The sequence below is a fragment of the Paenibacillus foliorum genome, assembly GCF_013141765.1.
In the GTDB taxonomy this organism is placed as follows: Bacteria; Bacillota; Bacilli; order Paenibacillales; family NBRC-103111; genus Paenibacillus_S; species Paenibacillus_S foliorum.
The window spans coordinates 1-55,861 of the sequence record NZ_WHOD01000071.1; the positions used below are offsets into that span (position 1 = coordinate 1).

General features: G+C 43.1%; 75 protein-coding genes (1 of these 75 cut by a window edge). 8 read left to right on the plus strand and 67 right to left on the minus strand.

Going from position 1 to position 55,861, the window contains the following annotated elements:
* Positions 1-139: 139 nt before the first annotated feature.
* Positions 140-994 (plus strand): ATP-dependent DNA ligase, encoded by an 855-nt coding sequence (locus GC093_RS20595; RefSeq protein ID WP_171653867.1) that lies wholly within the window; start codon positions 140-142, stop codon positions 992-994.
* Here GC093_RS20595 and GC093_RS20600 read toward each other — a convergent pair.
* A complete protein-coding gene (locus tag GC093_RS20600; protein ID WP_171653791.1) occupies positions 989-1,183 on the minus strand; it encodes a hypothetical protein in 195 nt (64 codons plus the stop codon). The two genes, GC093_RS20595 and GC093_RS20600, sit on opposite strands and share 6 nt — an antisense overlap.
* A 143-nt stretch (positions 1,184-1,326) precedes the next feature.
* Between GC093_RS20600 and GC093_RS20605 the strand changes: the two genes are divergently transcribed.
* Entirely contained in the window at positions 1,327-1,503 is a 177-nt protein-coding gene (locus tag GC093_RS20605) for a hypothetical protein (protein WP_171653792.1), read from the plus strand.
* 50 nt (positions 1,504-1,553) lie between these two features.
* On the opposite strand, the gene GC093_RS20610 is transcribed toward GC093_RS20605, so the two are convergent.
* On the minus strand, positions 1,554-3,011 hold the full coding sequence (locus GC093_RS20610) for a Kelch repeat-containing protein (protein ID WP_171653793.1): 1,458 nt from the start codon (positions 3,009-3,011) through the stop codon (positions 1,554-1,556).
* A 206-nt stretch (positions 3,012-3,217) separates the two neighbouring features.
* Between GC093_RS20610 and sda the strand changes: the two genes are divergently transcribed.
* Positions 3,218-3,370, plus strand: a complete 153-nt coding sequence (gene sda / locus GC093_RS20615; protein ID WP_171653794.1) for a sporulation histidine kinase inhibitor Sda — start codon at positions 3,218-3,220, stop codon at positions 3,368-3,370.
* 135 nt (positions 3,371-3,505) lie between these two features.
* Here sda and GC093_RS20620 read toward each other — a convergent pair whose 3' ends face one another.
* From GC093_RS20620 to GC093_RS20775, 32 genes are all read right to left on the minus strand, one after another.
* On the minus strand, positions 3,506-4,168 hold the full coding sequence (locus GC093_RS20620; RefSeq protein ID WP_171653795.1) for a glycoside hydrolase family 73 protein: 663 nt from the start codon (positions 4,166-4,168) through the stop codon (positions 3,506-3,508).
* 25 nt (positions 4,169-4,193) lie between these two features.
* Complete coding sequence (locus GC093_RS20625) at positions 4,194-4,514, minus strand: hypothetical protein (protein ID WP_246314887.1); 321 nt, start codon at positions 4,512-4,514, stop codon at positions 4,194-4,196.
* The gene (locus GC093_RS20630) at positions 4,514-4,747 is read right to left on the minus strand and encodes a hemolysin XhlA family protein (protein ID WP_171653797.1); all 234 of its coding nucleotides are present in this window, start codon (positions 4,745-4,747) and stop codon (positions 4,514-4,516) included. Before GC093_RS20630 ends, GC093_RS20625 begins: the two co-directional genes overlap by 1 nt.
* A gap of 59 nt (positions 4,748-4,806) precedes the next feature.
* Positions 4,807-5,265, minus strand: a complete 459-nt coding sequence (locus GC093_RS20635) for a hypothetical protein (RefSeq protein WP_171653798.1) — start codon at positions 5,263-5,265, stop codon at positions 4,807-4,809.
* A 61-nt stretch (positions 5,266-5,326) separates the two neighbouring features.
* Entirely contained in the window at positions 5,327-6,739 is a 1,413-nt protein-coding gene (locus GC093_RS20640) for a hypothetical protein (protein WP_171653799.1), read from the minus strand.
* A gap of 31 nt (positions 6,740-6,770) precedes the next feature.
* Positions 6,771-7,340 carry a baseplate wedge 1 family protein gene (locus GC093_RS20645; protein ID WP_171653800.1) on the minus strand — a complete coding sequence of 190 codons (570 nt, stop codon included), beginning with the start codon at positions 7,338-7,340 and terminating at the stop codon, positions 6,771-6,773.
* Positions 7,341-7,352: 12 nt separating this feature from the next.
* The gene (locus GC093_RS20650) at positions 7,353-8,528 is read right to left on the minus strand and encodes a baseplate J/gp47 family protein (RefSeq protein WP_171653801.1); all 1,176 of its coding nucleotides are present in this window, start codon (positions 8,526-8,528) and stop codon (positions 7,353-7,355) included.
* 24 nt (positions 8,529-8,552) lie between these two features.
* Positions 8,553-9,713, minus strand: a complete 1,161-nt coding sequence (locus GC093_RS20655) for a glycosyl hydrolase family 28-related protein (RefSeq protein WP_171653802.1) — start codon at positions 9,711-9,713, stop codon at positions 8,553-8,555.
* A gap of 1 nt (position 9,714) precedes the next feature.
* Entirely contained in the window at positions 9,715-10,224 is a 510-nt protein-coding gene (locus GC093_RS20660) for a hypothetical protein (protein ID WP_171653803.1), read from the minus strand.
* Between the two features lie 19 nt (positions 10,225-10,243).
* Positions 10,244-10,636, minus strand: coding sequence for a contractile injection system sheath initiator (locus GC093_RS20665; RefSeq protein WP_171653804.1), 393 nt, complete (start codon positions 10,634-10,636; stop codon positions 10,244-10,246).
* A 16-nt stretch (positions 10,637-10,652) separates the two neighbouring features.
* Positions 10,653-11,207 (minus strand): Gp138 family membrane-puncturing spike protein, encoded by a 555-nt coding sequence (locus GC093_RS20670; protein WP_216624728.1) that lies wholly within the window; start codon positions 11,205-11,207, stop codon positions 10,653-10,655.
* A gap of 16 nt (positions 11,208-11,223) precedes the next feature.
* A complete protein-coding gene (locus GC093_RS20675) occupies positions 11,224-12,648 on the minus strand; it encodes a phage protein (protein ID WP_171653805.1) in 1,425 nt (474 codons plus the stop codon).
* A 4-nt stretch (positions 12,649-12,652) separates the two neighbouring features.
* Entirely contained in the window at positions 12,653-12,997 is a 345-nt protein-coding gene (locus tag GC093_RS20680) for a phage baseplate plug family protein (protein WP_171653806.1), read from the minus strand.
* A 9-nt stretch (positions 12,998-13,006) separates the two neighbouring features.
* Positions 13,007-13,579 carry a phage baseplate protein gene (locus GC093_RS20685; protein WP_171653807.1) on the minus strand — a complete coding sequence of 191 codons (573 nt, stop codon included), beginning with the start codon at positions 13,577-13,579 and terminating at the stop codon, positions 13,007-13,009.
* Positions 13,579-15,321 carry a hypothetical protein gene (locus GC093_RS20690; RefSeq protein ID WP_171653808.1) on the minus strand — a complete coding sequence of 581 codons (1,743 nt, stop codon included), beginning with the start codon at positions 15,319-15,321 and terminating at the stop codon, positions 13,579-13,581. Before GC093_RS20690 ends, GC093_RS20685 begins: the two co-directional genes overlap by 1 nt.
* Before the next feature lie 175 nt (positions 15,322-15,496).
* A complete protein-coding gene (locus GC093_RS20695) occupies positions 15,497-15,970 on the minus strand; it encodes a phage tail assembly chaperone (RefSeq protein ID WP_171653809.1) in 474 nt (157 codons plus the stop codon).
* 12 nt (positions 15,971-15,982) lie between these two features.
* Complete coding sequence (locus tag GC093_RS20700; RefSeq protein WP_171653810.1) at positions 15,983-16,420, minus strand: tail tube family protein; 438 nt, start codon at positions 16,418-16,420, stop codon at positions 15,983-15,985.
* Between the two features lie 11 nt (positions 16,421-16,431).
* The gene (locus tag GC093_RS20705) at positions 16,432-17,547 is read right to left on the minus strand and encodes a DUF3383 family protein (protein ID WP_216624729.1); all 1,116 of its coding nucleotides are present in this window, start codon (positions 17,545-17,547) and stop codon (positions 16,432-16,434) included.
* A complete protein-coding gene (locus GC093_RS20710) occupies positions 17,548-18,093 on the minus strand; it encodes a phage neck terminator protein (RefSeq protein ID WP_171653811.1) in 546 nt (181 codons plus the stop codon).
* A complete protein-coding gene (locus tag GC093_RS20715) occupies positions 18,094-18,471 on the minus strand; it encodes a hypothetical protein (RefSeq protein WP_171653812.1) in 378 nt (125 codons plus the stop codon). It abuts the gene before it with no gap.
* Positions 18,468-19,052: a phage virion morphogenesis protein gene (locus tag GC093_RS20720; protein WP_171653813.1), complete on the minus strand. Its 585-nt coding sequence runs from the start codon at positions 19,050-19,052 to the stop codon at positions 18,468-18,470. Before GC093_RS20720 ends, GC093_RS20715 begins: the two co-directional genes overlap by 4 nt.
* A gap of 12 nt (positions 19,053-19,064) precedes the next feature.
* Complete coding sequence (locus tag GC093_RS20725) at positions 19,065-19,544, minus strand: DUF4054 domain-containing protein (RefSeq protein WP_171653814.1); 480 nt, start codon at positions 19,542-19,544, stop codon at positions 19,065-19,067.
* A 28-nt stretch (positions 19,545-19,572) separates the two neighbouring features.
* A complete protein-coding gene (locus tag GC093_RS35520; protein ID WP_216624730.1) occupies positions 19,573-19,905 on the minus strand; it encodes a hypothetical protein in 333 nt (110 codons plus the stop codon).
* 15 nt (positions 19,906-19,920) lie between these two features.
* On the minus strand, positions 19,921-20,937 hold the full coding sequence (locus tag GC093_RS20735; protein WP_171653815.1) for a DUF2184 domain-containing protein: 1,017 nt from the start codon (positions 20,935-20,937) through the stop codon (positions 19,921-19,923).
* An 18-nt stretch (positions 20,938-20,955) separates the two neighbouring features.
* Complete coding sequence (locus tag GC093_RS20740) at positions 20,956-21,471, minus strand: structural cement protein Gp24 (RefSeq protein WP_171653816.1); 516 nt, start codon at positions 21,469-21,471, stop codon at positions 20,956-20,958.
* Positions 21,472-21,486: 15 nt separating this feature from the next.
* Complete coding sequence (locus GC093_RS20745; RefSeq protein ID WP_216624731.1) at positions 21,487-22,719, minus strand: DUF2213 domain-containing protein; 1,233 nt, start codon at positions 22,717-22,719, stop codon at positions 21,487-21,489.
* 152 nt (positions 22,720-22,871) lie between these two features.
* Entirely contained in the window at positions 22,872-23,633 is a 762-nt protein-coding gene (locus tag GC093_RS20750) for a phage head morphogenesis protein (protein WP_216624732.1), read from the minus strand.
* Positions 23,587-25,131 (minus strand): phage portal protein, encoded by a 1,545-nt coding sequence (locus tag GC093_RS20755; RefSeq protein ID WP_216624733.1) that lies wholly within the window; start codon positions 25,129-25,131, stop codon positions 23,587-23,589. The genes GC093_RS20750 and GC093_RS20755 overlap by 47 nt, the downstream gene beginning before the upstream one ends.
* 19 nt (positions 25,132-25,150) lie before the next feature.
* Entirely contained in the window at positions 25,151-26,437 is a 1,287-nt protein-coding gene (locus GC093_RS20760) for a PBSX family phage terminase large subunit (protein ID WP_171653819.1), read from the minus strand.
* The gene (locus GC093_RS20765; RefSeq protein ID WP_312886581.1) at positions 26,418-27,314 is read right to left on the minus strand and encodes a phage terminase small subunit-related protein; all 897 of its coding nucleotides are present in this window, start codon (positions 27,312-27,314) and stop codon (positions 26,418-26,420) included. Before GC093_RS20765 ends, GC093_RS20760 begins: the two co-directional genes overlap by 20 nt.
* 48 nt (positions 27,315-27,362) lie before the next feature.
* Complete coding sequence (locus GC093_RS20770) at positions 27,363-27,551, minus strand: hypothetical protein (protein ID WP_171653820.1); 189 nt, start codon at positions 27,549-27,551, stop codon at positions 27,363-27,365.
* Positions 27,552-27,646: 95 nt separating this feature from the next.
* Positions 27,647-27,874, minus strand: a complete 228-nt coding sequence (locus tag GC093_RS20775; protein WP_171653821.1) for a hypothetical protein — start codon at positions 27,872-27,874, stop codon at positions 27,647-27,649.
* 208 nt (positions 27,875-28,082) lie between these two features.
* Here GC093_RS20775 and GC093_RS20780 point away from each other — a divergent pair, with 208 nt between their 5' ends.
* Positions 28,083-28,406, plus strand: a complete 324-nt coding sequence (locus GC093_RS20780; protein WP_171653822.1) for a hypothetical protein — start codon at positions 28,083-28,085, stop codon at positions 28,404-28,406.
* 7 nt (positions 28,407-28,413) lie between these two features.
* On the opposite strand, the gene GC093_RS20785 is transcribed toward GC093_RS20780, so the two are convergent.
* The 6 genes from GC093_RS20785 to GC093_RS36460 all read right to left on the minus strand — a co-directional run bounded on the left by GC093_RS20785 (position 28,414) and on the right by GC093_RS36460 (position 32,383).
* A complete protein-coding gene (locus tag GC093_RS20785; protein WP_171653823.1) occupies positions 28,414-29,706 on the minus strand; it encodes a DNA modification methylase in 1,293 nt (430 codons plus the stop codon).
* Positions 29,707-29,776: 70 nt separating this feature from the next.
* Positions 29,777-29,947, minus strand: coding sequence for a hypothetical protein (locus GC093_RS20790; RefSeq protein ID WP_171653824.1), 171 nt, complete (start codon positions 29,945-29,947; stop codon positions 29,777-29,779).
* 248 nt (positions 29,948-30,195) lie between these two features.
* Positions 30,196-30,909 carry a hypothetical protein gene (locus tag GC093_RS20795; protein ID WP_171653825.1) on the minus strand — a complete coding sequence of 238 codons (714 nt, stop codon included), beginning with the start codon at positions 30,907-30,909 and terminating at the stop codon, positions 30,196-30,198.
* Positions 30,910-30,970: 61 nt separating this feature from the next.
* Positions 30,971-31,588 carry a hypothetical protein gene (locus GC093_RS20800; RefSeq protein ID WP_171653826.1) on the minus strand — a complete coding sequence of 206 codons (618 nt, stop codon included), beginning with the start codon at positions 31,586-31,588 and terminating at the stop codon, positions 30,971-30,973.
* A 60-nt stretch (positions 31,589-31,648) separates the two neighbouring features.
* The gene (locus GC093_RS20805) at positions 31,649-32,161 is read right to left on the minus strand and encodes a sigma factor-like helix-turn-helix DNA-binding protein (protein WP_171653827.1); all 513 of its coding nucleotides are present in this window, start codon (positions 32,159-32,161) and stop codon (positions 31,649-31,651) included.
* A gap of 90 nt (positions 32,162-32,251) precedes the next feature.
* Positions 32,252-32,383: a hypothetical protein gene (locus tag GC093_RS36460; RefSeq protein ID WP_281365281.1), complete on the minus strand. Its 132-nt coding sequence runs from the start codon at positions 32,381-32,383 to the stop codon at positions 32,252-32,254.
* A gap of 132 nt (positions 32,384-32,515) precedes the next feature.
* Here GC093_RS36460 and GC093_RS20810 point away from each other — a divergent pair, with 132 nt between their 5' ends.
* Positions 32,516-32,680, plus strand: a complete 165-nt coding sequence (locus tag GC093_RS20810; protein ID WP_171653828.1) for a hypothetical protein — start codon at positions 32,516-32,518, stop codon at positions 32,678-32,680.
* Positions 32,681-32,740: 60 nt separating this feature from the next.
* Here GC093_RS20810 and GC093_RS20815 read toward each other — a convergent pair whose 3' ends face one another.
* The 18 genes from GC093_RS20815 to GC093_RS20895 form a co-directional block, all read right to left on the minus strand.
* Positions 32,741-32,896: a hypothetical protein gene (locus tag GC093_RS20815; RefSeq protein ID WP_171653829.1), complete on the minus strand. Its 156-nt coding sequence runs from the start codon at positions 32,894-32,896 to the stop codon at positions 32,741-32,743.
* A 28-nt stretch (positions 32,897-32,924) separates the two neighbouring features.
* A complete protein-coding gene (locus GC093_RS35525; protein WP_216624734.1) occupies positions 32,925-33,875 on the minus strand; it encodes a hypothetical protein in 951 nt (316 codons plus the stop codon).
* Positions 33,876-33,880: 5 nt separating this feature from the next.
* Positions 33,881-34,381 (minus strand): RuvC family protein, encoded by a 501-nt coding sequence (locus GC093_RS20825; RefSeq protein ID WP_171653830.1) that lies wholly within the window; start codon positions 34,379-34,381, stop codon positions 33,881-33,883.
* Positions 34,382-34,543, minus strand: a complete 162-nt coding sequence (locus GC093_RS20830) for a hypothetical protein (protein WP_171653831.1) — start codon at positions 34,541-34,543, stop codon at positions 34,382-34,384.
* Positions 34,540-34,668, minus strand: a complete 129-nt coding sequence (locus GC093_RS36465; protein ID WP_281365282.1) for a hypothetical protein — start codon at positions 34,666-34,668, stop codon at positions 34,540-34,542. The genes GC093_RS20830 and GC093_RS36465 overlap by 4 nt, the downstream gene beginning before the upstream one ends.
* Before the next feature lie 15 nt (positions 34,669-34,683).
* A complete protein-coding gene (locus tag GC093_RS20835) occupies positions 34,684-34,860 on the minus strand; it encodes a hypothetical protein (RefSeq protein ID WP_171653832.1) in 177 nt (58 codons plus the stop codon).
* Positions 34,857-36,251 (minus strand): replicative DNA helicase, encoded by a 1,395-nt coding sequence (gene dnaB, locus GC093_RS20840; protein WP_171653833.1) that lies wholly within the window; start codon positions 36,249-36,251, stop codon positions 34,857-34,859. Before dnaB ends, GC093_RS20835 begins: the two co-directional genes overlap by 4 nt.
* Positions 36,229-36,582: a replicative helicase loader/inhibitor gene (locus GC093_RS20845; RefSeq protein ID WP_171653834.1), complete on the minus strand. Its 354-nt coding sequence runs from the start codon at positions 36,580-36,582 to the stop codon at positions 36,229-36,231. The genes dnaB and GC093_RS20845 overlap by 23 nt, the downstream gene beginning before the upstream one ends.
* Positions 36,521-37,429, minus strand: a complete 909-nt coding sequence (locus tag GC093_RS20850; RefSeq protein WP_171653835.1) for a hypothetical protein — start codon at positions 37,427-37,429, stop codon at positions 36,521-36,523. Before GC093_RS20850 ends, GC093_RS20845 begins: the two co-directional genes overlap by 62 nt.
* Positions 37,430-37,459: 30 nt before the next feature.
* The gene (locus GC093_RS20855; protein ID WP_171653836.1) at positions 37,460-38,167 is read right to left on the minus strand and encodes an MBL fold metallo-hydrolase; all 708 of its coding nucleotides are present in this window, start codon (positions 38,165-38,167) and stop codon (positions 37,460-37,462) included.
* Positions 38,164-39,405: a recombinase family protein gene (locus GC093_RS20860; RefSeq protein ID WP_171653837.1), complete on the minus strand. Its 1,242-nt coding sequence runs from the start codon at positions 39,403-39,405 to the stop codon at positions 38,164-38,166. Before GC093_RS20860 ends, GC093_RS20855 begins: the two co-directional genes overlap by 4 nt.
* Before the next feature lie 43 nt (positions 39,406-39,448).
* Entirely contained in the window at positions 39,449-41,434 is a 1,986-nt protein-coding gene (locus GC093_RS20865) for a hypothetical protein (protein ID WP_171653838.1), read from the minus strand.
* Positions 41,431-41,652 carry a hypothetical protein gene (locus GC093_RS20870; protein ID WP_171653840.1) on the minus strand — a complete coding sequence of 74 codons (222 nt, stop codon included), beginning with the start codon at positions 41,650-41,652 and terminating at the stop codon, positions 41,431-41,433. The genes GC093_RS20865 and GC093_RS20870 overlap by 4 nt, the downstream gene beginning before the upstream one ends.
* A gap of 74 nt (positions 41,653-41,726) precedes the next feature.
* Positions 41,727-41,999 (minus strand): AbrB/MazE/SpoVT family DNA-binding domain-containing protein, encoded by a 273-nt coding sequence (locus GC093_RS20875; protein WP_171653841.1) that lies wholly within the window; start codon positions 41,997-41,999, stop codon positions 41,727-41,729.
* Positions 42,000-42,145: 146 nt separating this feature from the next.
* Positions 42,146-42,319: a hypothetical protein gene (locus GC093_RS20880; protein ID WP_171653842.1), complete on the minus strand. Its 174-nt coding sequence runs from the start codon at positions 42,317-42,319 to the stop codon at positions 42,146-42,148.
* Positions 42,320-42,341: 22 nt separating this feature from the next.
* Positions 42,342-42,893: a helix-turn-helix domain-containing protein gene (locus GC093_RS20885; RefSeq protein WP_312886584.1), complete on the minus strand. Its 552-nt coding sequence runs from the start codon at positions 42,891-42,893 to the stop codon at positions 42,342-42,344.
* A gap of 81 nt (positions 42,894-42,974) precedes the next feature.
* The gene (locus GC093_RS20890) at positions 42,975-43,172 is read right to left on the minus strand and encodes a helix-turn-helix domain-containing protein (protein WP_171653845.1); all 198 of its coding nucleotides are present in this window, start codon (positions 43,170-43,172) and stop codon (positions 42,975-42,977) included.
* A 30-nt stretch (positions 43,173-43,202) separates the two neighbouring features.
* On the minus strand, positions 43,203-43,451 hold the full coding sequence (locus GC093_RS20895) for a helix-turn-helix transcriptional regulator (RefSeq protein WP_171653847.1): 249 nt from the start codon (positions 43,449-43,451) through the stop codon (positions 43,203-43,205).
* Positions 43,452-43,606: 155 nt separating this feature from the next.
* Here GC093_RS20895 and GC093_RS20900 point away from each other — a divergent pair, with 155 nt between their 5' ends.
* The gene (locus GC093_RS20900; RefSeq protein ID WP_171653848.1) at positions 43,607-43,975 is read left to right on the plus strand and encodes a helix-turn-helix domain-containing protein; all 369 of its coding nucleotides are present in this window, start codon (positions 43,607-43,609) and stop codon (positions 43,973-43,975) included.
* A 316-nt stretch (positions 43,976-44,291) separates the two neighbouring features.
* On the opposite strand, the gene GC093_RS20905 is transcribed toward GC093_RS20900, so the two are convergent.
* The 5 genes from GC093_RS20905 to GC093_RS20925 all read right to left on the minus strand — a co-directional run bounded on the left by GC093_RS20905 (position 44,292) and on the right by GC093_RS20925 (position 47,279).
* Positions 44,292-45,017: a hypothetical protein gene (locus GC093_RS20905; protein WP_171653849.1), complete on the minus strand. Its 726-nt coding sequence runs from the start codon at positions 45,015-45,017 to the stop codon at positions 44,292-44,294.
* Positions 45,010-45,534, minus strand: coding sequence for a hypothetical protein (locus GC093_RS20910; protein WP_171653850.1), 525 nt, complete (start codon positions 45,532-45,534; stop codon positions 45,010-45,012). Before GC093_RS20910 ends, GC093_RS20905 begins: the two co-directional genes overlap by 8 nt.
* Entirely contained in the window at positions 45,527-46,354 is an 828-nt protein-coding gene (locus GC093_RS20915) for a ParA family protein (protein WP_171653851.1), read from the minus strand. Before GC093_RS20915 ends, GC093_RS20910 begins: the two co-directional genes overlap by 8 nt.
* Before the next feature lie 119 nt (positions 46,355-46,473).
* Positions 46,474-46,713, minus strand: coding sequence for a hypothetical protein (locus GC093_RS20920; RefSeq protein ID WP_171653852.1), 240 nt, complete (start codon positions 46,711-46,713; stop codon positions 46,474-46,476).
* Positions 46,714-46,772: 59 nt separating this feature from the next.
* Positions 46,773-47,279, minus strand: a complete 507-nt coding sequence (locus tag GC093_RS20925; RefSeq protein ID WP_171653853.1) for a BglII/BstYI family type II restriction endonuclease — start codon at positions 47,277-47,279, stop codon at positions 46,773-46,775.
* 149 nt (positions 47,280-47,428) lie between these two features.
* On the opposite strand from GC093_RS20925, the gene GC093_RS20930 reads away from it, so the two are divergent.
* Positions 47,429-48,640 carry a hypothetical protein gene (locus GC093_RS20930; RefSeq protein ID WP_171653854.1) on the plus strand — a complete coding sequence of 404 codons (1,212 nt, stop codon included), beginning with the start codon at positions 47,429-47,431 and terminating at the stop codon, positions 48,638-48,640.
* A gap of 179 nt (positions 48,641-48,819) precedes the next feature.
* Here GC093_RS20930 and GC093_RS20935 read toward each other — a convergent pair whose 3' ends face one another.
* Genes GC093_RS20935 through GC093_RS20945 form a run of 3 tightly spaced genes read right to left on the minus strand, consistent with a single transcriptional unit; the run spans position 48,820 to position 55,030 of the window.
* Positions 48,820-51,945 (minus strand): type I restriction endonuclease subunit R, encoded by a 3,126-nt coding sequence (locus tag GC093_RS20935; RefSeq protein ID WP_171653855.1) that lies wholly within the window; start codon positions 51,943-51,945, stop codon positions 48,820-48,822.
* Positions 51,942-53,291, minus strand: coding sequence for a restriction endonuclease subunit S (locus tag GC093_RS20940; RefSeq protein WP_171653856.1), 1,350 nt, complete (start codon positions 53,289-53,291; stop codon positions 51,942-51,944). Before GC093_RS20940 ends, GC093_RS20935 begins: the two co-directional genes overlap by 4 nt.
* Positions 53,288-55,030, minus strand: coding sequence for a type I restriction-modification system subunit M (locus tag GC093_RS20945; RefSeq protein ID WP_171653857.1), 1,743 nt, complete (start codon positions 55,028-55,030; stop codon positions 53,288-53,290). Before GC093_RS20945 ends, GC093_RS20940 begins: the two co-directional genes overlap by 4 nt.
* A 175-nt stretch (positions 55,031-55,205) precedes the next feature.
* Here GC093_RS20945 and GC093_RS20950 point away from each other — a divergent pair, with 175 nt between their 5' ends.
* Positions 55,206-55,661, plus strand: coding sequence for a hypothetical protein (locus GC093_RS20950; RefSeq protein WP_171653858.1), 456 nt, complete (start codon positions 55,206-55,208; stop codon positions 55,659-55,661).
* A gap of 82 nt (positions 55,662-55,743) precedes the next feature.
* Here the strand turns inward: GC093_RS20950 and GC093_RS20955 are convergent, their stop codons facing one another.
* Positions 55,744-55,861, minus strand: the 3' portion of a protein-coding gene (locus GC093_RS20955) for a DEAD/DEAH box helicase family protein (protein ID WP_171653859.1). It continues 2,120 nt past the right edge of the window; the window shows 118 of its 2,238 coding nt (coding positions 2,121-2,238); its start codon lies beyond the right edge, outside the window — the gene reads right to left on this strand; its stop codon occupies positions 55,744-55,746.

Sequence of the window (55,861 nt, forward strand, 5' to 3'; positions counted from 1 at the left end):
GATAAATAAACAAAAAGACTTACATCACTCTTATTCCTCCGAGAGTAACATGTAAGTCTTTTTGTATTTGTGTTACCAATACTTCCCGCAGCTTCTACGTCTACTCATCCGTTATAATTACTGTAGAGGTGATTTATCCGTGTTTATTGCACCAATGTTACTTGAAACCACTCCAGCCCCGTTCAACCACGCTGACTACATATTTGAGCCTAAGATCGATGGACACCGACTTTTATTATCGCGGATCAATGGTGAAACCCACTTATATACACGCCACAACAACGATTGTACACATCAGTATCCTGAGCTTAACAAGATAGCACTCGATGACGTTATTTTAGACGGAGAAGTAGCGGCTACAGATGAATCCGGCCGCGTTGATTTTGAATCGATAATGGAGCGCTTCTCTCTGCGCAAGCCGGATAAGGTACAAAACGCAGCTCACTCCCGACCGGTCAATTATGTTGTATTCGATATTCTTCATTATAAAGGCGAAGATTTGCGCGGCTATCCGTTACATAAGCGTAAGGAGTTATTAGCAACGTTAGACTTCGGTAACGCAAATATTGCTCTGATACCATCGGTTGAGGCAGAAGGAGAACAGTTGTATAGCAAAATCGAAGCTCTGAAAATGGAGGGAATCGTAGCTAAGCGCGCCAATTCGATTTACGTAAGTAACAGGTCGAGTGCATGGCAAAAGATTATTAACTGGACCTATGTTGATGTTGTGATTACTGGTTATCGTAAAGGTGACTTCGGATGGTTGGCGGCGGTTCCAGAGAAAAATGGTAAGTTCCGCCCTGTCGGTGTAATCGAACTTGGCGTGACACCACGTCATAAGATGGCTTTCTATAGCATCAAAGATCGGCTATTGGAAGTCGAGGACCGTGACTACGTTCATTTAGAGCCACGATTAAGAGCGAAGGTTAAAATAAGAAATTGGACGAAAGCAGGGCTGCTCAGGTCGCCAGTGTTTGTGGATTTCTTGTTATGATTTTTCGTCCTTCGCCGGGTATTCCGATTTCAGCGCATCAAGACTATCGTACTTCTGAGTTTCGAATACAAGTTTAGCCGGAGCCTTGTCCGTTCTATCCTTCAGGATGTGCCCGAAATATTTTCCGTTCTTCTCAAAAATGCATATAGTTCGACCTGGTTCATTCAATAATTGATACCGTTCAATCATGGCTCTACACCCCTTTGAAGTTTTACTTGTATTCTATCATATAGAATCTATTTACAAATAGGAAAATAAGTAGATTATCAAGAGTTACATTTATATGGTTTATTTAAATTTCATTTATTATTGAAGTGAAAGGGCGTGAGGTTATGCTATACCATGTCATTCATCTGAAAACGCATGAACTGAAAATACTGAATACTAACGATTTAGTGGATATGGATTATGATGTCGATGGACGAGTCATCGTTATAGATAAAAATCAGGAAAACTATTTTTTACTAGCGACTAAAGACATTATTAACGAAACCAATTCATCAAGGTAGTCAGAAGCCCTCAATCCAATTTAGGAAAGAGGGCTTTTCTGAATAATTCTTTATGGAGCTGGCGTATACTCGTTAACTTCAAACGTCTCAATCTTATCAAAGGCAATATAGTCTTTTCTGGTCAAGAAGTTAGCTCTGTTAAATGATTTGCTGATCGTATATACTTCCGATCCTGTACCGGCAGCGCGGCCGTTGTACCAGGAAATGAAGTTATTTACTTCACTCATCGGAAGGTCATATTCTTTCTCAAGCCCGCTTACTAAAGTGATTACGAGCAATGCTTTATTTGATGAAGGAGGCGTTACCGTTCCTTGAGGTGTTGCCGATGCTTCGTTTGAATTTTCGCTTTCTCCTGCTGTATTAGTCGCCGTAACAATGTAATAGTATGTGTTGCCATTTGTAACAGTAGTATCAGTGTATGATATACCATAAACATTGCTGGCAATTGTGTTATAAGGTCCTCCTGCAATTGTGGATCGTTTTACGTTGTAGCTATTTGTGTTTGTTGCTACCGTCCATGATAAATTTATGATAGTATTTCCTGCCGATGCAATGAGATTGATTGGAGCAGATGGTAAATTAACTTCTGGGGTGTACTCTTCTACTTTATTAATGACTTGACTTGTGGAGTCACTAAATCCTCCAATTGCATAAATCTTCCCATTTACCACATTCACTGCAAGATCATATCTACCTGTAGTAATATTGGTTTTATATTTCCAAGAATCATTTGCAGGATCATACTCTTGAACACGATTATTCAAAGTAGGTTGTGAACCTCCAATCAAATATATTTTATCATTAATCGTAGCCACTCCAGCTCCAGCTAATGCTGTTAATAGATTCGATTTTTCAGTCCATATATTGCTAGAAGGGTCATATACTTGTGTCATGGTAGAAGTATTATTACCACCAAAAACATATATTTTTCCAGCGTAGGAAATTGCTGATAGATTAGATCCACCCCTTAGTAAATCTGCTTTTGTACTCCATGTATCCGTTAGCGGATCATATGCTTCAAGTTTCTTACTATAATTGTTGTCGTTTAAGCCTCCAATAGCATAAATAATTCCATTTAATTCAACAACACCCAAACTATACCTTTCAGTAGGCATTTCTGTTTTTGTAGTCCAAGAATTAGCTGATGGATCGTAGACCTGCACTTTTTTCAACTTAACATTTCCGTCTAGTCCGCCAATTACATATATTTTCCCACTACCAGTTGCTGCCCCAGCAAATTTTGCAGCAGAGGGCATGTTGCTTTTTGTACTCCAAATATCTGTTGTGGGGTCATAAGCATCCACTGTATTCAAAATACTTGAAGACATAGTTAAACCACCAAAAATGTAAATTTTATTATTTACTACCGCTGAAGCCATACCAGTTTTTCCTGTTGGCATATTTCCTTTTGTTGCCCAACTATCCCCCGCTGCAAATGCTGGCACAACTATCGACAGTGCCATAATCATCATCAAAACTACCATTATTAACAATTTAAAACGCTTCAAACAAATCTCTCCCTCAATTTACATTTTTATGTATAAACACAATTAGTAGAATACAAATATTTACATGGTATGTCTAAACATTTAAACCCATTTATTGTAATTTTTGTGTTTGAGATCTCTTTTTACACTCCCATAATATTCCATTTAGTTCATAATACCTATAGGTGATGGGGTAGGATGCCATTCGCTATAAGGGGATTGATAGTTTGATTCTTAACGATAAAGAATTACTTGCATCCTACAAAAGAGCTCTAGAGCTTCAACTTGAACAGGCATTTATTACATTGCTAGAAAAAGAATTGGTTAAGAGAGGTATTGCTTTTACACGACCATCGGAGGATGACAGCAAGGAGAGTTAACGAATAATTAAAAATTGATGGGCGAATGGGTCCTATCCCTTCACCACAAAGCAAAAAGCCCCGCTAGTGATGATCTAGCGGGGTCATGGGATAATACTAGATTCTTTAGGAACTTTCTTAAGGAATATTTACGACCTATACTTGTATGCCTCTATCTATTCTGCCATCCAGTACTGTATTCAGGAATGCCAGCTCAGAAGCTGTTAGCGTCTTGTCCACGATCTTCTGCATCCAGTTCCAATTGAGCTGGTCCGCATTATACGCCTTACCCATCACTTCATAAAGCATTTCCCATTGCCATTGTTCCAGTTTCATCGGCATGTTATCTTCATCCTCCTCTAATTTGGACTCTTTTAAAAAATCGTATTGATCCAACCCATTGCCCTCGATAATCGAAATCAGCTTCATGGCATAATTCGGATCCGTTGCATAACCAGCCGCTTGAAGCGCTTGTGCAGCTCCTACATAGTCCAACTCTTTGCAGCAGTCAAAGAATCCAGCCTTGGTGTAACGACTGTTTTCTATAAGAAAATTGCTATGATCGATTATGCTACCTTCCCAATTAGAATAAACGCGAAAACCATCCATAACTTGTACGAATGCTCCGTTGACATACTCTTGTGTAAGAAATTCCTGCCCCGTACCTTTAATTCCAAACAGGTTATTACCAGGTGCAGCTGCACCCCATCCGCTTTCTAATGCTCCCTGAGCAATCGTGATACTAGCTAAAACACCAGTGCGCTTTTGCTCAGTCACAGCCATGGGTGCAAGTATTGCTATAAAATCGTTTGCTTTCACAGCTACCAACTCCATTTTTAATAGTTTATGCTGAATTGGACCTGCTCGAATCTTGCAATTGTCCAGGTGGTTTAACAGATTTGTTCTGAATCTGTGCCGAAGCCGCTGCTACTAAAAAGGCATTAGCAAAATTTAGCAAATAAATCCTCCAATCCATCCAACTAGCCCCTAGTGCCATTTGAGTGAACAGAAGCACAAAGTAAGCAACAAACACCGCGTATACATCCGTTGGTAAGTTTACGTAACGATCAACGAGAACCTTTGTATACTGAACAATGAAAAACGTAAGCAAAGAAGCTCCTCCCATAGCGGAAAGAGCTTCCCATGTGAAAAATTGGCCTTCCATTAGTGACCCACTCCTTTCCATAACAACCCAATACCACCGACAATAAGGGCGGCAATAGCAGTCCTCCAGAGCCATGTTTGATTCTCTTCCAATGTATCTAATCGTTTATGTGCAGCCTTGGTTGACTGTAATGCTTCATTTGCGATATCTCGAGCATTGATCATTAGGTCAAGCTTGGTTTCTACTCGCGTTAATCGCTGTAGGATTTCTCCTGTTTCATCATCATGTGGCATATGATCCAGCCCCCTTTCCGTGTATAAAAATAGCCCCGATAGCCTCGGGGCTGTACATCTTACAGTTCTTCTAAATCCCCATACGCCTCAACCGAAACGGCACCATGTAAGATGTATGGGTAACCATCCGCGTCCTGCGTGGAAATGTTTTTTTTGCCAATCGTTGTTGTTTTGTACACGTAAGTCGCTTGCCCTGCAGTAACTGTTAAATCTTTCCTGGAGCCATTAACGTTTATTTTAATCATGCCAGCAAACTCCTCGACGTCTTCTCCTTTCCAGTTTTTTATTGCAACGCTGATAGTCACGACATCCACACCATCAGCTGCAAATTCTGTCTTATCCGCCGTTAAGGTAGCTTTTAAACCAGAAAAGCTAGTGGCATCTCCAAACGGTTGGCTCAATCCGATATAAGACGTTCCAAGTAATTTGTTGTCGTTGCTTTCCAGTAGCACCATCTCGGATGGGCCTTCGCTTATGGCAATTACTTTTCCATTTTGTATTTGTGCGTAAAATGGCATTTGATAATCTCCTTTTTATTTGACTCTATTATTTCATAGTAAAGTTGTGTGCATCTTATGATTAAAACTCAACCAATTCCCAAGAAACGGTTAGTCCAACCGCACCATCATTAACAATCGCAATATTTGTCGGTGATGTTAACGATGCATCCATAGAAACAGCAAAATAACCGCCCGTAGAAGATGAATTATATACGTTAGGGAAAGTCAGATGCGATTTAGACATATTAACCGATGACACTGTGATGTTTGTTGTACCGACTCTAGCGGCCACCCTTCCTCGTTGAACGCTTTTCACTCCACCTACCGCCTTCCATGTGCTCCCGTCCCAAAATTCTAATATCCCTGAATTAAGTCTGATAAGAACACCGTTTGCTGTATCTGCATTTCTTGCGCTATCAACTCTAACACCATAACTACCTGAACCATTCCAACCCATTAAAGTTGGATAGCTCGCTTGCCAAGCAGAAGAAGAATTGGAATTATTAATCACAGCCCCATTTGGAGCCTGCCCGTTTGATGCATCGAAAATTGTGTGACCAGTCCCGAATGCTCTCCATTGTAGCTGCTGAGAAAGACCAACGGAATTTACAGGATCGGATTGATTTTGAAGGAAGATGTTTACCCCTCTTACTACATCTGTGTCAAGTCCGCTGCCTGCGCCGTCAACTGTTTTCAATTTGGCTAAGACATCTGATGCGGTGTAAGACGTAGCTGGTAGAGCAGCGTTTGCTGTTGTCTGTGCCGCTTGTGCTGCGTTTGAAACTGCATCAACGTCTTGCTTCCGTGCAATGTGTGTTGCGGAGGTAGGCGTACCTATACTAGCCTGACCATTGACATCACGTTGCATGATCGTACTTGGCGTTGCTGCAGATGTGGATCCGTGTGCGGCGGTTGCCCCGATATGGGAGTCAATCTGTGCGTGGGTGTAACTTCCTTTGTTCAGCAATGCCGAATGATCAATTTGCGGTAAATTTGACGCTGGAATCTTCGCACTTGCATCCAGGGGAGATACACCGCCAGCAACCCCCTTCTCCGAAATAGGGATGTAGGTTTCTGCCGGAATCGTTGCCGATATGCTTGATGCATTACCTATGGCTGTATTAATTTGATAATGCTTTGAAAATGGGCCAGCTGATATGGGAGGGATGGTATCTCCTTGTGATCCTGCATTTGCGTATGCATACAGAATTTCACCTAAAGTCGGATCTGTAGCAAACAACCCTAACTCGCACGAATAGGTACCAACAACAACGCCGGAATTCTCAAAGATCCCCTTCACTCGAGACAAATTTCCACTACTTGATGCTGAAATAATAGAAAAAAATGATACTGGGGTAATCAAGGCAGCAAGCATCATCGGGTCTTGCCCGAGTGCCAACTGCCCCGATCCAATTTGCATTCTTGTGAAATTCAGTTGAACTCCCGTTTGAGCTTTTGAATATAAGGCAAGTCCTAATTGTGTTAATACCATATTTCCATAAATAGCCGTAAACCCCACCTCCTCATGGAACAATTGTTGTTACTGTGATGAATTCAATTCCACTTACCACCATACCTAAATAAGGTGTGCTGAAGACATTGCTCACATCGATGATTGTTACCTCTACTCCAGCTGGTTTCGGAATGATATACCGTGCGGCAACTAATTCGGTAGCTATTGGATCAAGTTGACCATCTACCAGCGCACTCATCGTCATATCTTGATTATCGATTACAATCAAGTTGACATCAGGAAAAAGGCTGTTCCAAATTTCATACACCTGCGGAATCGTACCGTCCCATTGATTCTGTGCAATTTTTGCTTTTAACGCCAGCCTGTAATTCTCATCATCCAGAACGGGAGAGCTCCCTCCTGCAGGCTGAAAATTTAGCGTCCTGTTCCTTCCGACAATGATACCCAATACATCAAGTTGGTTACCAACAGCTGTGTCGATGTCAAAACTAGACGGTATACCTACTGTCATTGCGAAGTTATCGTTAACAATCGAAAGCGCCGAAGAAAGCCAAGCTTTGAATTTCGGCTGCACCTTGTGTTGGGATGTAATGAGACCTAAATAGTCATCAATGGACACCTGTACCCCCCTCTAGATTTCATTGACAGTGATAGAAGCGACGTTGCCCCGAGTCACTTCGTCAAACGCCGTGATGATATCTGTCGTTCCTTGAGCCTGCCCATGCCGTGCAACTGTCAATCCCGTGATCGAAAACAAAGGTTTCGTTGGCACCTGATTCGCAGACAACGTAGCGCCCCAAAGGCTGGAAATGAGAAGGTCGTCACCAATTAAGAGGCTGTCAGCATACGCTGCGAGAGCACTTTTGATCGCATCCGTGGTTTGACTCGTGTACCCCGCAAGTTTCTTGACATTTACAACGACGTCGATGTCAACATAAGTCGGACGGTAAAACCGGATTGTAACGGCGTTTTCATAGGCGTCAGTAATTGACACAGATGTCGTCCCATTTGTATAGACTCCCGGCCCTTTTTTGTTGAACATTGCCCGTGCAACATCTGCGTCCTCTCCACCTTCGACAACAACCGTTATAGAATGAGGCGGTAATCCGTTGGCGTCTTCAGCATTCGTATCATTTTCGTGCACAACGAATCGCATCACACCGCTCACGGCAGAAATGGCTCCCTTGACCCCTTCTAGCACGGTCCTGCTCGGTTGGGCCGTGCTAATAGCCTGCCGTGATCGGAGTTGTGAATCCGTTTCGGAGCTTGAACCAACCAATGCAGCCGCATCGTTCGTCACCGTAGTCCATCCGTAAGTAGGGGTCACAATTTTATTGAGATCGGCTATGTTGGCAACGATAGGTCCTGTCGTTTGGCAAGTGGCAAGTGCCGTCGCTTGACCGGATGAATCAAGAGTGACGGGACTAGTCAAAGTCCAATTATTACTATTTAAATCACCTACAATGCCATTAGTTATCGTAGTGCCAGGAGTACCAGCAAGCGTAACATAGCATGTTGAGTAGACCGCTGGTAACCGCTTAATCCCATTCAGCTTAACAATGATATCCAACGAACTTCCGATCGCTGTAGAAGGGCCTCTACTATTGTAAACAGCCTGACTTGCTAAAAACGAATCGTAAATAATGTTTGCAACTGCCGAAATCCATTGGTAATCCTGGCTATCGACTCCGAGATAAATGTCTTGTCCAAAAATCGCCTTGGCATCGGCGATGAGTTGATTCCGAATATTGGAGTAAGACGGCATGTGAAAGCCGGAAGAATCGATAAATGGAGCGAAATAGGTCATATAGAAAGTCACCTCCCTCTCTTTTTATAGCCCGCTATCAATACTATTGTCTCCATGGTTCCCCAGCACTTCGACCCCTGTACAATTGATCGTTTTTACCGGAGCAAGAGCCGCATCGTGTCCATGCCTCCAATAGTTACCGACAAGGGAGATATCCTTAAAATTGTTGATCTCGATAGCGTTTGTTGGATTGTAATCTGTACTAATTGTATTGCCTGTGATTGTCAATCCTTCCGCAAAAAATTCAGGATGAGTTGAGGAAGCATCAAATTTAAATATAGGCTTACCGCCGTTTTGCGTAGCTTGTCTTATGATGTTCCCCGTTACTAGGATAGATGCCCGTTCCGGATTTCCAAGCCATCCTGGAGCCACATATTTTATTGCTTCATCTTTCGCTCCTTCCAGAATGTTATTTGCAATCAGACACTCTCTCACGCCCCCGTCGAATAGGATATTATGGAGCGGTGATCGGTTGCCATTTAGATGGTTGCCGATAATCCTGAAGGGCCCACCAGATTTAATTACGATATCAGTCCCCGGCGCTTCGATGTTGTTGTTAATAATCCAACTGTCGATAAACCGATATTCCAGTTGCAGACCAACGCCAACCTCTTCACCGGTATCTGAAATATTACAGTTTTCAATTCTGTTCAAAAATCCAAGGTCGTCTGTGAATTCACCGTCGTTCATCCAAATGCCGACTCCTGACCAGCCAACAAATTCGCAGTCTCTGAGCTGTGACTTTGAAAAATGCGCTTTAATGCAGGAGCTTCCACGCATGTCTGCATCCATACACAAATGCTGAAACAAACAGTTCTCCCACATACCAGTCAGCACAGAGGTATTGTTCGAGCATCGGATGTAGGCAGCGCCAATCCACGGATTGCCGTATGGGTCGAGTGCACCGTCGCCAAAAGAATAGTGTACACCACGCTGCGCAATTCCCGTGACGGTCACATGCTTTAAATACTTAGTCGTATCCCCGAGTGCTTGGGACAATACATATGATCCTGGGGGAACGATAACCGTCCCGCCACCGCGAGCGTCCATATCACGTATAGCCTTGTCGAACGCTGGAAAATCGTCTTCCGATCCAATTCCTTTTGCACCGTAATCTCGTTTCACGTCGACCATGTATCCTGAACCTGCGCCGCGACCTGCCTTCATTCCAAATCCGCCGAGCATGTTATATCACCTCCTGTACCTGGACGATTGTTTGCGTACCATTGATCGGAGCTGCGGCGGCTTTCAGCTTTAGCCTTCCGCGGATGTACTTTGCAAAAGGAGGAATGCCCCCGTATACGCGACGCGAATTCCCGGAGGCATTGAACGAATATTCAATACCATATGCGTCATACCACTGCATCCAGACACCGGATGCTACTTCTAGTTCAAATGTGACGGTCAAATCTCTAAACTGACCGTTATTATCAATCTTAATGAAAAGTCCTGATGATAACGTCGCAGGCACATTAACAAAATCAAACAATTTTAAACCGTCCCATGCAATAGGGGTGTTCGCTACGTGCTCATTGTTTACACTGGCGTTTTTCATTGCGATTGGATTCGATATACTGATGGGTGTGATACCGTCCGAGGAAAAAATCACCGTTGGTATATAGAAATTGTTTCCGTCGGCGGTTACCTTTACAGCCCCCGCTTTTTGTCTAGCATCAGTAGGAAAGGTAAATCCCATGCTATCAATCCCCCTTTCGTTATTCACTGAATGTTAAAGCGGTATTTCCTCCTAAATCGGTGACGGTGACTTGAATCGAGTTCCCATTCTGCGTATTTACTGTGCAAGATAAAGAATAGGTTCGATTTTCGTAAATGCTTTTGAAATTTTTAATAATGGTCACCCCTGGTGTATTTGCTATGGCCTCTTTGACTAGTAGATCGGTTGCTTGTACGTTAGCAGGTGTTCCGGGTTGTCCAAGAATGTTTTGAAATAACGGCAATCCTTTATCGATGCTTTCCCACCATTCACCTTGAAGAAGCAGTAAATTAGTTTTAAGGGCTTGAGCGACGGCTGATACACCCGATATAAAGTTTTGCTGACTCTTACCAAAACTGTAATCTCCGTTTGTGTCCAGAGCTCGATATTTCACTCATATCCCTCCTAGATCACACAAAGGGTGTCCCGTTAATTTTAACGATCGGTGCCACGATGTTAATTTCGTTGTTACTTAAGCTGATATATACGGTTCCTTCGTTCGTCCTCAGCTGTGCAGCTGTCGAGGAGTAATTCGGGATCTTATTCGGTTGGCTCCAGACGCCTATTACTGCAAATCCATCGGATAAGTCATGCCGACGTTTCTCGATTTGATTTTGCACGCCTCCACTACTAAACCAAGCATCGATGCACATATCGGAGAAGATAACCAAACACTCATCACCTGCAGCAATGGGAAGCGTGAGAGCATACCCACCGGCTCGCGGAATAACGATAGGTACATCCAACAGCATCGGGATCTCAATCCAGTGCTGCATTAAGTCCGCGTCAATGATCTTTTCTCGGAGAGCTACCTGTACGCTTACAGTTTGTGTGATGGGGTCAAAATCTTGAATGATTCCCGGTGCCGATACACGTAAATTGTTCGAGAAATTATCTAGCATTCGTCGGTAAAATTCTTCTTTATTACTCGGATCTACTATGCGTTCACTGATGGTTATTCCCACTATTACTGCCTCCTTTCTACATGGGATTTGCTGAGGCTGCTGATATCATTCCTGGAAGAATACCTGCCTGAGATACCGTTTGACATTCGCACTCCCAAGCATCGCCCCGAGTATCGCCTGTGTAGGTAACACCGATCACGCGGTATATTCCGTCACCATCTAGATTTCGAATGGGCTGACCCTGTTGGAACGTCTGCGCCCTAATCAGACTGTTATTGATGTGAACCAGTGTGTTAATTTTAATTCGAGGATTAAGTAAGCACTTAAAAGTAACACCTTGATCATTCTGTGCAGGCATCCCGATCAACCCCGATGCAGGCGAAAGCTCAGTGATCTCTCCTTCGGGTAAGTCCGACATTCGTACAATGTTGACCTTACCGTCCTCCACATAAAAAGAAGCATCTTGCGATTGTGCAAGTTGCCTCAAATAATCCTTTGCAAGTCCGAATACAACCTTACCGCGGCTTAGCTCCTGCGAACTGAATTCACTTGATATGCTACCTAGCAGTGTGGGTATCTTAGCCTGACTCACCACATTTTCAACAAGGCTGCGGGACGATTGCCCCTTGAGAACGGAGAACCCAACAAAGCCTTGATTCATGAAGCGGTCACCGTCAAGAGAGTATAAAGTTAGCCGATAGGTTACACCATCCTCTTTGTCACGGACCGGTTGGATGATATCGCCATCGAAGATCAAACCATATTGATCGCCTTCATAACCTGCCTCTATGACAATTCGATTACCTTCTTGTATGATACTGTTCTCCGTATCAGGAGCCAAGTTGTACAATACAATCTCGGAAAAATTAGGCTGCTGCAGGATTGTCTTCTGAATCTTGAACGTGCAGCGGAGCTGCGAAACATCAAGCGCGACCCCATCAGGTCGACTGACTAAAACCCGATATCGCCTACCATACAGAATATTCCCAAGCGCTTGGGAATTTGCAACAACACCAAAATTGGTTGCTGGAACATTGATGTTAAACTGTGGAGTTGTTAGCGTCGGGGTAGTAGCACCTGCTCCGCTACTTGAATCACCTTGATACTTTAGCCATACGCGGTAACGTCTTTGGTAATCGCTATCTGGAATGGCAGGACCTACGTAAGAAAGCGTGAACTTCCGGAAGTCTTTCCCTGCTGATTTCCACACCCGACTGATGACACGCACAGCTACACACATGGAGAATGCGTCATTGCTTAGCGTTAGTTGTTGCATGCCTTCCAGTGAATCTGGTAACTCAAGCCTTAATTTGTTGGCTGCATACAGGAATGAATCCTCATGCCACTTCGGCCATACCTGCCCATACCCCAACGCGTTGCCACCATCACCCAATATATTAGTTCCGTTAGTCTCGGCCTCCACAGTGGCAAGGACGATGTTAATATCTGCTCCTTGAGCCTGCGCTTCAGCTGTCGCTAAGTTTTTCCAATTGGTCGCCATTTTCTCACCTCACCGTATCCGTCCAAACCAGTACATAGTCACTTCCGAGATTAGTTCCCTCGGGTATTCCTGAAGTAAGCGAGCTGATCGGAACGATCGCTGCGCTACCAATACCCAGGTATGTATATTGCCCGAGAAGATCAGCAGCTGGAAAGAGCCCAGTTACAAGCGGTACCGCATCCAGTAACAATTCTTTCGTCTTTACATCGGCAATCGACATGAACCAATACTCGCCGATTCCGTTCCATGTGAAGGTAAAAGCTAACGTTATATTTTTAGCATCTACCGGAAGCGTACAAGAAAAACTTTGATTAGCTCCCGATGCAAGAGGAATAATTTTAGTAGCCATATGTTCCTCCTAATTGCCCAGCAGTAGACCAGACATTTGTTTCAAAATGCTTTGATTCGGCGTGACTGGCTCCGGATTTCCTCTCCTTGAGTTGTCTGTCACCTCGGGTCTAGCACTTATTTGAACGGTTGTCACTTGAGCTACGAGGATCTCACGGAACGTAACGGAACAGCGCATTCCCTCAAACGTTGTATAATCGTCTGGTGCGGTCAATACCTCGATAAGCATGTTTGGGTACAAGCCTAAACGCGTATGGACTTGAATCGGAACCCGGAGTTGCTGCAGCTCTTTTAAAACGTAGAACGCTTGGACGGAACGAGAATATCCACCACTAAATTGACCAGGTACAGTACTTTCGTTGACGTCGCTCATCGCTACGTCCATTGATAATTCTCGGGGCTGCAGAAAGGCATGATCCGTTATTGCAGCGCCAGTTTGAACGGGATGATCCGTAATCGTTAACCTGCTTGTATGGTCCATTTTAAGATATGCATCGAAAAACCAACCCCCAATATTAGTTTTGGTGTAAACCAAATCCTTAATCTCGGGGGCAGATAAATCTAATATAGGGGAGTTGTCCATTATCGGATCACCCCACTCATGCTTCTGGTGTACATTGAATCCATATTATTTTGTGCTGCATCCGCTGTTTTCTGCGGGTCAGAGCCATAAATATTGTAAGTTGGGTTTAAATTTGTAGTATTGCTAGTGTTTTGTGTGTTTGAGGATGGGAGCGTATAAGCCGGTGCGCTAAATCCATTTGCACCTTCTGTCCCTTTCGCACCTTTCGCTAGTAACCCTAAAGTTCTTGATACCTTATCACTAAATTTCGAACTCCTCCATTGGTTCAACAGGCCACCCACGTCCTGAAACATATCTACAAAAAAGCCTTTCTTTGGACCCTCTTCAAGACGCTCGCCTGCTTCCCCCCCTTTTTCTTCAATGGAATTTAGAAGTCCGCCACCGATAGCTTTGGAGATTGTACTTACATATCCCGCTGAGGTTTCAAGAAGATCATTTAATAGTTTCATCTGAACGACAATAACGTCTTTCAAAATATCTCCGATGCCACCGAGCACCTTTTTGGACTCATTCAGTCCTAAAAATTTATCGATTACCTTCGTAATAGATGCTGTTAACTCAGATACTGAAGCGATAACATTCTCGAAATTATCCTTAAGGTCTTTCAGGACTCCTTGTTTTTCCAGTTCCTTGAACAGATCCTGTACCCAAGTATTAGTGCCGACAAACAATTTCTCGATGATACCGAAGGTATTCTTGAAAATACCCTCAAAATTCTTAAGGACCCCTTTGTCTTCTATGTCCTTGTAAAATCCGTTAATCTCTGTACCCGCTGCCTCGATGCCTTCCGAAATGACCTTTAACGATTCCTTCCAACCTTTCTGAATACCATCAAAAACACCATCGCCCTTCAGCTTGTTGTAAAATTCCTCAAGCTTTTTCCAGAAAGGGCCGAATGCCGATTCGCCGCCATCAAGGTATGTGTAAAAGTCGTCTAATAGAAGGATTAACGCAAGTAGCGTCGATGTTATGATGCCAAACGGTCCGGTTTGAATGATCAGCCCTAGTGCCGCTATTGCCGCTCCAATCATTTTCAAGTTACGCGGGATCGCACTGCCTACATCATTAAATATTCGGATGATATCCTTGAGTACCTTAAAGGTTGTTATCCCCATCCGGGCAAACCAACTCATTACCTGGGCAATCACCTTTGTCCATGACGGCATCGTCTTAACTATGATTCCGTTAATCTCAGACAAGGTCTGCTTGATCTGTTTTATGGGTCCTTCCATATATTTCACGAAATAGTAACCGACCCACTGTAGCGCGTAGGTCGCCTCAAGTTTCAGCCGTGTAAACTCAAACTGAACAGATCGAACAAGCTTCATCTGCTCAGCGAATTCAGCGGGAGGGCGTAGGTCCTTCGCCTCCTGGTTCAGCTCCTTGAAATTGCGCATAAGCTCCGGGCTTAGGTACAAGTCCTGTAGCGTTACCCCCATCGCCTTTAGCGTGTTGTTATAAGCAGCAGCCGCATCTTTACTCATCCATAGTTGGCGGGCTAACTTCTCTGTCTCCAGGTCAGCTTGTGCCAGATCGCCTATGAACTTTGCAATCCCAATACTCGCAGTCGCAACAAAGGTCGTCACAGCAGCGCCAGCAAGGGCAAATTTAGTGACTGCACTCCCAGCAAACTTAGCAACTCCTTGCTCTACGCCGTCCATGGCTTTCGTGGCCGACTGGTAAGAAGCTTTATCCACGCTGAAACCTAAACTAACAAGATAACTTTTGATTGTGTCGATCACGGCTGATCCCTCCTTTGTCGCGCTGCGTCATGGGCTCTTTGACTGTTCTCATGCTTCACTTCTAGCATTTCATGTGCATCCAGTAGATCGTCAAATGAAAATACGCAATCCACTATATCCCTGTGACTCCAAAAACCAGCCATAACAGGCGCATACGCGAACTCGTTAACATTAACTAGTTTTGCTGGGATGTAGTCAAGAGCCCCCCGACGATAGATGCCAAGGGACTCCCTTGAAAAAAACCTTTCACATTAAAGACCAAAGCGTGCGTTGTCAAAGCAAGTACGGTCATCGTATCGTCTTCCAAACCTAATACACCAAAGTTACCCTCACCATTCAATACCGGTGTAAATCCTGCTGGAAGCATCTCGCCGCAAACTCTCAAAGATCTTTCTTGGACATATTTAAAATCCTCTTCGGTGAGGCTTCCAAGACCTTCCATGATACCCGGTATGTTGAACGCCTTTAGATCTACTTCGCTTACGTCATTGACGCCTTTAAGCTTGCCCAAGTCCATATTCTTTACTAATGGAGCCAGCAATCCCGTTATCTTAATCAGCATAAAAGACCCTGTTAGCGCATCGAATTTTTTTATGCGAAAGGTACGCCCGTTAATTTCTACATCCTTATGTTTTTCAACTTGTTTCAAGCTTTACCCCTCCTATATAACGTCTTGCTGAATATCAGCAGCCATGAAATTCCACGTTACTTGCTGACCTTGCGCCTGATACGGCTTGTCGGGCAGCTTTTGAAAGCTGACTCCGGTTGACGTGATCAGATCGTGCATGGATGGAGCCCTCTGTACAATCGAAAGTTTGGCCCACTCATTTGCAGGAGCATTTTCCAAATAGTTGTAGGCCTTGAGTAGCCATTGGTTTAACGGTGAAGTCTGTTGAATTGCTATCGCATGACTCCCGTTACGGCCTTTGATCTTCGAGACCATGACTGAACCATCTGCTGATACATCGTGCGTCGTCCTATCGGTTGCCATAGATGTAGAAATGCTGCCGAGGCCTTCTCCTCCTGCCACATATTGACCGAGAGACGGGTGTGAGAGAGTCAGGGTAACATCTCCAAAGCTGTATATTGATGTCGACACTGTTTTCCCTCCTATCGGTTGACTACAACGCCGATCACGACGTGTTCAATAGCACCGGTCAGTTTGATCGCCACGTAAATAGGGGGCGACTTTCTTGCATCTCGATCTGTTTGCGATTGGCTGGCAATCGACTCAGCTAGTATCATGTAGCCTATAGAAAGCGTGTCTCCTGTTTGTAATCCTAGAATAGGGGCAGCATTCCAGACACCCGGACCGATTACACCTCGATTCCTTGCGTTATTGCAAGGGTCAGTAATAGCACTAACCAGCATGCTAACACCATCTTCAGTCTGAGGGATCTTCGGTGAAGAAGTCAGAGAATTCATGATGGCTGTCTGTATCTCGTTGGTCAATACATCCAAGTTCAGCACTTCATCGAAGCTGATCCCGTCAGCCATGGTCCCTTGTACTAGTAGGTTATATGTCGCTCCGTAATTCGTATAAACATTCCCTTTGAAGCCTAGGATCGTGTTAACCTGAGTTGTTGTAAGTACCTCGGGTACTATGCCGACTTCAGACTTGTACGCTAGGGTATAAGCTGAATTGGCAAGTCCGGTATTTGCTCCCATCGCGTACCCCATTGCAGCAACAGCAGCGTAATTCGATGTGCTGTATTGACCAAACGTTCTGTGGCGCTTAGCCGCATTCAGCGTTGCCATAACGTTACCCGCTGTACCGGCTATCACTTCTGCATCCTTCGTATCATAAAAATAAACGGATGACGGTGTTGCCGCCTCAACAACAGCAGCAATAGCTAGGATGTTGGCCTTGAGAACAGTGCAAACATACACAGCATACCAATCTCCGTTTTTCGCTCTGCAAGCTGTGACAGCAGCAGCAGCGGTCTCTGAGCCAGTAGCGTCCCATCTGCCGATGGCCAATTTACTAGGTCTAGGCGATTGACTAAAATAAACCTGCGCTGCTAAATACTCCGGTTCTGTGCCCACCCATCCACCGGAAATCATATCTTCGGTACCGCTGTACAGTTTGACCCTATCCGCAGCTGAAATGATCGTGGAATCTCCGACGATCAAACCGAGATTAAAGCCGCTGTTCGCCACCGATACCGGCGAGACGGTCACTGAAACGTTAACAATGCTCGAAAGCGATTGTGTCAATTCTCTCACCTACCCTTCTATAATTCGAACATCTGCGCTCTGGAGATAAGGTACCTCAGACTGACGGATGACCTTTTCATTAAATCTTGCAAAAAATGAGGTGCGATCCCACCACTGGCTTGCAAACAGCTCCGGCGTGCGCATTGGCATCGGTACATCTATGATCAAGGCCAAATTAACTGCAGCCAGATCCGCCTTGGTTTTCGGTAGAAATAGGTTGCTGCGTATTAGATCAGCGTCATTAAAGCTGTTGGGTCCGTAGCAGGTCCAGCTCACATGGATAACCCTCGTATAGCTGACAGTTCGATTAGCATTATCGACATCTGCTTGATCGTAGGATACATCCATCTGTCGTGTGATCGAATCATCGGCGTAACCGATCATCAGGAATACTACATTCTCCTCATGCTTCCAAGCAGGTGCTCCCTTTGAAGGCCACGCTACTCTTACCCGTTTTTGGTTCGCCGGTGCATTTGGATCTAGCCCGAGCATCCGAGTTGTGGAAGCTTGGAAAAAGTTTTCAATCTCCGTAATTGATAAAACTGTATCTGTCATCTAATCACCTGCCATTCTCACACCTAACGCTTTGTAGTATCCGAAGTCTTGCCACGGCGCGACCGAAACAATGCGATACCGATGGCCTTTCCAAACAATCTCATCAGAGATCCCGGTAGCAGACAATTCTTCATTGTTACGCGTAATGTACATCGGTTGGGGTGAATAAAAGCACATCAACCCTGTTACGCGATCACCCTCGGGCACTTGCTCCAGATCATTGTTGTTAGCTACCGTGATCGTTCCTTGCAGTTTTAATATGATTTCCGGATCCACAAGCCACCGCCCCCTTACCCAGTTACCGGCGGTCCGGTACACGGTAAAGCCTTTAGGCTGCGCAAAGTTACGGCTTGTCACAACACGACTAATGTTAATCATGCTTTATTCCCCTTTTCCACGACATACATAATCGATTTACGAAGCTCACCGGTATCGATCAGCGGTCTGTCACTACCTTTGGCTTCCTCCGTCACCGGAGAATTCGGAGCCCAGCCGTTAGAGGGATCATCGAACCAAGCTCGCGCAATATTTTGCCCCAACAGTCCGGCTTTCTGGAGCTCTACCTCATAGTCTTGGCCGTCCAGTGCAAACTCAGCGACTTTACGCAGCTGCTTCGCAATGACTTCTTTTTTACTTTCAAGCGCAGGCTCAATAACCGGACGTGGAGGAGAATGCCAAAGAGGCGATCCATGTGTATGTAGGTACATTTGGACCGCCTTGCTATAGGTCAGCTCACCGCTCTCAACCTTTGGATTCATTTCCTCGCGCATTTCCTTCTGCCTGACCCCATGCGTATGTACATAGAGTAACTCAGCATTTGTGATATCCTCTGACCAGTTACTATCACTACCATCAGGCACACCTATAAACACCTGAGTACCTGCTAGTTCGTTGAGTTGCTTCTTAAGCTCTGCCGATAAGTCAGCTGTCTTCGTCACTTTTGCAAATAGATTGAACATGGCACTTCACCTCTAATACACATACGTGCCGCCTTTGCCAACAAGCTTCCCAATTGTTGCGAGCTGCTGGCCGTAAATTGTCAGCTTCCACGCGGCCCAACCTTCAAGATCCTGGCCGATCTGGTTGTAATCCATGCTCACAGATACATCGGCAACTGATTCTGAGGTATTCAGCCCTTTTGCCTGACCTGCTGCCATAACCCAAGCTGATCCGCTATTCGGGTCAGCTGTACCCTGTAGGTAAAGTGTTATAAAGTGTGCAACAAACCATCCCATTGCAATTGTCCAGTAACTTCGCCACCGCGATTCCTTTATACATGCATCGGCAAGATTGATATATATTTGCGTAATTTCTGGAGGTATCGTGTAATTTCCGTCAACGCTCAGACCAAATTGCGGGTACATAGCAAAAAAATCATTTAAAAGAAAGGGGGGATTGTTCCCACAACGAATGTTAGAAGCAATCCCTATAATTCCACTGTTAGGTGTCATGTTTCGTCACTCTTTCTTATTGTTGTTGCTATTGCTTGGCAAGTTCTTCGGCCTCAGCCTTAAGTCTCGCCTCTTCGACCTTAGCTGCCTCTTCCGCTTCCTGTTTAGCTTTTGCCTTAGCTTCTGCAGCAAGCCTCGCCTTTTCAGCCTTAGAGTCGGTGCTGTCTCCATATTGCGCTTTGTACTCGTCATGTTTGGATTCAATCACGGTGATCGATTCGTCAGCGAGAGCCAGTTTGAACATGCTAGACTCTTTCACCCAGTCGGGAACAGTGGCAAATGTTTGGTGTTGAACGACCTCAGCCGGGAATGCCTGGGTCGGATGGTCAAATTGAAGAGAAACATTCGAAAAAATTCTCATTTGGATATAGCCTCCTTAGATTCCGTCTACATAACGGGCGCATTGTGAGTATAAGAATTTAACTTGGCCCAACTGAGCAGCATAAGCAGTCAGGTAGGCCATCTCAGTCACTTGCGACTGAGTCATGACACGGCTGAGTGGAACCGGTAAATCGAAGTTCACGCGGTCGTCATCGTTCACATATGCAACCATACGGTCCGTACTACCTACTCCAGCACCTGTGCACCAACGTGAAGGGGCAATATATAGTTCTCTTCCTTGGTTCTTTCCGATGTTGTTTTCAAGCAAAAATTGAAGGATAGAGATATTCCCGGCAGAACTTACCTTGCGTCCGACCAAGAACGCATATTGTGTAGGAGGGATCAAGATATGGTTCGCCATACCAGTAAGATCGTACTCAGATGCCGCCCAAGTTGCATTGATAACCGCATTCACATCGTCAAGAATCTCATCTGGTGTTTTGTTCAACCAAAGAGGTGTACCACTTATTGCGCCATTTGCTGCCGAAGCAGCTGTAACAACTGGATTATTCATCAATCCATATATTTTGAAACTTGGCAGCCCATTGTAGACCACATTATCAATACTTTTGTTGTAGTTCAGACGGATACCCTTATCCAAAATATCGTCAAGGCTACGTCCAATGCCTTGTAGCTTTTGCTGATCAACAAACGGCACTTTCAGAATGTTTGCAAAGTTGAATACCTTGTAAACATCTTTGTTCATATTCGCTTGCATGATCGGGATGTCATTGGTCTCCCCACCGATAATTCCACTTTCATTTCCACCAGTAGTCGCGTAATCAACAAAAGTATTGGATGTGAAGTCCACCCATCCTCCGCCTGTTTTAGCTACGATATCGCGCTGCCAAGTTACAGACTGAAGTGGCTCTAGCAAGCGAGGGTCACGCTTCTCCAGTTCCCCTACCAAGAAGGCCATGCCGGATCCAACTGCGGCAGCGTCATTCGTAAACAAACCGCCACCAACCGGCACAGTAAATACTTTCTGAGATTGAGTAGTAGCTAAATTCATTGTATATTGTCCCCCTTATTACGGATTGATCCGTGATAGAATTGTGACTTCAGCAGTGCGATTTGCATCCATCTTGCCGGTTGTCCATTTGGCATTGGTGATCTGGACTGTGTTCGTGCTGTCTGCAGCTGCTTCAAATCCACCGACTATCCCAGCAGGTATTGCAGCATTAACGATCGTACGGATGTAAACTGCTCCTCCAGCAGTCGGTGTACCTACATTACATGTGATTGTGATCGAACCGCGGCTCAGCACGTCACACGGTTGTCCAGGTGCATAAAAGCCTTGTGGACTGAGATAGTCTGTGCTTTGCTTGACTTCACGTACCGCGATGCCAGCGAATGTGGCCGCCGTGCTGCTAGCACCGAACTTGGAATACGTGTTGTCACTATTAAGTACAGCTGGATCTCCAAAACTGATATTAGTCGTATCCGTCGTCTTCACAACACGGCTACTGATGATGGCGTCTTGACTACGAGACACACTTCCTGGGTAACCCAGATTAAGAGACTTTCCTACTACTGATCCTGGCATAATTATTCGCCCTCCTTAGGCTTTCGCTTGGTAATGTGGGTTGTATTTGGCAGCAATGTCTTTACCGAGTTGCGAATGGTCTTGCTGCGCTAACGGCTTACCAGATGCTGGCTGATTGTCTGCTGTTGGCTTTTTGCGACCTTTGTCGATGGCAGCGTAAGTGTTGGTATGCGGTTTAGCTTTGATGCTCGCGATAGCAGCATCAACGGCACGCTTGCGTTCAGTAGGGTCAGAGATTGCTGCAATGATCGGCTTCATTGCTTTTAGTGCTGCAATCTTGTAGGCATTGTCACCAGTCAACGCGCTATGTGGGCGGTCCTCTGGGTTAGTTACAGGACCTTCTTCATCCATTTGCTCAACAGGGATGGTATGGCTTTCTTCCTCGTCGTTGTCACCTGTCGGTTTTTCAAGTTCAGCGATCATGGCATCAATCGCATCCTCAGGCTTCGGTTCAGCCTTGTTGGCTTGAATCAAGCCTGTCACCAACTCCGTCAGTTTGCTGACTTGCTCGGCCAAAGCTTGCATAGCTGGATCAGCATCTTTGGTTTCTTCTTTCGTTTCTGTCTCTTCGTTTTCGTCATTGGCAGCTCTTTCCTCAGCCATGGCATCAACTGCCTCACGGATATCCTCGGGCTCTGCGTCCAATGCGAATTGCTTCAATCCGAGAGCCGCCAAAAAGTCGGTAACTCGTGATTGCTTTTTCGGTAATGCGATTTTTTTAGACATTCTTGTTTCTCCTTCCGGTTCTGGGTTTGGTTTTGAATCTTTTATCGCAACGCGGTCACCTGCTCTGCCATTTGTTACAACGGCGACATGATTACCGCAGATTTGCTGCTGTTGATATGTGCCGTCTTCCATTGGAACATAGGTACAATCATAGCCGCACGATACCTCACGTTTTCCGTCCTGAATCTCGCTGATGAGTGTTTGATCATATATCACCAAATCAGCTATCAGAAGGTCGCTCTCACCGCCTGAGCCCTGCCGCACGTTTTGTGCAGCCCCTCGCATGTATCGAGTAGCATTCTCAGGGGTGACAACTTCTGGTGGATGTTCGTCTGTTGCAACCTTCCCTTCGAAACTCGCCATAGCAGCAGGCTTGAAGACTTCTTCGGGGCTACGGTAAACCTTCACAATTTGCCCTCTAAGGTCATCGAGCCCTAATTCCTCGCCCAAGTACTCATACCACCCTGCGCGGGCAATAGGGACGTTATGTGCGATCAAGAAACCTTCTGGTGTGGCTGTCATATTGGGGCTGAAGCGCGAACCGTAATAGGCTCTCATATTTGTTCATCACCTCCTCTCAGGCAATAAAAAAGAACCGCAAAATGTGCGATCCCATTTGTTCAATATGGCAGTTTATATGATTACTTACGACTTAAATAAGAAAGGAACCCCCCTCACATAATCGCTTCGAACTGTATTCGTGACATGCGTTGTATCCGACCGCCCCAGTGCACGTTAGCAGGCCATTTGATTAGGTCCAAATCGATAACCGGCTCTGGGTAGCAGCGACAATTGAAGATATCACCGCAATGGTAATGTCCGTATGTCCTCGCCTCACCGTCAAGCTGCTCGGGGCTTGGCGGGCTGTCCCACTTCACAAGAACGCCTTCCATTCGCGCATGAGCGTCCCGTACGCGTGCATCTTTTGACGTACGCCATACATACCAGTTGACCCCTATACTTTGGCTGCGGGCTCGCGTAAGAGCGGTTGACGTTTTACTGGTTTCAGTCCTTGCAATGAGCCCGGCCTTGGTCTTGGATGCCTCCGGGAAAAATGCCTTGATCTGCTCCACTATGTTACTGGCTCTTGTCCCTTTAAGGCTTTCCGCCATGATGTGTCCGTTGACCTGTCGGGCAATATCCAGTGGCAAGGATCTAATAAGCTCGGCATTGCGGTTAATTTGAGACATAACAGTACCGCCAAGTGGACCCGCCATTTCTTTTTGCAGCGCCTCATAGATAAACCTCCCTCGGCTATTCTTCTTTGCTGCCTGCCTCCACGTTCGGCCAGCATCCGTGAATAGATGCGTTACCATCTTAGTTGCGGCAGCCTCAGAATAAACGGCAAAGCCTTTACTCCGTGAAAAGTTTCTAATCGCCCTTAGTATTTCAATGGGATCGTCTAAATCGACTAATAAATTTTCTAAACTTCGCATCGAAGCTCGGAGGGCTCGTTGATAGGTTGCTTCGATTCGTCTTTTCGGAGCCCATAGGTCCATAATCCTCTAGCCCTCCTCCCATAAGCAACTCATCCTGATGCGTTCCATCGTCGGCCTGATCGATGTCCTCGTCCGTGATGTTCGTGAACATCCCCGTTGATTCGCTCATCTGCTTGAGCTCTTTCAGCGACGTTTTCTGACTGATAATACCCGCCTGGAACACGTTGATGATGGACGTTGTTTTCTTGTCCACCAGCTCTGCTACCTCTTTATCATTCGGGGTCCGTATCGGGTCAAACACATAATCAATATCATCCGGAATCGCACCAAACTCAGACATGCACATAATTGGCAGCAGCTTATCGAGTACAGGAGCGAGCGATGACTCCTGTGCTTGCTGTACCGTCTCATAATAGTTCTGCATATCGCTCTCACCGGTAGCATTCATACCTGCAGGTGCTCTCCCAAATAACTTGGTTACTGGGATAGAACTTGCGCCGGCCATGTCGAGCATGAAGCTTTCGTAAATCTCGTTTAACCCACCAAAGCTGTACTGATGTGTTTGAAATTCATCGTCTTTACCGATGATATGCATACCCATATTCGACATGAGCCAGTTTTGAGCTTGAATTGTATTGTAGATATCGGCCTGAATCTTTGGATCACCGATTGCTAACATCTCACCCCAATCGGCGGTTTTCTGCACTCGCAGGTTAGCGAGAAAAATAAGCTGTGCAATGTTCCAACTCGTATTGTCACGCTTTTTCAACTCATCGAATACAACCTCGACCTCACTGGCACCCCAATTCACTTCTGCAAGCTTTTCCCAATAGGGCAATTCCCGACCGATGAATCTCAAGATTCTGCTGTGATGAACATTCATCGTTTGACCTTCGTCAAGAGTAACCTGATAAGACCTTGGCAATCCAAACTCAGGATCGTCAATATCGTCAACCAAATCGCTGCTTGGATATACGCCGGACCAACGATCAAGGATCATCAATCCTTTGAAGGAGCCAGGCATTATCATATCGAAGTCGAGCGGTTGGTCCAGTTCATCCTGATGACCTTCGATCATGATCAGTCCAACAGCACCGCCATACAGACGCCCCCACTTTAGGCCTTGAAGGACCTTCGATTTCACCTTTCTGACACGCCACAGCTTATCAATCTTTCGGATCATCTCGGGCGCCAACTGCGTTGTGATCGTGATCCAGTTACGCGTCATATCCTCAGGAATCGTATCAATCACACGCCGGATAATCCAGTGTGATCGGTACAAGCTGTTCATCAGCTGATAGTTCTGACTCAATCGTGTCAGTGGATATTCGGTACCCTCTATCAGGTTTGGCGTACCGCTTCCCAATCTAGCCAGTACGTTACTGAACGCATCCATTGTAAGCCCGGGCGGTAATTTAGGCTTAGGTAGCTTCTGCGCTTCTGGTGGTTGCCTCGCGTCTGTGATGACCTTTCGATGCTTGTTACGTCTGCTCAAATATTTGCCTCTCCTTTCTTCACGCCGCTATTCTCCTCGGCTTAATAATCGTTTTCGTGAAATACCTAATGCAATCCATGCTGTGGTCAAACTGCTTCATCGGCTGTTCAATACCTCTTGCCGCCGCCTTCTCGTCCCAGATATAACTGGCTCTCTCTTTTAGGAAGTTAGGGCAGTTCTTCTTGTGGACCCTAAGCTTCCGCTTCGCCATCATCGTAGACACGTTACGTATGCCATCCTCGACATCGTTGTCTGCATCCTTGATCCGAACTCCCCGATTCCTCAAAGCCACCTTGAAGCTGGCTGCCGAAGGATCGATGATCGTATACAATGGCGGGTATTCATCTCCGACAAACTCCATGAAGTCATCAGCATATTGGCTATCCTCTTTCTGGATGCCCTTATCCTTGCCCGAATAGTAATACTCGTTCAGGATCCAGATGACGTCTCCATCATCCCATATGTCCAGAAACACCATAGGGTTACTGGTCCCGTAATCGAGAGCGATGTAGCGCCTTGCCAGCATCTTAAAGCCTGGTACAAGGTCGTTATCATCAAATGTATTCAGATCATCGTCCCACATATCGTAAATGATGCCTTCAGCAAGGACCCATAAGCCCAAAATATAGCGCTTATAAAATATTCCAGTAAACATGCGCCGATAACGTTCACGTACGGCTTCGGATAGCGACAAGTTATCATCCATCGTGAAATGCAGGTGCAGGGCCAGCTTTTGTTTTGCTTTGTCGATCCACTCCACTTTAAACCAGTGATACGGGCCTGCGGGGTTACAGTTAAACCAGAACTTGGAGCCCTCGATAGAACAACGGGCAACCGCCTGATCAACAAAGCTGCGTGGCATCAAAGCCACCTCATCGAAGAACATGCCCGCTAAGGTGATCCCTTGGATTAAATCCTGTGAGCGTTCGTCCTTTCCACCAAATAAGAAAAAGTGGTTTGCGACTAGACCATGACTGATGGTAAGTATGTTTTCTGTGAGATTATCATGTACCTGGTATCCGCGACTGACGAGCATCCTTTTAAGTGATCCGACCACGTTTCTGCGCAGGGCACCTATTGTCTTGCCAGCCATTCCAAATTGTTCACCATTATAATTTTCTGTCGCCCAGACCACATAGCTAAATGACATAGCTACTGTTTTCCCCGAACGTACAGCGCCATCAGCAATAAGTGCATCTTTATCATGATGTGGACTTTCTGGCATCCACCAAGTTAATACCTTCACCTGTTTATTCGAGAAAGGCTTCCACTTGAATGTAGGAGGTTTAAGCTTCGGTTTTGCCATCGTCTTCCCACACCTCCGCAACTCTTCCACGAAGTGCATCCATGAATCCGTCATTATCAGGCTCATTTGGATCACTACCGCCCCGCAGCAGTTGTAATTCATACTTCATTTTTTCTATACGAACCTGTTTCTCTTCATCGATTGCCTCCATTCGATACTTCAGATCAATCCATTTGGCCTTCTTGTCTTGGATACGAGTTAATGATTCCTCGTGAGCAAGAATATCATCTATAAGACGCTTCTCTGTTTCCTCCAGCTCTGTTGTAACCATTTCTTGCTTTTCACGAATGATGGTTGATGTTTTCCCAGTCTTCTCATCATGGATTTGAACAGGGTCCTTGACGGTTACTCGCTGCTGAAGAACTCGCCGCCCCTTTTCAGTTAAGCCATTCATTAACTTTTGTATCCGGAGCAGCATCCTACGCTCTCGCATTGAAGCTAGCTTAATTCCTTCATCCACTTGAATGTATGGGTCAGTATCAATCTGCTCATACAAAAGACGCTCATCGTCTTCGAGAGCGTCCAGCCAGATCGTTTCATATTCACCTGTCTTAAGTGCTTTCTTATTGCGAAAGGGGCCGCCATGCCCGCCCCTATTACCTTTAGCATTCTTACTCCCGAGCGGAGCCCCGCCTTTATTGCCAACAGCATTTTTATTACCTTTGGGCGCACCACTACGTTTAGTAACGTTACCTTTCGTTTCATTAGTAACGTTACTATTCAGTACGGCTTCCCATTTGTCTTGCGACTTCCACTTTCTTATCTGAGTTTCACCCAAACCAAGAGCAGCAGCAATGTCTTTGAGTTTTATAGTGCCGCTACTGTCGAGCCACATCTTCTTTGCCCTATCTCTGTCTGGAGAGCGTCCTCTAGCCACTACATCTCACCTCACCTCCAATGTGTTGCATTGGATTAAAGGGACGAGCTAGCCCCTCTTCCAATATTCTTCTATACCCATAATTAACTTAGTTTTGGGTACATGCACTGTTAGTACTTTTATTTCTTCGCTTATACTTTTCTTAGGTAACTTTCCACTCAGAACCATTTCCAACAGGTCCTTTCCTTCACGTTCTCTTTTCATTTCATCAATTCGTTTTCTCAAGAGGTTTTCCATTCAAATCACGTCCTTAGCGTTAGTAGAGTCAATCTTCAACTCTTCATTGTACATTCTAAGAACGACAGATATGAAAATAACAACACTCTGTACAGTTATAATTCTTCCTTCTGCAGCTCAATATCAATCTCAATGAGCTTCTTCAAATCCTCAACCGTCTTGATCTCAATCCGCCCGTCCTGAAAGTCCTTCACCCACCGAGCAATACCGGCTTGAACGATCTTTCGATACTTGGACTTGGATTCCAGGATGCCTTGAATGACTTCAATCTCGTGTTGTAAAAGCAAATCATCATTATTACTGTTCGTATTTTCATTAGACAATTGCGAACACCCCACAGATACGTTACAATGGATATGAGATCGTGTGTTCGATTCCGTGGCCACGGCTATCACGATCTCGCCGGGGGTGTCCCGGTGGTTAAGGGGGCGTTGATGCGCCCTCTTTTTTTATTTTCATTACTTAACTAGCTTGCAGCTATGAAGAAATACGATAGAATATTATTACAATACATAAAAGGAAGGTCCCACAATGACATTAAGTAAAAAAGGCTCCAGAAAGATAATAGTTAATGATGAAGAGTTTAGATGGATTATATCCCCCTCTAAGGACTTTATTTCACTTATTGCAGAACATGGACATGAAAAGGGTCGTAGAATTGAAGTCTATATAAAATCGGATATAAATAGACTTTGGGTTGAATTCCCTCATATTGATGACCAGAATTTGAAAGTCATTACACCAAAAGATACTTCATTTATAATTTCTGAAGCTATTAAACAAGGTTGGAACCCAAAGGAAAAGGGCAAACCTATGGTCTTCGATTTAAATGGTGACTCATTAGTGAAAAGGTAATACTTCATTACGCCGCTGATTCAGCCCTAAACAAAAGAACCGGCTCTATGCCGGTTGCTTCGAGGTACCTCTTCTTGATTACATCACAGAATATCGGATCAAGCTCCATGGTCCGGCAATCACGTTCTGTTTGCTCACAGGTCATCAGCGTTGAACCGCTGCCCCCGAATAAATCAACGATGATATCCCCACGCTTGCTGCTGTTTCTGATTGGTATTGCAATCAGCTCAAGCGGCTTTTGAGTGGGATGAACATACTTGGTCACATCTCCTCGAGACACTTCCCAAATGCTCTCAGGCTCTGGAGGCTCAACCGGTAGCCCTGCTTTCCAAACCGTCGTTTGTTTTCGATCTCCATACCATGCAGGTGACTTTCCTTTGAAATGCGCATAGAAAACCGGCTCATGCTTGTACTTATACTGAGCAAAACCAAAGGTGAACGCGTTCTTTACCCAGATACACTGCGTACGGACCACGATGCCGGCTTCGTTCATTGCATCTTCAAACTCACGTTGATATGAAGAAGGGTGAAACACATATATTGCAGCAGTCGCATCCATGACTGCAGCATAGCTCCCAAAGACTGCATTCAAAAACTCCTTGAACTGCTCTGCTGGCATATCATCATTCATGATTGTATCCCGGCCGTCCGCGGCCAACCTTACTGAATCACTTTTAAACGCAACATTATATGGTGGGTCAGTAACCACAAGCGCAGCCCTCGCCTCACCCATTAGCCGTTGTACATCTGCTCTATTCGTTGCATCACCACACATCAACAAATGCCGACCGAGCTGCCACACATCACCATAACGGGTTTCTGGATCTTTGATTTCATCTAGAGCACGCTGCACGTCGAAATCATCTTCTACGACAGTCGGATCGATATCCGTATTGACCGGCAGGCCCTGGAGAAGGTTGTCCAACTCGTCAGCCTGATAACCTGATTGAAGCGCAATCTCCTCGAGAGAAAAGTGAGTCGAGAGCTCCTCCAATAAAGATGCAAGCAGCTCTTCATTGGTATGTCCCCGAAGATGCCCCAGGCTTACGGTTAGTAGCTTAGCCTCTTCTTGGCTCGATTCAACGATAACGCAGACGATTTCATTTAAGCCAGCTTCTCCAGCTGCCCGCCAGCGCTTCTCTCCTTTGATGATGGTCAAATCAGATCGAACCAGGATCGGCTGCAGCACACCATGTTTACGGATACTCTCCACCAATGATTTATATATGTAATCATCCATTTCATTGGGGTTCCAACCGTTGGTCTTGAGCTGTTCAATCGGCAGTGTCTCGATTCTCATTACTACACCTCCATAAAGTTAAGTTGGTTTTAAGCAAAAGAAAAAAGCACCGGTCAGGGTGCTTTTTCTGTTACACTTTATATTTTTCATATTCTTGCATCACATCTTGCAACGCCGAATACTCATCATTAAATCTTTTAGAATATATTTCTTTACCATCCGATTTTCTTTTAATGATGGAGAACCAGCCTTCTACTTTTAATGTAGCTACTGCTTCATATTCCTCGTCTCCTTCTGTCAAAATATTACCTCCTTTAGATGAAATTTTTTATTTAGTCTCAACTACAAAGAATGTATATGCTTACCTGATAGAATTATTCAATTAACCTCTATAATTTCATTACGCCCCCTTCCCTTTTCACCGCTATGGTTGTATAACCACATAGCAAAAAATGACGCATCTCTGCGCCACTCACTGCAAGTATCCAACTATTCACTTAATGGCACATTGGACGACAAAACAACTCAGTTTATTGATGTTATAGTACTTCAATTTTTATAATATTTCTCAGCACTCATATTTAAAACACCTTCATTTCTTAATCTAATTAATAATATTACTGATTGCAAATGACCGAAATCTGAATGACCATACTCTTTAATGATATTTTTCATGGTTTCGACAGATATTTCATCACCGGACTTAAAAAAATCACGAATTTTCTCCTTGACTATTTGGTAAAATATCTCTTCACCAAGAAGCTTAGTCCCTTTCTTTTGCACATTAACAGAAATATTCTGATCGCTGATTTCTCTGTTACTAATGGTTAAAGATGACTTTAAATGCTCACTAGCGAGTTCGACTTTTTCGTTAACTATTGCTATTATCTCTTCTTGACTTAATGAATTCTGTTGCAATAATTTATCTTGAAGTTCATTTTTTATATTCTCACTAATTTCATCAATTTTAATATCCTTCTCTTTATTAAATTCACGTGGATCGAAGTTGTTTAGTTTCGTGTCCATTTGACTTACTTTCTCTCTCACTTCAGCTAGCATAACATTAATTTGATCTTTAACATTATCCCCTTTTGTTGCTTCTCTAACTGAGATGTAAATGGCAACAGCACCTAAAGCTAATGAAACGAATGTAGACCCATAAGAAACAATCTGCATAAGCCAATCCTTATATACAAATGCCATCCCTTGAGCAAACAATGTGAAAGTCAATAACCAAAACCAATCAATCGTTCTCCATTTCATTTAAAGAGCACCCCTTCAATATTCTTCATTAATTCGCAAAATTACGCGACAAATGCTCCTCTTAGGACCGAAACCGTGTGATTTTTTCATACTCCTCAGCTTCATAAATTAGAGTCTCGCCGATCTCAATAGACAATAAGTTAACTTGTTTTATTTCAGCATTTATCAATTCTACCAATTCTCTTTGTAATAGTACTTTTTCAGATTTTCCCATTAAAAATGAGTTCCACTTTTCGAAATGATATAAAATCGTGGTTGTTTTATAATACACAAGTGGGCTCACAGAGGCCGCTTTTGTATTAAGTTCGTCAGTTCTTCTTAATAAGTTAGTGAAGGTCACACCTAATCGATAAAAGTCTTTAACTTCTAGATCATAATAAACGCTTTCTAATGCCTCATCAATGCTTTTAAAAACGTCTTCGCAATTTTTAAGTTTTAAAGGATGTTTGTTTATAAAATCCATCTTATATTGATTATTTATGGTCATCCTAACACCAACCAACGTTATAAATCCACCAATTATTGCTCCTAAAAAGGCAAGTGGATCCCACCCACTTAATTTGTATCTAGCTAATACCAAATCCAATAATAACAGCATCAACATTATACAAATAGCAAGTAGAATAAATAGAATAGAATTGATTAGCCACTTCTTTACCCGATCTTCATCGAACTTCACTACTTCACATCCCTATAAAAAAAGTCCTCTTAAATATTACCACAAAATAACAAATATAGCTTATTCCAAAAGGAACAAGCTGTTCATTTTCGCATCTTCAATTTTCTTTGCCGCTCGTTCTAAAAACTTCTGCACCGTGCTCCTTCCAAGATGTAACTCTAAAGCGATATCATATTCACTCATGCCATCAACGTGATACATAATAAAACATTGCTTCTCTCGATCCGTTAGGTCATGCATCGCTTCTTCTAATCTAAAACATTCGTCCGCCGTCAGTTCTCTGCTCTCGCGCTGTACTGTCCATCCATTTGGTGATTCATACCGATCTAGCCAAGCAGGGTCCCACGGACGCTCATACCTTTTCTCTACGCCCCGCATGCTCCCTGGCCGACGCCCTGTTGCAAGCCATTCCAGCACGTATTCACAATCCTGGATCATGCTACCGAAAAGTTCCCGCTGAGCTTTCTGTTCTTTAGGGTCACATGCATCTTTAGCCTTCTCGATCATCCGCTTTGTATGTCTATATGCTGGTATAAGATCAATGATTGATGCATTCCAATGTTCATTAGCCATTCCCCTCACCCATCCTCTATGATATAGTGGTGATAGGAACACATATTCCCCAGCGCCTCCGACCAAGGTACACGCTGGGGAATTTCTTTATTATGATTGTTCTTCTGCTTCTATCTCTTCATTAGTTTCGACCATATAACCCTCTGGTGTTTTTTCGCTAATTGCCACGATCACTCCGTTTGTATCTCTCTTAATAAATAATAATTCCTGTTTCCATTTCATGTTTATTCTCTCCTTATTCTCCGGTACTTGGTTTATATCATGGGATTGTCCTCCCAAGATTGAAACTATAACATGAATAATTCTCCATTTACTGCAAATAATAATCTCGATAAAATCCAAATGGAGGTAATTATGAAACACATTATCACTAAACAAATAGCTGATGAAGCTGGTATTACAGAACCACAAGCCGAGAAAGCAGTAGATGCACTAATTGGCTATTTTAAAACAAGACTCCCAGTCGAAACAAACAATGATATTCAAAGTCTCATTATAGGTGAAGATAACATGCATTAACTCTCTTCAAAGAGAGTTTTTTTATTTACAAACATAAACGCCTTATCATAGCTCAGCCTTCTAATCCATACAAAAGTACCCTTTATTGATCCTCTCGATATCTTCAAGCGTAGCCGGCATGATAATAAATGCCTTACCATCAATCCAAAATACTTCTTGCTCATGATCCTTTAGCTGCAAAAGGTGCTGCTCAAAGGGGATTCTTGAATCGTTCATGCTGCCTCCTTATATTGGAAGGAGCAGCTTACGCTGCCCCGTCTTGCCCTTTCATTGCCTCTTTCACTTTCTTTTTATACTTATTCCAAGCCGTTTGAAGGATAGTTGATGATATTTTCAAACTCTGAGCAATCTCCATCCATGTCTCCCCATCTTTCTTACGTTTCAGCAGCCCCGGGAAATCAAACTGTATGTCTTCAAAAGTAGGGCTGTTCTTCAAAATAAATCCCTCTACGTCTACAGAGTCAATGCCTGCAGGTTGTTCAGATTCCGTATGATCTTTCGATTGTTCTGAGTCTCCACTGCTGTCCGTCTGTTTTATGACATCGCCTGCTTCCTGATTGGATTCAGTTTGATTATCATCACCTTCAACAATACCTTGCTCAACTGTTGATCCAGCTCCACCGTTTTCTTGGGCTTCCTTCCATTCGTGCCACTTCATAGCAAGAGGAGCCACGCGCTTACGGTAATCGTCCATGAGGACGGAAAACTCTCCAAGAGAGATGTTCAATTCGTAAGCAATTTTCGCATAAGTAACACCATCGCTAGCTCGAGAAAGGATATGTGGAAAGTCATATGTCATATCGTCATAGATAGGAGCTAAGCCACTGCGGATGAATTCATCGATCTTAATGAGATCAGCTTCGACCTTTTCCTCTTTCACTGGAATTTGCTCTTTTGGTAGACCTAAGTCTGCCTCAAGCTGCTCCCCTTCTGGCTTCGCCACCTCAGAAACAATACCTGTTTCATCCACCTTATACTCACGGATTGGTTTGTTCGTTTTGGCATTGATCTCCACCTTGTAAGAAACTATTGTGCTCTCTAAGGAGAAGCGCACGTTCCTTTCAATCATCTTACGAAGGTGAAAATAATCTTCTTTATTGTCCAGATCTTCCGAAATCTCAATTTGCAGAAGCAACTTGCCGCCCTTCTTCATATTGGCGTTGACCAGTACTCCCTCGGCCTCAATGTAACTCACACATATCATCCCTTCAGTTTTTTTATTACTTCCTGCTGGCATTTCACGAGCTTAACCGGTTCATATAGAGCCCGTGCTATTTGAGCAAGTACATAGGCGTCTGTTACGTTATTGCTTTTATGCTGAAAGCCCCATCGCTTAAATACCTCAACGGCAACTGCCTCTTTACCAGCATTGCCTCCTGCACCGGTAAACTTCTTAAGTGCAGATGGAGCAACCTCAATCATGCTCGTCTTTCGCTCGTAGAGGCTCATCCGTATTCCCCAGCCTATTCCTCCAAGTAAGAAACCGGCTTGGCTGGCAAATCCAAATCCTTCGATGGCTACCCTATCACTTGGGTTAGTCAAGCCTATGATAGTTTGAACTAGCAAGCGCATATGTCTCGCGCTAGGATCTCGACCATAAAGCCCCACTTCGATCTCTCGAGCATCCCAAACCTCACCGTCTTCATCCAGGACCACTAATCCGGTTTTAGTCGAAGGATCCAACCCTACATAACGTGGCAATCAACTCACCACCTTCACACATCTGATTGGCCCTCGCAGTGCTCGTTTACTGGCGACTATGTATTTCTCAGAGAGTACGTAAACCTCGCCTAGCTCCTTGTTTCCTTTTTCGATAACAACAAATTTATATTTGGTTTGGAACAGCGGATCAAGCCTACTCATGGGCTTACCTTTCTCCACCAAAGTCCAAGAATACTCGGACGCATACGTACATAAGCAGCCCATACGCCTTCTTCATTTGTGTATTTCTGCCCTACTGCTTTGCCACTGATAGTTAACTGGTACATGGTAGCCACTCCTTTTCATTTTGGATAAACAGGTTTTAATTTATGATTTTCACGAATGTAATGCGGCTTATTCCGGCGCTGAAGCTCTGCTGCCGCCTCATATCGTTCATCCAGATGTGCTCCATACTCGTGAAAGGCTATTGTCAGCAGCTGCGAGGTAGTCGCCTCTTTCCAGTTCAAGGGCTCGTTCATCCGGAACGCCTCCGCATATCAGGAATGTTTTTACTGCTTTTGGATCGTATCGGCTCCTCTTGATGAGTTCGATCCAACGTAACGAATTTATTAAAGTTCTTCAGGAAGGCCAATTCAACAGTTCCAACCGGACCGTTCCGCTGCTTAGCAATGATAATTTCGATGATATTCTTCTTCTCGGTTTCCTTGTCGTAATAATCATCGCGGTACAAGAAGGCTACGATATCAGCATCTTGCTCGATGGATCCGGACTCTCGAATGTCGGACATCATCGGTCGCTTGTCTTGTCGCTGCTCTACACCCCGACTGAGCTGGGAAAGTGCGATAACCGGAACATCCAGTTCCCGAGCAATCTGCTTCAAGGTGCGTGATATTTCTGAGACCTCTTGCTGCCGGTTTTCCTTCCGACCGTTCCCTGAGATAAGCTGCAGGTAATCGATCAGGATCATGCCAAGACCCTTTTCCTTTTTCAGCTTCCGGCACTTAGCTCGGATCTCGTTCACAGTGATAGATGGGCTGTCATCGATAAAGATATTAGCGTCCGACAATGCTCCCATAGCCATGGTTACTTTCTCCCAATCGTCTTGCTCCAAGTACCCGGTCCGGATCCGACTTGCATCGACATTCCCCTCTGCACTGACCATCCGCTGTACCAACTGCTTAGCACCCATTTCTAAGCTGAATACCGCTACAGGTTCTCCGCATGTTTTGCCCGCGCTTTGTGCAACGTTCAAGGCAAATGCTGTTTTTCCGACAGATGGTCGGGCTGCAACGATAATCAAATCGGACGGCTGAAAGCCTGAAGTCATTTTATCTAAGTCCGGGAAACCCGATGTGATTCCGGTAACTCCACCCTCAGAAGGATGCGTATGCCGATGTTCCAAATCTTCGTAGAACTCCGTTCCGACCTCCACGAATGTCCGAAAGCCCCGATTAGATGCAGACCTTCCAGCCAAGTCAGAAGCCGTCTCTTGCATGGCTGCCACAATCTCAGCAGCACCCATCTCATCGTCCTGGGAAAGCTGTATTAACCGTTTCCGTGCTTGTTTGGAGATGGAGTCTTGCTGAACGATTTTGGCATAGTAATCAACGTTTGCAGCTGTAGGTACAGCTCCAGCTATCGATGACAGATACAAAGGGCCGCCCACATTTTCAAGTTGCTTTCGACGCTGTAGATTAGCTATCAGGGTGATCAAATCAATCGGCTCATTGGCGTCGTATATTTCGATCATTGACTCGTAAATAATCCGGTTGGCCACTCGTTGAAAATCATCTGGTAGCAGCAATCCTAAGACCGTAATAATTGCATCATTATCAAGGAGTATGGCGCCGATGACAGCCTGCTCAGGATCAAACTCAATTGGCCGCTCAACCGTTTCGTATGATTCCAAGCTTCTTCAACCTCTCTCTCACATGCTCCGGTGGTGGAGTCGCTGTCTTGGCCCATTCCTCCAAATTGCTAAGGTGCTGCTGCGCTGAAGTACGAAGATCCTCGTGATATAAAGCAAGCTGCTCGGGCTCGGCTTCCGACATCGCAATTTCAGCCGGTACCGGAGGAAATTTGACGGATAGGATATGAGCTCGCAAGTTCCGCTGCGCTAATTCAAATGGTGTTTCTTTCAGTACGTCATGCCATACAGCTACTTTGTCATCGTCGTAATCAAAGCCGTTGTACGTGTTCTGGATGACCAAGAAAAGCTTTCTCACTTCGCTCTCGTTCACGATCCTCAGCCTCCTTGATTTTTCGTTTTGCTTCTTCGTTTCGCAGCTGCAGATTACTTTTCCGAACAACTCCAAGGGGGACCGCTACAGTCGGTGCTGGCTTATCGGTTATGGGCTGTTGGTTTTTCCAAGCCTTGTAAATCGGCTTTTCGTAATACAGGAAAGAGCTGATGTCTTCGCCCCCGGCTTTACGTTCGACGAAGACCTCGTGCATGACCTGGATGATAAAGGGTGACGGGACACCCCCGGCGATCATCTGGTTCATAAGCGCTCTCTCACGCTGCGTAACATTGCGATCTGATTTTTTATGAATTTCACAAAAGGCATCTAAAACTTGTATCATCGAAGATGGTTTTGATTCATCTGAAATTTTAGAGCTCCGGTCACTAACAACAACAACATCATTTAATATCTTTATAATATCTTTATTAGATCGGAAGTTTTCTTCCGGGTGATCGGAAGTTTCTTTCCGGTCTGGATCGGAAGTTTTCTTCCGCTCTGGCTCAGATAGGAAGTTTTCTTCCGGTCTGATTTTGTATTTTTTGGAGTTCTTCACGGTGAAAATTAGGCCGTAAGGAGCTCTTGTTACACGAATATACTCATACTTTTCTAAGTCCTTGATCCATGAACGAATGGTCCTGTCCGTCACATCAAACCGCTCGGACAAGTCAGTAAGCTTTACAGGCTTATTCCCGAGGACAATGCCCCACGTTACACCATCCTTTTCAACATCTTTGGTCGTGGAGCTGATGCACCACAGGAACAACCACACTGCGTTGCCTATTCGGTTATAGTGTATGGGCTCCAACAGACCAGAGAATATAGGAAAGGGGTAACTGTCAGGCATATGTCGACCTCCTATAAAGCTTACTTAGACTTACCTTTCCGCTATATAAACTACCTTGCCAGTAATCTCTTGAATCTCTCGTTTAAACATGGCTTCATCACTGTTGTTGTCGCTAAGATGCAGCAGCCATATCTCCTCCACCTTGCTCAGATCGTTGGCTCTAAAGAAGTCCTTAAGGTTCTCAAGACTGAAATGAGACCGGAGCAACCGTTTCTTCATAATGGCTGGAACTCTTCCAGAAGAAATATTTTCGTTTAATAGTTTCATAGAATAATTGCACTCAATAGAAATATGCGTAAGCCCGGAGAAGCGGTATTTTATGTAATAGGTGTCGGTAGCAAATAACAGCTTCTCTCCGGCCTGATTAACGAGCAAGAAGCCTAAAGGCTCCGATACATCGTGCTGAACGTCAAAGGGTAATATGGTCCATGTACCAATCGTGAACTGCTGAAGAGCTTGCAGTTGTTTCGTTCGATGGCTAGGGAGCTGTAACGCCTCAAGTGTTCCCGATGAGGCATAGATGTCAACTCCAGCTTTTACAAGGTCAGCCGCTGCCTTACAATGGTCCATATGTTCATGTGTGATTAGGCAGCCGGCTATTTGACTGATTCTAAAGTTAAGGGCTCGCTGTATATCCTTGTAACGAAGCCCTGCTTCTAGAAGTAGAACTGTTTCTCCATCTGTCACACGATAGGCATTGCCAGCGCTGCTTGAACCTAGTGGTGTTATTTCAATCACCAGCTATCAGTCCCTGCGGAAGCTCCTGCCTCATGGTTCTGTTGTTCAAAGCCTGCTAATGTTTGCTCAACAGGATTCTCACTCTCATTTTTAAATGCCGATGACTCTTGTCGAGTCATTTCGGGCGGACGCTGAGGAGTCACGTCGATAACTTCACGGTTCGCATTCTGCGTAACTTCCTCTTGAGCTTCGGATTCAGCAAATGCCATTTCAGCTTGCTTCAGATTCATGTAGTCGTCATCGATCTTCTGGCTATCAATAGTGATAGATCCATAGGCGGCTCGGAAAATGGTCTTCTCAACCATCTTTTCGTACCAGCCCCCGACAACTTCCTTCTCGCCTGTCTTTTGGCCGTTTGCATAAATATCTTTCTCACCACCCCAGAACTCAGCACTTGCTTTATCTGGCTTCCTCTTCTCAATATCCTTAAGGCTTAAAGTCACCAGTTTGTTTTTCTCAGGAGCTTTGGTAAACATGTGATAGTAAAATCCACCTACAATTGCGCCTCGGTTAAAATCATTGGTAATCTCGAATTCATAACTTTCTAAAGCATTATTGCGATCTTTCTTGATAGATTTGAATTTGTCGGTAGAAAACACTACCTCCACAACGGTGTAATCCGGCACATCAAGTCCATATTTGATTGCCTTCAGTTCCAGGCCACGGTAGCCTTCAATAAATCCGATATCATAATTTTTAGTATTGTTATTTTTGAAAGGAATTAAATTGATATGATTAGGTAATGCGGGGTCAAAACCAATTCGAGCGTATGAGACAACATTTACAGCCAGTTTCTCCATATTCACGTTTTGCCAAGTAATCGGCAGTGAATTGTATTTTTCATTCCTCTTCTGCTCGGCTGTTTTCAAGACTGAATCCAAGGCGATGAAATAATTTTGAGCAAGTCTTTGCTGAAATTTAGTAAGAGCCACTTCCCCTACACCTGATCCGAACTGAGCAATTACTTTGTTCATAAAGCGCTCTGACTGTGATACTTCCTTTTGAGCTATAGCGTTTGACAAGTAAACCGCCTCCTTAGTTTTATTAATCGCAATAGCTTCGGTTACAATGAGGGCATCCGGTGACCAATGAATTGCAAGCCTTCTCAGTTGTAATACCACTTGTATATTTGGTGATTCGATCATTTCCCAGATACTCAATTGGAGTGTAAATATTCTTCCGACAACTCCAGCAAACACCGCTAGCTGGCGCAAAATGAGGAGCCTGATTTTCTTCACAGTACTTCTTTTGAGCTTTCACACTCTCAACAATGTTGTACACCTAAACCGCCTCCTGCATCGTTTTTGTTAGGTCTTCTACACGAAGCTGCTTGTCCTTCTCGCTAACGATCAACCTGATTTGCTGGCCTTTTGTATCCATGATCTGTGTAACGGCCTCTGCGTTATCAATAAAGATCGGCGCTGATATGCCGTAATGCTCTGACAACGTGTTGATTATATCGAGGCCAATATTTGCTTGAGCAGCGCGATTCAGGCCGCTTGAGTATGGCACTCCATCACCAAGCGTTTCACAAACCTCAGCCAGTCCGCCGTTGATTTGTTGATCGAACAATTTGAACCGGGCGTATTTGAATTTAGAATTTATTTTCGATTCCAATAGAGAGACTTTAGTGCGAATGAACTCTTCAGTTAGGAAAAGCTCATGTTCAAACTTCTCGTACTCTGCAGCAAGTTGTTTCTCTTGCTGTTGAAGCTCTTCAATCCGCTTATAAAGCATTACAGCCTGGGCAATTTTTGCTTTGTCCTGCTCTAGCGATGAGACCTCATTACGGACCTTCGCAAGATCAATGCGAATCTTATCCACTGTATCCTGCATAGAAGAGCGCAGGCCGAGAATGTCACGCTTTATCGCTTCCACCTCTTGCTGCTTGTTAATGTAAGAAGGATCGGCACTCAAGTCAGTCATGCCCTCTCGAAGAACAATTAACTCAGCTTCTACTGCTGATACCTCAGATCTTTTATCCGTAAGCTGGTCTGTAAGCGAACCATTGGATTCATTTAAAGAGGCATTTTCCTTATCCATCCGATCGTACTCGGACTTAGCAGCTCGGCCTTGTGTTGATATGGCTTCCAGTCTTTCTGACTTACTCCGATTAAAGATAGCAAATGCCTTGTCGTGAGCTGCTTTGATCTGATCCTCTGGTAGAGATTGGCCGCAAGAAGGGCAATTCTCGTCATGATGACTACTGAAGGTTTCAGCATTGGTTATGGTATGCTGCTCACGCAACCGATCTCGTTCGGCAGAATTCCTCTCCATGGCTTTAGAGTTTTGTTCAATTCGACGCTGATTGTCCTCTATGGAACGCTGTAAGGAATTGCACTGGCTATGAAGGCTATTCATGGATTCCCTCTTGGCAGCAACCTTGTCCATTGTGCCTGCTTGGAGCTGGTTCTTTAGCTGCAGCAGCTCGCCTTCGATCTCCCGAAGTCGCTTTTCTTTTACTGCAACTTCACCACCGGACTGAACCCGTACCAGTTCAGCTTCTTTTTCTTGAATTCGGGACTTCAAAGTAGCAATATCATCGACCAAAAACTGTTCATCTAGCTCGGCAACATCCGGCTTACTCCGGTTGGCCTCATCAATTCGGATCGGGATTTTCTCCAACTCTTTATTGATCTCTGCTCGCTTAGCAGCAATTACCTTCCTATGATCCTCTATGCTACGATCGCCGAGGATTGCCGGCAGTTTTGACAATGCTTCACTGCTTGAGATAACTTCTTTATCTGAGATATCTCCACACACTTCTAGGAGGATTTTTCGACGATCCTGCCACTTCAACTGCTCATTAAAGAAAGCCGGGCTGGTCAGCAGCTTAAAGATGTTTTCACTAACAATTTCATCCACGCAAGTGTCATATTCGGCTTTCTTGGCCGGCACCCCATCAATGAAATAATCCGTTGTGTGACCGGTGAATTCAGATGTTGCCGCGCCGCGCTTTCTTGTCCACTTTTCTGTGAAAACCTTACGCAGCGTTCGGCGCCGTCCGCTAATAGCTAATGTGCCTTCAACCTCGTGCTCAAGGTTATGAAGCACTTTCCCATTGTTATCTAGTGTTTTAATCTCGAAATCCTTTTTGTTCTGACTGTCTTTATCAAACAGCAGCCAAGTGAAGGAATCAAAGATTGTGGTCTTTCCGACCGCGTTGTCACCATACACAGAAGTGTTACTGCCTTTCGATTCCAAAACAAAATTCTTGATTCCCTTGAAATTTCTCAGCTTTAGACTAATAAGATCAATTTGCCTCATATGCTCACACTCTCCTCCAATTCGCGATTTAGGATCCTTTGTTGATCCGGGTATTCACTATTTAGCTCCACTGAGAGCTCGTTTAATAACTGTGCAGTTAGCTCAAGCTTCGAATCCATCCAGAGGATCATATCCAAAGCCCCATGTGTGAAAGATCGACCTTTGATTTCATGTAGTTCATTAATCAGGGTCCGTAATGCATCCACTTTTTGTTGCATCGAAGTTCCTCCGTGTGTTAGAATCACAAATAATTATTTTTATTAACGATTAACCCTTGGAAGAGGATCGATTTTTAAACCGAATGTACGGTTAACTTCTCAGCATCGTTTACAATAATTTTCACGCAGCCCGTGCAGATCAATTTCCCTGGATATAATGATGTAAGCTGCTCTACGCTGCCGCACAAGGTGCATCCTGGTGCATACTTTCGCAAAACAATTTGCTGTCCGTCCGTGAAGATTTCGAGAGAATCTTTTGTATTAATATCCATGGTCTTACGTAGTTCCATGGGAAGAACGATTCTTCCAAGATGGTCCACTTGTCTAACAATTCCGGTTGCTTTCATATGTATTACTCCTTTTATGATGGGATTATTTATTAGTGCGCTTCTCACTTGCTAATGATTTGTGATAATATAGCTCCATAAGATTATTTAGTTGGACTCTTAGCGATACTCGGCTGGCGGGCCGGGTATTTTTCATTTTGTTAAACCTAGACCGTTGAACCGGTGTCAGATACTGCATCACTTGAACTTTCAAGGAATCGTCCCCTTTCATAAGCAAAATGTGCTACCACACACTCTTCTAAAGTCAATGAGATCCTGATTAAGTTAGCTGGCTTATCTCCGTCACAAGCAATAGAAATAATACCCGGTGTATCCTTCATTTCTTTGTCACCTCCTTTCGAGTTATCTCTCGCCTTTCTTAATTTCCAATTCATGCTTTTGTATCAATGATTTACGGTTTAAACCAAACTCCTCTTCAAGCACTCCCTGCAGCACAGATGCTTTTTCAAGTACATCTCTTATCTCATGCCAAACACGCTCAGCACTCTTTCTCCGTTTCTCAGGATCAATGTGTTTAGCCAAAACTAGTCCCTCCAATGCTGCCTCCAATTCAGAGAGTTCTCTTAGCAGCAAATCTTTTAAAGCTGCAGGATGGAGGTCTAAGTTAGGTAAATGCTCCAGAATATTGGATATGTATCCATCGGTTCGTTGATCGGCGATCTCAAGGGCAATTCTCCAGTTAAGTCCCGAAACGATAGTGTCATAGGATGCATCAAGTTCGCGCTCGCCGCGTTCAATTCTTCCAAGAACCGAACGATCCATAGAAAGTCGGTTCGCAAATTGTTGCTGAGTCATGTTGCTGGAGACACGATAGTTCCTGATTGCTTCACCAATTGACAAGGCTCTCCTTCCTTTCCGGCACAAGTATGATGGAGCTGTGCCTAACTTGAACAAACACTGAGTATTGAGGGTCAAAATAGCCTTCAACTTAAGGTATATTGAGATAACAAAATGGGTTAATATGGTATTAACCTTTTAAGCATTAGATGCAGCAATGGCTTTAATTTCTGCTTCTTGCTGTTTCATCCAAGCGTCTAAGGATTCTAAGCGGAAAAAGATGCGCCGGCGAACTCGGAAATGTGGGATTTGTTTGCGGCGGACCATGGTATAGACTGTGTCTTCACAGACACGCAGCTTTTCGGCAGCTTCTGTTACAGTTAAAGTTGTTTGCATGTAGTTGCCCTCCTCTAATAGTTTTAAGTTTTAGCCAGTGGAGCTATCTCCTAAATAGCGAATGTTCGTTTTTCGAACATCATCTTCAAAAAAAAGTTCATCGGTATCTCTATCAAGAATACATGCTAATTTCTGAGCAACTTTCAATGATGGATCATGTTCGCCTCTTTCAATATTTGCCAGGTACGCACGAGTAATCCCAGCAGAAAATGCAAGTTTCTCTTGTGTAAAACCTTTAACTTTTCTAGCTTGAATAAGTGCTGATCTTTTTTGATTCATTCTTCTTTCACCTTCTTCCTTTACTTGTATTAAGAAGTTATAACCCTATTATAAGTTCGTATAACGCACATGTCAACGATTATTGTTCGTTTTATGAACGTTTATTTTACGAACATTTTACTATACAATTATATTCATGCAGGAGGTGCTATTCTTTGGAGTTTAAAGACAGGTTAAAACAATTAAGGCAAGAACGTGCCATGACTCAAGAACAACTAGCTCATGCCCTGGACATCCCTCCAGCTACAATAAGAAGACTTGAAACTGCTGCAGATTCTCTTCCAAGAAAAGAAAGGTTGCAAAATATTGCTGACTTCTTTTCAGTACAAATAGATTACCTTGTTGGCCGTACTAATGACCGTATTAGCATCGACAAAAATTACTCAAATATTAACGTAGCTTATTTCGGTGGCGCCAAAGAGGAACTTACTGAAGAAGAAGCAGCGCGGCTTAAAGAAGAGTTGGAGATGTTTCGGCTGTTGAAAGAAAAGAAGATGAGAGAAAAGGACAATAACAAAGCATAAAACCAAGAACCACTCCTGATCATGGAGTGGTTTATTAATAAGGATACGTATGAAGGGGATATTGCAAATCCATTGGCATTGAATCTCTATACGTATGTCCATAATATTCCGCTAGAATCAAACCACTTGGTACAGCTATTAAAATAAGGAGTAGCCCTAATTGGATAATTATACGCACATTATTGCAAAGATCAATGGGATTATAGGCTACGAAAAAGGTAGTGTTTTTCGCATAGAAAAGTATGGTATGAAGTAATCAATTTTATTTAAATCTACTCTTCATTTCGTACTTTATTAAAATTCCAATATCAGATACCTACACTATCAAAATTCCGTTTTCAATTGCCTCAAAAATTTCCTTTTTTGTTTTTAGGGTCATAGTTGATAAAAAAATGCCTTTATTTAAAGGATGCATATTATTTATTAATGAATTGTAGTTTAGTAAAATAATCCCTAAGATTGAATCAAGAAGTTTTAAATAAAATGAATTAAAATTAGAGGACATCTTATGGTCATATCTCGGTAGAAGGTTTAATGATGCTATACTTCCCAATTCAACATTCCTAGCACTATGTGCGAACATACACAATTCTTTATATAAAGCGTGTATAGTTGTATAATAATTCTTTCCAATGCCATTTAAAAAAAACGAATGCTGACTTGCAATTTCAAATATTTTGTAAACACTTTTCTCGTCGTAAATCCCTGCGTTATCATTTCCTAGAATAGCCTTAAGAAAGGTTTCTATTGCGCTTCTCAATGTGAGATTTGCAGTTTTATAGGAACCTACTGACCAACAAAAAATCGATTGCATAAGATCTGATGCAGTTTCTTTATAGTAGGTAATACTAAGCTCAGTAACTAAGCTAATTTCTTTGTACTGTTGTTCTAGCTCAGCTAGAAATAACAAATAACCGTACGATTTTTTATGCATAGATTTAAGATAGTTTAAATATTGCGGATTTGAGATAGACTCACTAAGATCAAAATCCTTTAAGTAAGTAGTAAGCACAGCAGCATCTTGAGATATCTCTCTACTCATTTTTTCTCTCCGTAAGTTTTTGGATAGTTTCATTCCACGAGAAGTTATTATTTGTTCTATCCTCTTTAATTTTTCTCAATTGCTCCTCATTTGAGGTAACTTTTGTTAATACATTCACCAAATTTTCTAACTCACTATCGGATAAAGTATCAGTTTCACAAACTATTAAACCTATCAGCTCATATCTAGACCTCTTACCTTGTCTAGGCATTTTTATTCCGAGAACATCTTCTGCAAATTCAATTATCGATAAGTTAGTAGAGAACAACACTTCATCCTTAAAAAGTCGAGGTAAAACCCCAATCAAGAAGTGAATGTTTGGGTTCGGTGATTTAAATTCTTCAGCTACTGTTAAACTTTGACTGTTCTTTAAAAGATCTCTCATTAGTTGAGGAGTATCTTTTAATTTTGAAATTTTTTTGGAATCAATTAACCAAATTAACTCTTCTATAAATTCTATCGATTTATAGATTTCATCTTTCTTCTTATTATTTAATAGAATATTCATATCAGCCAATCCTTTCGATGAGCTCCTTGACAATCCCCACTAAGTTACTTTTTAATAAAGAATCATCAATATCTAAAATAAATTCTTGTTTTAATTGTCTTCTAGCAACTTCTACTCTTTTCGGTAAAGATTTTATAAATATTTTATCTTTCCAAACCTCACTTCGCGCCAAATTCCTTCTTGCATCCCTAAAAACATATGTATTTTCCTCTGCAACAGTAAGAACGACTCCAGCACAAGCGATTTTATTTCCAAAATTCTCCATTTTCTCAGTGACAATCCCATTTAGAAGATCTATTCCAGTTAAGCTTATGGGATCCGGCTTTACTGGTATAAGATAGTATTGCGATGCTAGTAAAGCACTAGTCATCCAAACGGATGGCGTTGGTGGTGTATCAATAATAACATATTCATATGAATTACCGAGTGTGGTCAAAAAGTTTTTAATTCTGAATTCCCTACCTTGACCTGGTGCCATTTCCAATTTGTATAAGTCCAATGCTCCAGGTAGTAATTGAAATCCCCTTCTAGTTTGATAAGGTTTTATCTCATCTAAATTTTTAGGTACTCTTTTATTCACACCTTCTGTAAAACTAATTGTAGGCCTGATATTTCTATCAAAAATGTTAAGAACCGTATCTTCTCCATCCTTAAGGTAATTAAAGTATTCGTTACCTGACATCAAACATTGAGTAGCATTAAATTGAGGATCTACATCAATTAAGAGCACTTTCTTACCATGCCTTTGATAGAGGCAATCCGCAATATTAACAGCAAGAGTGGTTTTTGCGACTCCCCCTTTCATGTTAATTAAACTAATAACTTTCATATATTAACCCCCTAATAGTAATACTGTTTATAAAATAGCAAATTTCGCCAAATAAGTATATCTTTTTTTAGGTAAAAAGGACTAAATACGACACCTTGAGAGTGTCGTATGATATATTACTATTTTTTTTCTTCAAATTTCTTTAAAATTGCATTGATACTTTCCTTATGCTCCTCATTAGCGAAAACAACATATTCAACAAAACTACTACTCCTATCTGGTTCTGCTTGAATAGTATGGTCACGAAAGTTCATATTGAAAATATTCTCGAATTTTATTCTTGTAATCTCATCACTGAAAGATATTTCAAAACAATATCTACGATGATAATTACTAAAACCAAGGTAATTTATTTTCATTACGCCCCCCTCTTCTCCCTCTTGGAATCACTTGCACCCACAGATTGCTATAAATTTAACTAAAAATCTATACCTATAACATAAATAGGAATCTGAATTGCGCTCTTGAAATGTGGCAAATAATTAACCACTTTCTCAAATGAGAGTGAGCCTTCCCAGTTTTGATTATATATTTTTTTCATTTGTTTTTGAAAATTCTTCGTAGTAACTATGTATATCCCAACATCGATCTTATCCAGGCCCGAGTATGATCCAACCTGGAACTTTAATAAATCAATTCCTATGAACGAGGCGTGACCAAAAGCGACCTCAATCCCGACTCGGCTCTTAAGAAAGTCCATTTTTGCCGAGGGATCCACTGCTTCATCGAAAAGATATGGCTGCGATTCCCAACCTTTTGACACAAACTTATCATTTAGAATCCTATTGAAGTTTGGCCGCGAAAGTTCGGCGACATTAATATCTTTACTTAACAAAATGTCTTCGACTTCTTGTTTAAGTGAAAGATTACTATTTAAAATGTGTTCGGCAAATCTATAAGAGAATTTATTTAATCTAATTGTCATCAGTTGATTCATCCTTTGTTATCTATCCTACTTCCTATTAAAATAACAAATTTAGCCAAAAAAGTATATCTTTTTTGAAAGCAGATGGTATAATATACCTGGTTCTTCTCACCTAATTTAAGGATCTCATCATAATATAGGAGAATATAATGGACAAGAGTGCATTAAACTTATTTAAATACCTAATCAGTAAAATACTTAATAATGATTTTGATCCAGATAACCTTAATACCTTTGTGTCTTACAAAGATGTTCATACCAAATTAGGTCTTCAGAGAATTTCAGGTACATATGGTCGCAGTCTTGAATTACAAGGTCTGGGCTCTTTAGCAAGTTGGTTGAAAAGCGAACAATTGCCAGCAATCACAGGACTTATTATAACGGAGGCGAAAAAACAACCTGCTGATGGTTTTTTTAAGTTGTATGGGAAAGATTCTAGGGAATCTAGAGACTGGTGGAAGGAAGAAATTGAAAAAGTTTTACATTATGATTGGGTTAATGCTCTTTTAAAAATAATTAATAAAAACGAGGATAATACATTTATGCCGACTACAGAAATAATTGGGTTGGCCGATCTAGACTTCGAGTTCAAACTTAATCTCTCCTTTCAGACTGTCTTTGATATGGGGCATGTACTTACAAATATTCAAGCATTGTTTTCAGGATTTTTTTATAGTATTGAACCTACTGAACTTGAGTATGAATGGTTAGAAGAAAACGATATACATGAGTTAAATCTCCCTTCTGAATTTATAAAAACGATAAATACAATTCCTAATATAGATGATTCAATAAAAGATAAAATTTTAACAGACATATCAAAGTTATTACCTGTAAAAAAAAAGATGGCTTCATTACAAACATACTCAACAAGATCTCAAAAAATCTCCTCACAGTATAAAAACAAATTAAGATTACGGAGCTTTAAACAAGGGAGTCTACTACTAGAAATAACATCCTCAGTCTTAGGCGGTCTTCTACTGAAGTTCTTAGAAAAATTGTTATTTAAAGAAGAACAGTCTAATACCCAGGTTATTAATATCAACATAGAGAATAGTTGTATCATAATTAATAAGCATGGTGAATCAAAATTAATAAAATCCAGTGAATACAAAGATTACTTCTTCAATGATAATAAGGAAATATCACATGCTGTTACATCTGAGAATTTTATTAATAAAATTCTGGATCAAGTTACTTATGATAGTATGGATATCGAAAGCAGTGTTAAATCTCTTTTTGAGGTCTTAGAAAAAGAAAGAGTTATAAGTAAATATACAAGCTACGACAAAAGAGCTACAAAAACGGTAGTTAGGGATATTAGTAAATTAAAAGGTGCACTTTTTAATGTCCAATGTTAAAATCGTTTTATTATCCTTCCAAAATCTATGAGCTATGAGTTGACTAATTACATACCAATCCTCATTTAGCTCACTAACAATAACTCACGTTTCAACTCAATAATTATTATCTAAGAAAGAAATAAAACGACACCCTTGTTCAAGGTGTCGTTATGTTATAATTAATTATCTTTAGGTCTTTACTTTGTATCAGCACGCTTTTGCAGTGCCTCGTAAAGACCTGCTGGCCCGAGCAGGATATCCTTCAGGTTGTGACGAACTTTTTCTGAATCCAGTGCTTGCTTGCTCATGACGCTATGGGCGGTAAAGGCGTCCATTATTGCATTCAACAGCTCACTGGATAAGTCAGGGGAATTAGCGAACTGCTCCTTAGTGTTGTTCGCTGCTTGCTGAACTAGGATGTCTGACTCGAGCAACTTGCCCTTAAGGACTTGGTTAACATAAACCAACTTATCATCATCAGTCAACTCACCCTCGAATAGATCGTTTACCTTCGCGATAATCTCAGCTAGAAGTGCTTTCTCCATCTCATGAACCTCGCCAGTTCCGGGATCGGTGAGAGGCTTTAGCTTCTCTCCCTCTCCTTCACCGAGTACCAAGTTGCGCTTGCCCTGGTCTTTTAGCCTGTGGTGAGTAAGCACCACCTTTGAAAGATCCACTCCATCACGCTCTCGCCCGAACTCTAGTAGCGGTAAAAGTCGTTTGAAAAAGATTGCCCGTTTTTCAATAGCTGTATTACCATAGTCGAAAATCTGAGAGAGGAATGCATACACTCGCAGAAATGCACCAAGATTCCGCTTAAATAAGATCAGAGCATTAATCTCATTCTGAGCCTCCTGTTCGCCCTTGGTATCTTGCTTCGACTTCGCTATCAAAAGTAAATTTTTTGCTGCCTTATATCGTTTTAGTAATCGATCAGCTACAGGCTCTAATGCTGCTGATAACTCAGACTGTGATGCTTTTGGGTTCATCTCAACCAAAACTACGCGTTCTACCTCGTTATCGTCATAATTGCCAGTGGCGTCTAGTTTTGCCCTTAAATCGTATACTAAATGAGGATCTGTGACACCAGAAAGTTCCGCTGTGTTGTAATACTGCTTGAAGGCTGCCAAGATCTCTGCAGGATCATTTACGAAGTCAAGAATATAGGTTGTGTCCTTAGTCCCATGTTCACCCTTATAGGAACGATTCAAACGTGAAAGGGTCTGAACTGCTTGAATGCCTCCCAAACGCTTATCGACATACATACCGCATAGAAGAGGCTGGTCAAATCCTGTTTGGAACTTATTTGCTACCAAAAGAACTTGGTACTCATCCGTAGCAAATGCATCTCTTATGTCGCGTCCTCGTAGGTTGGGATTTAAAACTTTACTACTTTCCGTAAAGGGATCTGGACCAGATTCCTTATCTTTCACCTCGTCAGAAAAGGCTACCAATGTTCCTATTTTATAGCCTTGTGCTTTGATATACTTTTCTATTGCTAACTGCCATCTGACCGCCTCTACACGACTACCCACAACAACCATAGCTTTCGCTTGACCCTTCAGTAGAGGAGACATGTTCTCACGGAAGTGTTCCACAACCACCTGTACCTTTTGGGCGATGTTGTACGGATGCAAGCGAACCCAGCGCATAATACCCTTCATGGCTTCGCTACGCTCTACTTCTTTCTCATCCCATTCTTTCCCATCGTTAGCCAATTTGAAAGCCAAGCTATAAGGCGTGTAGTTTTTCAATACATCTAGGATGAATCCTTCTTCAATGGCCTGTTGCATTTCGTACACATGAAAGGGGGCTGGTAGGTTCTCTTCACCAGGAGGCAATTCCGGATTGGGACGACAACCGAACAACTCCAGCGTCTTCGACTTCGGTGTAGCAGTAAAGGCAACAAAGGTGATGCCTGGCACACTTGCACGAGCTGCCATGTGTGCTGCGAGCAAGTCTTCTGTGCTCACTTCCCCGCCGTCGGTCAATTCTTTTAATTCTTCAGCTGATAGCAATTGCTTAAGCTTTGAAGCTGCTTCCCCAGTCTGTGAACTGTGTGCCTCATCTGCGATGACAGCGAATCGCTTTCCTTGAGTTGCTGCGAGCTCTTGTACCGCTTTAAGTGCAAATGGGAATGTCTGTATTGTGCAGACCACGATTTTCTTATCTCCGGACAGAGCTTTAGCCAGCTCCCCACTTTTACTTTGCGACTTTCCAGTGATAGTTGACACCACACCGGTGGTTCGTTCAAATCCAAAAATGGCCTCTTGTAACTGCAAATCAAGGACGTTCCGATCACTAACCACAAGAACGGAATCAAATATCTTCTTATGTTCCGTATCATGCAGATCCGCAAGAAAATGTGCCGTCCAAGCAATCGAATTGGTCTTACCAGAACCGGCCGAATGCTGGATCAGATATTTCTTCCCTGGTCCAGTTTGGAGGACATCGGCTACTAATTTGCGTGTAGCGTCTAATTGGTGGTAGCGTGGGAAGATCGTGGAAATAATTTGTTTCTTGCTATCACGCTTAGTTACTAAGTAACGACCGAGTATTTCCAGCCAGCTCTCACGTTCCCATATATGCTCCCATAGGTAGGAAGTCCGATGACCAAATTCATTCACAGGGTTACCCGCGGCACCATCATTGCCCTTATTAAATGGGAGAAAACTAGTAGCAACTCCTTGGAGCTTTGTGGTCATGCATGCTTCACTATTGCTTACTGCAAAATGAACCAGAGCTCCTCCTGGAAAGTTTAATAGAGGCTCCGCTGGTTTCCCTTTTGGACGAGGATCACGATCAAATCGATACTGATCAACCGCGTCTTCCACGGACTGAGTAAAGTCACTTTTTAGTTCTACTGTAGCTACTGGGATACCATTAAGGAACAGTACAAGATCGATCGCATTCTCATTATGTAGGGAATACCGCACTTGCCTTACGACACGTAGTCTATTGGCCGCATATTTTTCCTGAAGGTTGGGGTTCATGGCAAGTGCTGGTTTAAACTGGGTCAGCTGCAGTGGCTGTCGCAATCCCAGCATCTCCACGCCATGACGTAGCACATCAAGCGTGCCACGATCATCTATCTGCTTGCGCAAGCGTTCCAGAAGCATGGCCTTCATAGAAACACCATGGCTTTTAGCAAGAGATTCCCAAGCTTTAGGTTGGGTTTCCTGCACCCAAGCCACTACATCTTCGGGGAACAGGGCATGAGCACGGTCGTATAGTTGCGCATCGCCGTCGGCGTACAGCCAACCGTGTGCTGCCAAGTAGGTGCAGATGTCGTTTTCATATTCGATTTCTTTGTGAAGGCTCATGTCAGTACCTCATCTATTTGTTCTACGAGTCCGCTTACATCAATCTTTCCGGTGACAACAGCGGAGATTAATGCACTTCGGCGTTCTTTGAGCAGGTCGATAGCACGTTCTGCTTCAGCAACCAATGCGTGTATTTGAGAAAATTCGTATTCGAGGAAAGCTACGATGGTTACTTGCTCCTCTGAAGGGGGCAAAGGTATGCGTAGATTGCGTATATCATCGACGTTAACACGTTTAAACGTCGAGCCCACCATTAGGTTCTCTAACTGTTCAATAACAACACGAGAACGAATTACAGATTGAAGATAATCACTGGAAAAATCAGATGTTCTTTTTCTCATAAGACAAACATCTTGTCCCATTGCGAAAGGAGGATGCCAACTCGCAACTTGCGATACCTCACCAACAGTCGCATTTCGACTAAATATTAGATCCCCTGGTAGGGGTTTGCGTCCCCCCTCTATCAACTGCTCATAATAAAGCTGACTTGTCTGCTTTGCTTCCCTAAGATCAATAAATTGGCTCTGGACTTCCCGAATACTTGCTAACGGAATACCATCATCAATAAAATCGGCCGTGATGTGTTTGCAATCAGTAACTGACCAAACTCGCTTCAGAGCGATGACTTCCCAATGCTCCGGCACCTCCCCCAGCCATTCAATGCCAGAGTCTTTCATCGGTGCTGTGGGGTTGAGTCCTTTGGAAACAGCATGGGAGACGACTGCATGGTACTTCTCTTTAAGCAGCGTGATAAGTCTTTCCTGTTCCGATACCAATGCGTCGATTTTGCATGTTTCATGGTCTAGAAACTTTGCAATGCCATACTGCTCTGAGGGGGCTGGTAAGGGACATGGAATATTCCCTAACAACTCAAGGTTGAGGCCGTCACGCAGATCACCACCAGCTAAGTTTCTAATTCTTTGATAGTTCGAGGTAAGCCACCAGTAAAGAAACCTACCTTCAATTTTTGTTGTCGGTATAATGGCAGCCAACGATTGGTTACCTGTTGTTGGAATAGCTAACTGGGCGACCATTCCCTTAGTTTTGCCTTGCCCTGCAATGGCCATAACTAGCGCACCTGAAGGTATCCACTTTGTACTGCTATTGTCAAACGCCTCTTCGGTGATGTATTCAGAAGGCTCAGTAATTAATGATTGATTGACCGCTCCTGAATTGATCCAAGGTATAGATCCCTCAGACCAATATTCAAGTTTTTGCTTATCCGGAGTACCTCCTGTATATCGAGTTGACAGCCAACGAAGGCTTGCTTTCCCCCAATGCGTTGGTATCTGTCCGAGCCACTCAACGCCACTATCCTTATACTCCAAATAACACTCAAAGATCATGCCTTTAATCCCTCCAACATACCCTTAATCCTTTCGGTCACTGCGATAAGGTCATCATCAATTTCCTTCAGTTGACGTGGCTGTTGGAATACATAGAAGCACCGATTAAAGGGAATCTCATAACCTACCTTGGTTTTATCATGGTCAATCCAAGCATCCGGTACATGAGGCAACACTTCAAGCTTGAAAAAAGCTTCCACATCTTCATCTAGCGGTACGTTCTCAGTATCACGAAGACTAGGATCAGGCTGTGGCTTACCTTTCAGCTTTCCTTTTTGCCCCAGCAAGATATTGCCGTTCTCGTCACGCAAGGGACGTTCGACAGTGATAGTTCGGAATCCAAAGTCGTTGTTATGGACTATGCGACTGATTGGCTTACCGTTCTTTTCATCCTCCATGAAGCTACCGAACAGTCGAGTGACTTCAGCTATGTGTTCCTCCGAGAGTTCCTTTCGTTTACTCCCTAATGATTTGCGCATCTTCTGCCACATGTCGCTAGCGTCAATCAACTGCACCTTACTTTTCCGGGACTCTGGTTTACGGTTAGATACAATCCATACATAGGTGGATATACCGGTGTTATAGAACATATCAGTAGGCAATCCAACGATCGCCTCCAGTAGGTCATTTTCAATCACATACCGACGTATTTCGCTCTCACCGCTACCCGCGCCTCCAGTGAACAGTGGAGAACCGTTCAGGACGATTCCGAAGCGGCTGCCCCCCTCACTTGCCGGACGCATTTTCGCGATTAGGTGCAATAGAAAGAGCATCGAACCATCAGATACACGGGGCAATCCAGGTCCAAAGCGGCCGTTGTAACCTTGTTGCTCATGCTCCTTGCGGATCTCCTTCTCAACCTTTTTCCATTCCACACCAAAAGGTGGATTTGAGAGCATATAGTCAAAGTGCTTATGTTGGTGACCATCGTCAGAGAGCGTATTGCCTAAAGAGATGTTAGCAACATCTTGCCCCTTAATAAGCATGTCCGCCTTACAGATAGCATATGACTCTGCATTGAGTTCCTGCCCAAAAACAGTGAGACGTGCTTTAGGGTTGTGCTCCTCCAAATACTCTCCCGCAACAGATAGCATCCCCCCTGTACCTGCCGTAGGATCGTATATAGTACGCACAACTCCTGGCTTAGAGAGAACTTCATCATCTTCGATAAATAGCAAATTAACCATCAATCGTATAACTTCACGTGGAGTAAAATGCTCCCCAGCAGTTTCATTCGAAATTTCCGCAAACTTTCGGATCAGTTCCTCAAATACAAGTCCCATCTGATGGTTATCTACTATTTCTGGATGCAGGTCAACTTGAGAGAACTTTTCAGTTACTTGATAAAGAAGACCCGCCTTTTGAAGTCTTTCGATTTGAGTATGGAATTCAAAACTTTCAAATATGTCTCTAACAGCAGGAGAAAATGCTTGAACGTAGCTATAAAGATTCTCATTTATGTGATCTTGGTCACCCATCAGTTTTTTCATATCCAAGGGTGAGGTGTTATAAAAACTTTGACCCGACTTACGAAGAAGGAACGGATCAGGATTTATACCCATTTCCATCTTTTCTTTATATTCATCTAGTACTACTTGTTTAGTAGCTTCTAAAACGCAGTCTAGCCTACGTAGAACGGTAAAAGGTAAGATTACCTTGCCATAGTCTGATTGCTTATAGTCTCCGCGTAATAGGTCAGCGACTGACCAAATGAAGGCGGATAGATTTTGCTGATTCATGTTTTAATCCCCCATCGTATTTTAAATTACAAACTAATTAACGATCTTAAATAACGTAAATTATAATAATTCGACATTATTCACTGTTGTCCTTTTTTTTTCCTTGTTAATTATTACAAATTACTCATTTTTTCCTTTATAATATAAGAAAACAGAAATTTAGAGAGGCAACTAAATGTTAAATTATCCGACTGAAAAAGAAATCAAAAGTAAAGTAGAACGAGCGATAAATCTGCTCTTTAAGAATGATATTTACTTGCTACATAAGAATGTAAATGAAAGAGCTATTGCACATAGACTTGCAGTTTACTTAGAGAAATTATTTGACACTTGGAATGTTGACTGTGAATATAACCGAATGGATAATGATCCGAAGAGACTTATGAATTATAAAAACGATGACGGAGATCTAGTATTACCGGACATAATTGTTCATCATAGGGGAACTACGAATAACTTACTTGCCATTGAAATAAAAAAAGAATCATCTATTACCCCTTCCAATTATCAAGCTGATATACAAAAGCTTAAGCAATACAAGCTTGAACTTGACTATAAACATGTACTGTTTATTAGTTTTTCTACTAATAGCGATCCAAAAGTTACTCGTTTCGATCTTAATCCTAACTAAAAGACAAAACCCTCAGTAAGAGGGTTTTGTCTTTTCGCATATCCAATTATTCGACCGTAATCTATTTTGTAAGACTGATTTATTATCCTAATGTTTCAAATACACCGACTGCATCAAATACATTATAATATTGCTTATCAATCTTAAAAGATAACCTACTTGCACGAAGAAGCATATTTTCGAAGAGCATTTTTGATTTT

What these genes read in the sequence shown, in the direction of transcription:
- GC093_RS20625 (WP_246314887.1), bottom strand. Translation starts at nt 4,514, where the DNA reads ATGGAAGGCCAATTTTTCACATGGGAAGCTCTTTCCGCTATGGGAGGA.
- GC093_RS20680 (WP_171653806.1), bottom strand. Translation starts at nt 12,997, where the DNA reads ATGGCTACTAAAATTATTCCTCTTGCATCGGGAGCTAATCAAAGTTTT.
- GC093_RS20655 (WP_171653802.1), bottom strand. Translation starts at nt 9,713, where the DNA reads ATGCTCGGCGGATTTGGAATGAAGGCAGGTCGCGGCGCAGGTTCAGGA.
- GC093_RS20930 (WP_171653854.1), top strand. Translation starts at nt 47,429, where the DNA reads ATGGACAAGAGTGCATTAAACTTATTTAAATACCTAATCAGTAAAATA.
- GC093_RS20605 (WP_171653792.1), top strand. Translation starts at nt 1,327, where the DNA reads ATGCTATACCATGTCATTCATCTGAAAACGCATGAACTGAAAATACTG.
- GC093_RS20745 (WP_216624731.1), bottom strand. Translation starts at nt 22,719, where the DNA reads ATGACAGCCACACCAGAAGGTTTCTTGATCGCACATAACGTCCCTATT.
- GC093_RS20920 (WP_171653852.1), bottom strand. Translation starts at nt 46,713, where the DNA reads ATGAAAATAAATTACCTTGGTTTTAGTAATTATCATCGTAGATATTGT.
- GC093_RS20935 (WP_171653855.1), bottom strand. Translation starts at nt 51,945, where the DNA reads ATGAGCCTTCACAAAGAAATCGAATATGAAAACGACATCTGCACCTAC.
- GC093_RS35520 (WP_216624730.1), bottom strand. Translation starts at nt 19,905, where the DNA reads ATGAGAATTTTTTCGAATGTTTCTCTTCAATTTGACCATCCGACCCAG.
- GC093_RS20685 (WP_171653807.1), bottom strand. Translation starts at nt 13,579, where the DNA reads ATGGACAACTCCCCTATATTAGATTTATCTGCCCCCGAGATTAAGGAT.
- GC093_RS20815 (WP_171653829.1), bottom strand. Translation starts at nt 32,896, where the DNA reads ATGAACGATTCAAGAATCCCCTTTGAGCAGCACCTTTTGCAGCTAAAG.
- GC093_RS20650 (WP_171653801.1), bottom strand. Translation starts at nt 8,528, where the DNA reads ATGACCTATTTCGCTCCATTTATCGATTCTTCCGGCTTTCACATGCCG.
- GC093_RS20635 (WP_171653798.1), bottom strand. Translation starts at nt 5,265, where the DNA reads ATGCCATTTTACGCACAAATACAAAATGGAAAAGTAATTGCCATAAGC.
- GC093_RS20760 (WP_171653819.1), bottom strand. Translation starts at nt 26,437, where the DNA reads ATGGCAAAACCGAAGCTTAAACCTCCTACATTCAAGTGGAAGCCTTTC.
- GC093_RS20750 (WP_216624732.1), bottom strand. Translation starts at nt 23,633, where the DNA reads ATGCGAAGTTTAGAAAATTTATTAGTCGATTTAGACGATCCCATTGAA.
- GC093_RS20830 (WP_171653831.1), bottom strand. Translation starts at nt 34,543, where the DNA reads ATGAGTAGGCTTGATCCGCTGTTCCAAACCAAATATAAATTTGTTGTT.
- GC093_RS20740 (WP_171653816.1), bottom strand. Translation starts at nt 21,471, where the DNA reads ATGCCAGGATCAGTAGTAGGAAAGTCTCTTAATCTGGGTTACCCAGGA.
- GC093_RS20805 (WP_171653827.1), bottom strand. Translation starts at nt 32,161, where the DNA reads ATGGCTAATGAACATTGGAATGCATCAATCATTGATCTTATACCAGCA.
- GC093_RS20720 (WP_171653813.1), bottom strand. Translation starts at nt 19,052, where the DNA reads ATGTTCAATCTATTTGCAAAAGTGACGAAGACAGCTGACTTATCGGCA.
- GC093_RS20780 (WP_171653822.1), top strand. Translation starts at nt 28,083, where the DNA reads ATGACATTAAGTAAAAAAGGCTCCAGAAAGATAATAGTTAATGATGAA.
- GC093_RS20675 (WP_171653805.1), bottom strand. Translation starts at nt 12,648, where the DNA reads ATGGCGACCAATTGGAAAAACTTAGCGACAGCTGAAGCGCAGGCTCAA.
- GC093_RS20925 (WP_171653853.1), bottom strand. Translation starts at nt 47,279, where the DNA reads ATGACAATTAGATTAAATAAATTCTCTTATAGATTTGCCGAACACATT.
- GC093_RS20710 (WP_171653811.1), bottom strand. Translation starts at nt 18,093, where the DNA reads ATGACAGATACAGTTTTATCAATTACGGAGATTGAAAACTTTTTCCAA.
- GC093_RS20850 (WP_171653835.1), bottom strand. Translation starts at nt 37,429, where the DNA reads ATGCCTGACAGTTACCCCTTTCCTATATTCTCTGGTCTGTTGGAGCCC.
- GC093_RS20940 (WP_171653856.1), bottom strand. Translation starts at nt 53,291, where the DNA reads ATGATCTTTGAGTGTTATTTGGAGTATAAGGATAGTGGCGTTGAGTGG.
- GC093_RS36460 (WP_281365281.1), bottom strand. Translation starts at nt 32,383, where the DNA reads ATGAAATGGAAACAGGAATTATTATTTATTAAGAGAGATACAAACGGA.
- GC093_RS20795 (WP_171653825.1), bottom strand. Translation starts at nt 30,909, where the DNA reads ATGAAATGGAGAACGATTGATTGGTTTTGGTTATTGACTTTCACATTG.
- GC093_RS20945 (WP_171653857.1), bottom strand. Translation starts at nt 55,030, where the DNA reads ATGAATCAGCAAAATCTATCCGCCTTCATTTGGTCAGTCGCTGACCTA.
- GC093_RS20915 (WP_171653851.1), bottom strand. Translation starts at nt 46,354, where the DNA reads ATGAAAGTTATTAGTTTAATTAACATGAAAGGGGGAGTCGCAAAAACC.
- GC093_RS20660 (WP_171653803.1), bottom strand. Translation starts at nt 10,224, where the DNA reads ATGGGATTTACCTTTCCTACTGATGCTAGACAAAAAGCGGGGGCTGTA.
- GC093_RS20630 (WP_171653797.1), bottom strand. Translation starts at nt 4,747, where the DNA reads ATGCCACATGATGATGAAACAGGAGAAATCCTACAGCGATTAACGCGA.
- GC093_RS36465 (WP_281365282.1), bottom strand. Translation starts at nt 34,668, where the DNA reads ATGTACCAGTTAACTATCAGTGGCAAAGCAGTAGGGCAGAAATACACA.
- GC093_RS20890 (WP_171653845.1), bottom strand. Translation starts at nt 43,172, where the DNA reads ATGCAAACAACTTTAACTGTAACAGAAGCTGCCGAAAAGCTGCGTGTC.
- GC093_RS20880 (WP_171653842.1), bottom strand. Translation starts at nt 42,319, where the DNA reads ATGAAGGATACACCGGGTATTATTTCTATTGCTTGTGACGGAGATAAG.
- GC093_RS20785 (WP_171653823.1), bottom strand. Translation starts at nt 29,706, where the DNA reads ATGAGAATCGAGACACTGCCGATTGAACAGCTCAAGACCAACGGTTGG.
- GC093_RS20735 (WP_171653815.1), bottom strand. Translation starts at nt 20,937, where the DNA reads ATGAATTTAGCTACTACTCAATCTCAGAAAGTATTTACTGTGCCGGTT.
- GC093_RS20875 (WP_171653841.1), bottom strand. Translation starts at nt 41,999, where the DNA reads ATGAAAGCAACCGGAATTGTTAGACAAGTGGACCATCTTGGAAGAATC.
- GC093_RS20725 (WP_171653814.1), bottom strand. Translation starts at nt 19,544, where the DNA reads ATGACACCTAACAGTGGAATTATAGGGATTGCTTCTAACATTCGTTGT.
- GC093_RS20770 (WP_171653820.1), bottom strand. Translation starts at nt 27,551, where the DNA reads ATGGAAAACCTCTTGAGAAAACGAATTGATGAAATGAAAAGAGAACGT.
- GC093_RS20835 (WP_171653832.1), bottom strand. Translation starts at nt 34,860, where the DNA reads ATGAACGAGCCCTTGAACTGGAAAGAGGCGACTACCTCGCAGCTGCTG.
- GC093_RS20865 (WP_171653838.1), bottom strand. Translation starts at nt 41,434, where the DNA reads ATGAGGCAAATTGATCTTATTAGTCTAAAGCTGAGAAATTTCAAGGGA.
- GC093_RS20950 (WP_171653858.1), top strand. Translation starts at nt 55,206, where the DNA reads ATGTTAAATTATCCGACTGAAAAAGAAATCAAAAGTAAAGTAGAACGA.
- GC093_RS20810 (WP_171653828.1), top strand. Translation starts at nt 32,516, where the DNA reads ATGAAACACATTATCACTAAACAAATAGCTGATGAAGCTGGTATTACA.
- GC093_RS20640 (WP_171653799.1), bottom strand. Translation starts at nt 6,739, where the DNA reads ATGGTATTAACACAATTAGGACTTGCCTTATATTCAAAAGCTCAAACG.
- GC093_RS20715 (WP_171653812.1), bottom strand. Translation starts at nt 18,471, where the DNA reads ATGATTAACATTAGTCGTGTTGTGACAAGCCGTAACTTTGCGCAGCCT.
- GC093_RS20905 (WP_171653849.1), bottom strand. Translation starts at nt 45,017, where the DNA reads ATGAGTAGAGAGATATCTCAAGATGCTGCTGTGCTTACTACTTACTTA.
- GC093_RS20870 (WP_171653840.1), bottom strand. Translation starts at nt 41,652, where the DNA reads ATGCAACAAAAAGTGGATGCATTACGGACCCTGATTAATGAACTACAT.
- GC093_RS20895 (WP_171653847.1), bottom strand. Translation starts at nt 43,451, where the DNA reads ATGAATCAAAAAAGATCAGCACTTATTCAAGCTAGAAAAGTTAAAGGT.
- GC093_RS20600 (WP_171653791.1), bottom strand. Translation starts at nt 1,183, where the DNA reads ATGATTGAACGGTATCAATTATTGAATGAACCAGGTCGAACTATATGC.